This window comes from Gaetbulibacter sp. M235, assembly GCF_043876835.1.
GTDB lineage: Bacteria > Bacteroidota > Bacteroidia > Flavobacteriales > Flavobacteriaceae > Yeosuana.
Map to the genome: position 1 here is coordinate 172684 of NZ_JBAWJZ010000004.1, position 57269 is coordinate 229952.

Consider the following 57269-nt stretch of genomic DNA (forward strand, 5'->3'; position numbering starts at 1 on the left):
AATGGCATCTGTATCTTTTTTACGAGTATTTTCATAGTCCTTAAAAATAGTTTCCCAATCACTTTTAGAACTTGGATTATTATGTTTGTTTAAAACAGCATCAAACTCAACCACATCTTCAAAAGAAGCATTCATTCCTTGACCGTAAAATGGAACAATAGCATGCGCAGCATCACCCATAAGTAACGTGTTTCCGTTGAAGTGCCAAGGAGAACATTTTACGGTTCCTAAAGGAGATGTCGGGTTTTTAAAAAAGTCATCTGCTAAATTTGGCATTAAGGCTAGAGCATCTGGGAATTCTTTTTTGAAGAATTCGGTCACTGTTTCTGGAGTGTTTAAGCTATTGAAATTATAATCACCTTCATCAAAACTTAAAAATAAGGTAACCGTAAAACTGCCGTCTAAATTTGGAAGCGCAATCATCATAAATGACCCTCGAGGCCAGATATGAAGCGCATTTTTGTAGGTTTTATAATCGCCTGTTTCTGTTGGTAAAATGGTTAACTCCTTATAACCATGAGTTAAGTAATCTTGAGAAAAACTAAACAGGAATTTCTTTTCTAAATAATAGCTTTTTCTCATAACAGAACCGGCACCATCTGTTGCAAAAATAACATCGGCATCTTCAATGAAATCTGTTTTAGAGTCGTGATCATAAAACAATGCTGTCGTTTTTTCAAAGTCAACAGATTTGCATTTTCTATTGAAGTATATATTTACATTTTCATGTTTTTCGGCTTCATCTAAAAGTAACGCATTAAGGTCTCCTCGAGAAATGGAATTGATATATTCATGATCTCTTCCGCTGTAATTTGATAAAAATGTGTTGCCTTCAGTGTCATGAATCATTCTACCATTCATTGGAATGCAAAGTGATTTTACTTTATCTTCAAGACCAACAAGTTTCATGGCTTTATTTCCCCTATCTGAAAAAGCTAAATTGATTGAGCGACCTGCACTAATATCCACTTTACGCAAATCTGGGCGTTTTTCAATAACCGTAACATTATAGCCTCTTTGCCCAAGGCGTAAAGCTAAAAGTGACCCACAAAGTCCGGCTCCAATGACAAGTATGTTTTGTTGTTTATTCATTTAAGATAGCTTTCAATTTATTAACCATATGATACACATCTTGAAACGAATTATATAAAGGAACAGGTGCACATCTTATTACGTCTGGTTCTCTCCAGTCGCTAATAATGCCAGCTTCTGTTAATTTATGATGCAACAATTTATCAGCATTTTTCACTTGAATGGATAACTGACAACCTCGTTCTTCAGGATTTTTAGGTGTGATGATTTTGATATGCTCATTATTGAGTTCGTTAATTGAAAACTCAAAATAGCCTGTTAGGTTTTTAGATTTTTTTACCAATTTTTTCATGCCAACTTCCTGAAACATATCTAAAGATGCTTTTATGGCTGCCATTGATAAAATAGGAGGATTGCTTAATTGCCAACCTTCAGCTCCAGGCAATTGGTCAAATTCATCACGCATTCTAAATCGTGTCTGTTTATTATGGCTCCACCAACCAGTAAATCGGTTGAGGCTTTTATTATAAGCATGTCGTTCATGAACAAAGCATCCTGCTAAACTTCCTGGGCCAGAATTCAAATATTTGTAAGTGCACCAAACGGCAAAGTCGGCTCCAGAATCGTGTAGATTTAGCTCCACATTTCCAGCGCCATGTGCACAATCAAAACCAACCAAGCAACCGTGTTTGTGACCAAGTTTTGTAATTCGTTTTAAATCGAAATATTGACCAGTATAATAGTTTATACCACCTATCATAACTAAAGCAATTTCATTACCATGAGCTTCAAAAATGGTTTCTAAATCATCATAATTAGTTAATTCTTCACCTTGTCTAGCTTTCCATAAAATAACACCTTCTTTATCATCGAATCCATGATGGCGCAATTGTGACTCTATAGCATATTTATCAGATGGAAATGAATCAGCTTCTATTAAAATTTTATAACGTGTTTTTGTTGGTTTGTAAAACGAAACCATCATAAAATGTAAATTAGCTGTTAATGTATTCATAACAACCACTTCTATGGGTTTTGCCCCAACAATATTAGCCATACTTTCCGTTAAAAATTCATGATATTTTAACCAAGGATTTTTTGCTTCCGTATGACCTTCAACACCTAAATTAGCCCAATCCTCAAGTTCTTGATTTATATATGCTTTGGTTGTTTTTGGTTGTAAGCCCAATGAATTTCCTGTCATATAAATCAATTCATTTCCCTTTTTGTCTTTAGGGATGTGAAATTTATTTCTGAAAGCTGATAATTCGTCTTTTTGGTCTTGTTCCAAAGCAAAATCAAGTTCTAATTTATAGTTGAGCAAGGTAAATTTGTTTTATCGTTCCTAACAAAAATAGGAATTATAAACTTAGAAAGGAAGTCAAAAAATAATAGTTATTGCGTTATTTCATTTTTTGTATATTTATAAAAAAGTGGTAAGATGAGCGATACTAAGAATTATACTAACGGAGAAGTAACCATAGTTTGGAATGCAGAAAAGTGCATTCATTCCGCAATTTGTGTGAAAGGTTTGCCGAATGTTTTTAAACCAAAAGAAAAGCCATGGATTAAAATTGACAATGCATCAACAGAGGCTTTAATTAATCAAGTAAAAAATTGTCCTTCTGGAGCTTTAAGTTATTTTATAAATGCTGATAGTGATAAAACTTAGGAAGTAAAAGAGCCTATGTAAAGAAAGCATTTAAAGGATATAAGACTACTTAAAAAGAAAAGTGCTTCAGCTTTTGCAGAAGCACTTTTGATATATATAGACGCGTAAAGCGGAAAATTTATAACTTATATACGTCTAGAAAATATGTTTTAGATGTTTTTAATGATGTTTTTTTAATCAAATGAATTCTATTCAACTTTTACATTTGAAAAATAAAGCATCCAATTGCCTTCTGGTTTTTTATGGTTCAATCCTAATTTTATACCATTAAAATCTTGATAGTTTTCCCAAGTAGTAATCAATGACGGTTTTTCACTGTTCTCTTTCCTGTAAACCCATTCTTTAATTAAATAATCGTCACCAAAATAAAAATCGTAAGCATCACCTGGTGTATATCCACCTTCATTAGGATAAGTTAAAGTGATTTTATTTAACAAAGCTTTGCTGATTGGAGCTTCTGCTTTTGAAGCTTCTGTAATGGTTGTTCCGGTATCCCAAGATAATTGAAAAGGTGCTAGCAACCAATATTTGTCATTGATAAAGCTTTTGTCGGCATTTAAAGATAAGCTGTCAACCGAATTGCGATTATAAGAAATGGTGTCTTTGTCAGATATTAAAATAATATCATCAGTTTTTGGTTTCCAACTCCATGAGCGTTCAAAATGACTGCTATCTCTATCAACATTAAATGTGAATTCTATTTTTGAAATATTTTTCCAGTTATCAAAACCATTAGCATCAGCTATTTTTTCTGCAACTGTTTTGGTCTTGATTTCAAGTTGAGTTTCTTTGTTTTGTTTACACGAAATGCTGGTCAATATTATTAAAAGCAAGAAAGTTATTTTTTTCATTTGTTTATAGATTTTAAACAAAGATAGAAAACATAGATTCTGAAACTAAAATGTTAAGACTTATCCTTTAATAATTCTGGGAATTTAGATTTAAATCTATTTAAACGTGGTATAGATACTCCTTGTACATATCTGTTTTCAGGATGAAGTTTTACATAGTTTTGATGATAATTTTCAGCTTTCCAGAATTTTTGAAACGGATATACTTCTGCAGCAACTTCAGCATTAAGTTTCTTTTCTAACTCCGCTTTTTTAGACTCTATGATATTTTTTTGTTCTTCATTTTGATAAAAAATGATGGAACGATATTGGGTCCCATGGTCTGGACCTTGTCCATTTACTTGTGTTGGATTTTGAGATGCAAAGTAAACATCAACAAGTGTTGAAAAACTAACTATTCTAGGGTCGTAAATAACTTCAACAGATTCTGCATGACCAGTTCTTCCTGTGTTACTGTCTTCGTAAGTTGGGTTATTAGTATGTCCGCCAGAATACCCGTTAATAACTTCACTTACGCCTTTTACACTTTCATAAATGGCTTCTACACACCAAAAACAACCACTTGAAAAATAAGCTTTAGCTTTTCCGTTCTCCAATTTTACTTCAACTGGTTTAGCGTTTATAACAGCATTTTGTTTAGTGTTATTTTGTGCTGAGTTTTGACAACTAAACATTAAAAAAATAAAAAAAATAGGCATTAGCTTTTTCATATCTACAAAGTGTTTTTATTATAGACGTATTAAATTTAAAAACCTTAATTTATATTTTGTGAATTTTTATTAAATAAAAAAGCCTTCAAAAAATGAAGGCTTTTAAAGGATATGGTTTAATGATTAAAGTTTAGAAAAAAACTTTTCCATTTTTTCTTTTTGTTCGTTGGCAAGAACTCCATCTACAAGGATTCTTCCACTATGTTCATCTGTAATGATTTTTTTTCTTGAAGCAATTTCAACTTGTACTTGTGGTGGAATAGTAAAGAAAGAACCACCAGATGCGCCTCTTTCAATAGCTACTACAGCTAATCCATTTTTTACATTTTGACGAATTCTTGTATAAGCAGATACTAAACGATCTTCAATTTCTTCTTTGTAATCCTGTGATTTAGCAATTAATGCTTGCTCTTCTTTTTCAGTTTCAGCTAAAATAGCATCAAGTTCACCTTTTTTGTGTTTTAAGTGATTTTCACGTTCTTTTAAACGCTCTTTAGTTTCAGCAATCACTTCTTTCTTTTGTTCAATTTGAACCCTGAATTCTTTTATGTGTTTTTCAGCCAATTCAATTTCTAACTCTTGAAATTCTACTTCTTTAGTTAATGAATTGAATTCTCTGTTATTTCTAACATTTTTTTGTTGTTCGCTATATTTTTTAATTAAAGATTTTGCTTCTTCCATTAAATTTTTCTTAGCAATAATTTCATTGTCAATCACTTCTAAACTAGATACAAGTTTTTCTAATCTAGTGCTTAGTCCAGCAACTTCATCTTCTAAATCACGAACTTCTAATGGAAGTTCTCCTCTAACATTTCTTATTTCATCTATGCGAGAATCTATAAGTTGTAAGTCATATAAAGCTCTTAAACGCTCTTCAACAGTTACTTCTTTCTTTTTAGTCATACTTTAAAAATACTTAACAGGATTGGTATGTGTCTTTGATAAAACGACTGCAAAATTAGTAATTTTTTTCGTAAGATATGCTACTAAAATTTTTTTTGTGAATTGTTCGCTTTCAAAATGTCCAATATCAGCTAAAATGATATCATTTTCAGCTGTAAAAAAGTCATGATATTTTAAATCTGCTGTTATAAATACCTGAGCACCATATGATTTGGCTGCTTCAATTGCAAAACTTCCAGAACCTCCTAAAACAGCAATTTTTTTAACTGGCTTGCTTAATAAAGTTGAGTGCCTAACGTGAGTGGTATTCATTTTTGTTTTTAAATAGTTAAAAAAAGCAATTTCATCCATAGATTCTTTTAATTCACCAATCATTCCCATTCCAATATGTTGATTTTTATTTTCAAGTGTTGTTATTTCATAGGCAACTTCTTCATAAGAATGTGTTTTGAAAAGCGTCTTTAAAATTTTTGCTTCTAAATGTTTTGCATAGGTAACTGATATTTGTGTTTCTTCTTCTTTATGAATACTCCCTTTTTTACCTTTTGTAGGTGAAGACAGTTCATTGCCTTTAAAAGTTCCAATGCCTTCAACATTAAAACTACAATCTGAATAATTCCCTATACTACCTGCACCAGCTTTAAAAAGAGCAGTCCTTAATTGTTCGGCTTCATTTTTAGGAACAAAAGTTGTTAGTTTTTTTATGGTTTGAACTTGAGGTATGAGTATTTGTTTATTAATTAACTCTAGTTGATTACAAATAGCATCATTAACTCCTTGAAATGAATTGTCTAAAGCGGTATGGATAGCATAAATGGCAATGTCATGTTTTATTGCTTTTAAAACTACACGCTCAACATATGTTTTTCCCGTTATTTTTTTTAAACCTTTAAAAATGATTGGATGAAAACTTACAATAAGATTACAGTTTTCGGCAATGGCTTCATCTACTACTTCTTCAAGAGTGTCTAATGTTACTAAAATACCAGTCAGTTTTTCATTTTTGTTGCCTACTAACAACCCAACATTATCAAAATCTTCTGCATAGCTTAAAGGCGCAAAATCTTCTAAATGATTAATAACATCTTGTATAATCATAGTGTGTATTGTTTAATATCAAAGATAAAAGATTTAGTTTGAAAAGAACTTTTTATTTTCAATTGATGACATGAAGACATTTAAAAAAATAGTCTTTACTTTGTCTTTTAATGATTTTTTAAAGCCAATTTAAACAAGTGAAATTTTATAGAAAATTATTTTTCCCTTTTGTTCCCGTTTACTATTCAGTTACTTGGCTACGAAATAAATTGTATGATTTAGGTATTAAAAAATCTGTTTCTTTTGATTTTCCTGTTATTTGTGTTGGTAATTTAAGTGTTGGTGGTACAGGAAAAACACCCATGATTGAATATTTAATTGAATTACTTAAAGAGGATTATTCGATTGCAACCTTAAGCCGAGGTTATAAAAGAAAAACAAAAGGTTTTCAATTGGCAGATTTAACTGCAACCTCTGAAACTATAGGCGATGAACCTTTTCAGTTTTTTTCAAAATTCAAAGATAAAATTCAAGTTGCCGTTGATTCTGATAGAGTAAATGGCATAAATAGATTGAAGTCATTAAAGAAATCTCCTGAAGTTATTTTATTGGATGATGCCTTTCAGCATAGAAAAATTAAAGCTGGACTTAACATTTTGCTAACTACTTATAATGCGCTTTTTATTGACGATTATGTTTTGCCTGCGGGAAATTTAAGAGAATCAAGAAATGGTTACAAAAGAGCTAACATTATTGTAATTACTAAATGTCCTAAAAATTTAGATGAAACAGAGAAGAATACTATTATTAAAAGGATTAATCCTTTAGATTATCAAAAAGTTTTCTTTAGTAATATTGAGTATTCAAGTTTTGTAAAATCTAATGTAAATGAAAAGAGTCTTGTTGAACTAAATGAATTTACTTTAGTAACTGGTATCGCAAATGCACAGCCATTGGTTGATTTTTTGAAAAGCAAACATTTGAAGTTTGAACATTTGAATTTTCAAGACCATTATGATTTTTCAGAAAGTGATATTGATGAGTTATGTAAAAAAGATCTAATCTTAACTACAGAAAAGGACTTTATGAGATTGCAAAGTTTTCCCTCTTTAAAAGATAAGTTATTCTATTTACCAATAACTGTAAGTATTAGTGAATCTGATAAGTTTAATGCTTTAGTAAAGAAATTTGTAACTTCTAAGATGTAGCTGATTTATTGGACGAAAGTGCGTTAAACAGTTTTTTCTCAAATTCTTCTTGTTTGAAAGGTTTTGGAATAATATCTGTAAATCCAGCTTCATCAAACTCATGCATTTTATCTTCAATGGTTACAGCTGTTAAAGCAAAAATGGTTAATTGTTTATCAAAAGTTCTAATGATTTTTGTTGCTTCAATACCACTTATTCCAGGCATGTGAATATCCATTAAAACAATATCATAATTGTTGGTTTTAACCATGTCAACTGCCGATTCACCATTATCAACAACATCACAACTAAGTTCCATTTTAGTTAAAATCTTCTTAGTGATCATTTGGTTTATTTTATTGTCTTCAACTACTAAAACCTTAACTTTTGATAAATCTAATTCTTTAGCTTCATTAAATTGTTTAGGACCGGTTTCCAAAACTTCTTGGTCAGTATATTTTAAAGGAATTTCAAAATAAAATGTACTTCCTTTATCTAATTCACTTTTTAGATAAATTTTTCCTTTTAAAATTTCTATAAGTCCTTTTACTATTGATAAACCTAAACCAGTTCCTCCGTATTTTCTGTTAATTTGGATAGATCCTTGAGAGAAACTTTCAAACATGTTTTCTTGTTTCTCTTGACTTATACCTATACCATTATCTTCAACTTCAAAGCGTAAGTTAAAAATGTTATTTTCTTCGTTTATTTTATTAACTCTTATCCAAATATCACCATCTTTTGTAAACTTAATTGAGTTACCAATCAGGTTAATTAATATTTGTGAAATCTTCAATTGATCTGCTATAAAGTTTTCAGGAAGACCTTTTTCATATTCTAAATGAAGCTTAGTATTATTATCTAATGCCGAGTTATTTAATGCTAAAATGATATTATTTATTTTCTTTTTAAGGTTGAAAGATTCCGGATCAATTTCAACTTTGTTCGCTTCAATTTTATTGATTTGTAAGATATCATTAATGAAAGTAAGCAAGTAATCACCTGAAAATTTAAGAGATTTTAAATGCTGAACTTGTTCTGGTCTTGGATTTTCTTCAAGTAACATATTGCTTAAACCTGTTACGGCATAAAGAGGTGTACGTAATTCATGTGTTACTGTAGACAAGAAATTGGCCTTTGTTTTTGATGCTAATTCAGCTTTTTCTTTTGCAATAATAAGTTCCGCATTTTTTTTATGGAGCATATTATTGGTTTTTAATCTAATATTATTGTTTTTATATAACGAGAGTGTTAATAATGATAGAATTGTTATTAAAGCAACACTTAATATTGAAATTAGAGTGCTTAAATCATTTTTGCTTTTTGCTTCTTTTATTTCCTCTTCCTGTCTTTTACTGTTCTCTATTTGGTCATTAATTAAAAACTGAACTTTTTTATCTGGAGATAAATTTTCTCTTTTAATTTTCCTAAGAGAATCAGAAAGATTTAGATGATTTCTTAAATATTCATTAGAAAGTTTATAATCTCCAATACTTTGTGTAATATCACTAAACACTAAGTAGCCTTCGTTTAAAATGTCTCCGTAATTATTCTTTTTGGCCAATTTTATACCTTCATTTGTATAAGATAATGCCTTTTCTTGATCTCCTAAAGCGCTATAAACTTTTCCATGATTTATGAGTGCACTACTTTCAATTTTGGGTAAATTAATTCTTTTAGCTAAAGCAAAAGATTGTTCAATAAGCGATCGAGCTTTATTAAAGTCTTTTAGTTTAATATAGGTTTCTCCTTCACTTAACAAAACATCGGCTAAATTGTTTTTTAACCCTTCTTGTTCAAAAAGTGTTTGAGCAGAAATATAATAATCTATTGCTAGTTTATAATTTTTTTTGCTTTTATAAATATCTCCAAATGTTTTGTATGAATTTGCAAGATTAGCATTATCTTTTGTAAAACGCTGAACTTCAATAGCTTTGTTGATTGAAATAATTGCTTCGTCTAACTCTTCAATAATAAGCTGCAGTTTTCCTTTTTTAGAATAAATAAGCCCAATACTTTGTTTATCATCAATTTGTTGAGCTATTTCTAAGGCTTCATCAAGCTTATTCTGTGCTTCAAAATAATTAAATTTATCAATATCGTATTCTGATTGAGTTATACGATAATTTATGGTGTTTTGAAGTATTTCAGGGTCTTTCTCAATAGAATTTTGTGATGACACACTGAGAGACAACAACATAAAAATGGCTAGTATGAGTTTGGAAATTTGGGTCATATGTTTCACTTATATCGACAAATATAATTATTTTTTCGATAAAACGCTACTTTTTACCGACAAATTACATAATAAATCAATAATTCGACTCGAATATCCACTTTCATTATCGTACCAACCGATTATTTTTACCATATTTCCTATCACAGAAGTCATTTGAGAATCAAAGATACATGAATGTAAATTTCCAACAATATCAATTGAAACTATTGGGTCTTCAGTATATTCTAAAATACCTTTATATTGATTTTCTGAAGCAAATTTAAAAGCATTATTAATTTCTTCAATGGTTACACTACGTTTTACATTAAAAGTAATATCAGTTAGTGAACCATTTGCCACAGGAACTCTAATGCCACAACCACCAATAACACTAGACAGTTCTGGGAAAATTTTTGTTAAAGCTTTTGCAGCTCCTGTAGTTGTGGGTACAATAGATTGTCCGGCTGCTCTTGCTCTTCTTAAATCTGGATGAGGTTGATCGTGCAAACTTTGGTCTGTAGTATAAGAATGGATTGTTGTAATGTAAGCTTGATTGATGCCACATAGTTTATTAATAATATCAATCATAGGTGCAGCATTATTTGTTGTGCAAGAAGCATTTGAAATAATTTGTTCAAAGCCATCAATAGAGCCGTCATTTACACCAAGAACAATGGTTTTGATAGTTTCATCTATCGGAGGAACGCTTAATATTACTTGTCTTGCACCATTGTTTAAATGGTATTTTAAATCTGAAGTTGTTTTAAACTTACCTGATGACTCTATTACAAAATCAACATTATATGGTTTCCAATTAATGTCTTTTGGGTGTTTATGATTTAGTAGTTGTACAGAATAATTATTAACAATTATATGATTTTCATCGCATGAAACTTGTCCATTAAAAATGCCATGAATACTATCATACTTAAGTAAATGACTTAAAGTTTTAGCATTCGCCAGATCATTAATAGCAACTACTTGAATGTTTTTATAGTTTTGAATTAATCTAAATACACGACGACCTATTCTGCCAAAACCATTGATGGCCACATTAATCATAACTAAAGAATGTGTTTTTGAGCTCTGTATGATGAACGCACAAGTGCACTACTTTCAACATGACGGAAACCAAGACTCAAACCTATTTCTTCAAATTCTTTAAACTGATCTGGATTGATAAATTGTTTTACAGGTAAATGTTTTTTACTAGGTTGTAAGTATTGTCCAATTGTTACCACATCAACATCACTAGCTTTTAAATCATGTAGTGTTTCAATCACTTCTTCTCTGGTTTCTCCAAGTCCTAACATGATACCAGATTTGGTTCTGTTTTGACCTTGTTGCTTTAAATATTTTAAAACGCCAAGACTTCTGTCATATTTAGCTTGTATTCTTACTTCACGTGTTAAACGTCTAACGGTTTCAATATTATGAGAAACAACTTCGGGAGCAACATTAAGAATTCTGTCAATATGTTGTTCAACACCTTGAAAATCAGGAATAAGGGTTTCTAATGTGGTTTCAGGGTTCATTCTTCTAACAGATTTTACAGTTTCTGCCCACAAAATGCTTCCCATATCTTTTAAATCATCTCTATCAACACTGGTTAAAACGGCATGTTTAATGTTCATGAGTTTTATAGAACGTGCTACTTTTTCTGGTTCATCCCAATCTATACTTTCAGGTCTTCCCGTTTTAACTCCACAAAATCCACAGGAACGTGTACAAATATTACCTAAAATCATGAAAGTTGCTGTTCCTTCTCCCCAACATTCTCCCATATTTGGGCAACTTCCAGACGTACAAATAGTATTGAGTTTATATTTATCTACTAAACCTCTAAGTTCTGTGTATTTTTTTCCAGTAGGCAACTTCACCCTTAACCATTTTGGTTTTGGTTGATGTTCTGGTAATATATTTGAAATTATTTCTGTTTCCATAGCTTAAAAAGAAAGCAACAAAGATACAAAGTATTCTCTAAAACAAGTCTTATAAAGTTGTAAGATACCAAATGCTAAATGCTATTAAGAAAATAATTCCTAACCAACTTAATATATGTAGTTGTATAGATGGACGCCATTCTTTTGGTGTATGGGCACTTGATATGAGTTTATAATTAATAATGGCATAGAATGGTGCTGTAATGAATGATAATATGGTGGCAATTTTGATAAGCATTCCCATTTCAGAATCTAGAAAGAAAAAGATGCTGATGGTTCCAACGGTTAATGTAAGAATCCATATTAAATAACCATGCTTTGAAGACTTTTTAAATAATAATTCTGTTGTTCTGTCCATTACCCTAGGAGAAGCATCCAATGTAGTAATGGTAGTGCTGAACATGGTGGTGAAAGCAGCAATAGCTATAATGTAATGAGCCCAGTTTCCTAAGCTTTTAGTATACAAATCTATTAATTGACCAGAAAAAATCCCTGCAGAAATGCTAAATGTTTCACCACTATTAAACATTATTAAAGCTCCCAATGCAAGAAATCCAATACCAATAATGATGGTGCTTAGATAACCAATATTAAAGTCAAACAGAGCTGATTTTGTGTTGTATTTTTTAGTGTCTTTGTTCTTTTCAATTGTCCATAAAGATTGCCATACAGAAACATCCAAAGGAGCTGGCATCCAACCCATAAAGGCAATTAAAAAAGCAATTTCCAAACCGCCATTTGGAAGAATTTGTTTGAATGAAAGTGGACTTGAGTTATTTGAAAGTGCCATATAAACGGCTATAATTGTACTAATTGTTAGCGTAAGAACAATTATTTTCATAAGCTTATCTAACAATTTGTATTTGCCTACAACTAGAAGTGATAAACAAATAAAAAGAATTATTACTGTCCAAACTTCTACACTTATAAAACTGCCAAATAGGGTTGAGGCTAGTCCAGCTGTTACAATGGTTACAGCTGTTTGAATTGTGAACATAGTAGCTATATTGAGAATATAGTAAGTCATTAAAACACCTTTGCCTAATTTTTTGTAGCCATCTAGTAAACTTTCGCTCGTTGCTGTTGCATATCTTGGGCCAAATTGAAAAAAAGGATACTTGAATAAATTAACCAATAATAAAGCCCAAAGTAAACCTAAACCAAAATCGGCACCGGCTCTAGTAGATTGTACTAAATGTGATACACCAATTGCCGCACCAGCAAATAATAAACCTGGACCTAAGTTTTTAATTTTGTTAATCATTAAGATTTTTTAATAATTTCTGCAAGTAATTTTTTTGCTCTTAATAATTTAACTTTCACGTTATTCATCGGTTCGTTTAGCTGCTTCGAAATCTCTTTGTAGCTTAATTCTTGAAAGTATCTTAAGTTTATGATTTCTTGATAATGTGGATTCAATTTTTTAATATCACGAAGTAGTTTTGCCAAATTCTGCTCAATTATTAAGGTATCTTCAACCGATGGAGTTTCATCTAAAATTTGAAGTGTTTTTTCTTCATCATCAAAATTTCTTTGAGAAATATAGTTTTTCTCTTTTCTCAATAAATCAATATGAATGTTTTTTGAAATAGTGATAAGCCATGTTTTGAACTTAAAATTGTCATCAAAGGTTTCAATTTTGTCAAAGGCTTTTGAAAATGTTTGAATAGTTATATCTTCTGCATCATTTTCATTTTCTATACGCTTTAATTGAAAACCATAAACGTCATCCCAAAAAGTATCCAACAAATAATTAAATGCTTTCTGGTCATTAAGCTTTGCTCTTTTAATAGCTTCTTTTATTTCCAATGATTTGGTTTTGAAATAAGATTATTTATAAAGATAGTTAATTGTGTAATAATTAAAAAGATTTCTAAAAAAGGAAGGAAGATAAGCGTATCTTTTTCGCCTATTTTTTTTGTTGAAAAACCAATGACAATGTATTGAATGATAAATATAAAGAGAAATAAAGAAAGAACAATTTTCCATTTAAAGGTTAATGCTAGAAGAGTTATAGCCAATATCCAGAAAAACAGTTGAGATACATATAAACTTGCAAGCAGTATTTTGTGTTTTAGTTTATAATAATTTGCCGTTGAAATATGTCTTCTTTTTTGGTTAAACCAATCTTTGAATTTGGTTTCTGGAATGGATTTGGTGAAACTTTCTTGAGAAAAACAAATGGCTGTGTTTTTTGCAGTAGCAATTTGATTAATAAGCAAATCGTCATCACCAGAGCGAACATTCATATGGCTAATAAATCCGTTTGCACTAAAGAATTCACTTTTTTTATAGGCTAAATTTCTACCAACACCCATATATGGTAAACCTATTTTGGCAAATGAAAAATAGTGAATCGCTGTCATTAAAGTTTCAAATCGAATAAGCTTATTCAGAAAAGATTTTTTAATTTTTTTATAGGCTCCATAACCTAAAACAATGGTTTTGGTGTCGTCAAAAAGAGAGCACATTTCAGAAATCCAATGTTCAGAAACAGGTTTGCAATCGGCATCGGTAAATAATAGGTGGTTATGTTTGGCTACTTTTATACCAAGGGTTAATGCATATTTTTTGTTTCCCCAAAAAGCTTCAATGTTTTTTACGTTAACAATTTTTATATTGTCATGTTTACTTGCAAAAGATTCCATAACCTTTAAGGTTTTATCTATTGAAGCATCATTTATTAAAATGATTTCAAAACTTGGATAAACCTGAGAAATTATTGAAGGCAAAAATTTCTTTAAATTTTCAGCTTCATTTTTAGCACAAACAATAACGGATATTGGAAGATTACTCGAACTTCCTTTTTTTGATTTTAGAAATGCGAATTTTCCGAAGATAAAAATGTAAAAAATAACTTGAATACAAACTACAAATACAAAAATGTAGAATACAAAATCAAGCAATATCATAAACTATGCGGAATGTTTAGGCTCATTGCATTCACTAAATTGGTCAGGAGTTTTTCCGCAAAAACCACAAGCCTGACCATCTTTGTTTAGCATTGGATTTTGACTTGCACAAGTTCCCGCAAATTTACCATCTTTTTTTGCCCAAATTTTAATAGCAATTCCAGCTATTCCTAAACCTAACAAAGCGATAGTTATTAAAAGAAGTTTCATTTTAATTATAATTTGTTGCAAAGATAATGCTTTTGAATAAAATACTTGTAAAAATGAACTTTTTGATATTTGTAGTGACTAATAATATTTTTTGTGTCTTAAAAGCAAATAATTCTTATATTTAATATACTAACTATTAAACTTTTAATATATGAAAAAATTATTCGCAGAATTTTTTGGAACATTTTGGCTTGTTTTTGGCGGTTGTGGAAGCGCCATTTTTGCTGCAGGATTTCCTGAACTTGGTATTGGTTTTGCTGGTGTTGCACTGGCATTTGGTTTAACAGTATTAACTATGGCTTTTGCTGTAGGACACATTTCAGGAGGGCATTTTAATCCAGCGGTATCTTTTGGTTTATGGGCAGGAGGGAAGTTTCCAGCCAAAGATTTATTGGGTTATATAATAGCTCAAGTGGTTGGTGCAATTGCTGCCGCCGGAGTGTTGTATTTAATTATATCTGGAAAATCTGATTTTGTTGATATTGGAGGTTTTGCAGCTAATGGATATGGTGAGTTGTCGCCTGGTGGATATTCTATGGCTTCTGCTTTAATAGCTGAATTTGTATTAACAGCGTTTTTCTTATTGGTTATTTTAGGAAGTACCAATGAAAGAGCTCCAAAAGGATTTGCTCCAATAGCTATTGGTTTAGCATTAACCTTAATACACTTAATAAGTATTCCTATAACAAATACTTCTGTAAACCCAGCTAGATCAACTAGTCAGGCGTTATTTGCAGGTGGAGAGTTTACTAGTCAGTTATGGTTATTTTGGTTAGCTCCAATAGCTGGTGCAATTGTAGCTGGATTGATTCATAAAGCACTTTTTGATAAAGAATAAATATTTTCAGAATAAAAAAGAGCCTCATTTTAATTTTAAAATGAGGCTCTTTTTTTATGGATTTTCTTAATTTATTTTAAATGTATTTCTGCTACTGAATTTTCTAGTGAAGCAACTGTATTTCCTCCTTTAGGTTCAATAGTAATATTTAAACCAAGGGCATCTTCGGTATAAGGAATAGCTCTAAGTTGTCTGTCGGTTTCACTTAAAATACCTAAACTCACCATTTTTCCTTGAAGTTCAGCCCAAATTTGATAGCATTGTTCTTCGGGTAATTGTGGTAAAGCTACAACATCAATCATAGATGTTTTTTCTTTAGGGTTTATGTAGGCAACGGTTTTTAAGTTTTTTGCTCTACTATTTCCCTGCATAATGTACTTATAAGTATTAGGGTCGTTAAGCTCTTTAAATTGTTGCATAACGGCATCTAACTTTTTGTTATTGTTTTCAATATCACTTCGTAAATCAAAAATTTCATCAACAACCACTTGGTTTTCTTCTGATAGTTTTTGATTTTTATCATGAAGATAATATGATTGTCCAGCAAAAATTAATGCGGCTATGCTTGCTGCTATACTAAGTTGATGCCACTTTTTATACTTTTTTGTAGTGTTCAATTGTATTACAGGTTTTTCATCAAGCTCTTCTAAAATATTATTCAGAATATTTTTTGGAGCTTCTACAGCATTAGTTTTAGCTACAACTTCTAAATTAAACTGCAAAGTATTATATGCATTTTCTACTTCTGGATGTCTAGCAATATAAGACTCGATTTGTTGAGTTTCTTCAATAGAAGTTCCTCCTAATAGATATTTTTCTAATAGGCCAGAATTTAAAAAAGTAATTATTTTCTCATTCATGACGTTATTTATTAAGGATTGTAAATTTTTTTCAATTCACGTAATCCAATTTTTAATCTTGATTTTATTGTTCCAAGTGGAATATCTAATTCTTCACTTGCTTCTTGTTGTGTCATACCTTCAAAAAACAAGGCGTTTAACACAATTTGGTACTTCTCATCTAAACTACTTAAATGCTTTTGGATGTCTAAAACATCTTGATTCAATTCGTTTGATGTTATTCTATATACGGATGAGGTTTCAATCTGGACTTCGTTAGTATTCTTATTTTTTAATGATCTAACCTTGTCAATAGCTGTATTGTAAGCTATTCTATAAAGCCATGTGAATAATTTTGCTTTACCAGGGTCATATTTTTTGGAGTTTTTCCAGATTTTAACAAAACTTTCTTGTAAAACATCTTGAGCTATTTCCTCATTTGTAATTATTTTTAAAATAACGCCATAAATGGCATCAGCATAATATTCATAAAGTAAATTAATGGCTTTTTTATCGCCATTTTTTAGTAAGCTAACAATTTCGTTTTCTATTGGTGAAATCAAGATAATTTAGTTTGGTTAGTGAATATTAAGATGTTTAATGAAATCAAATTTAGATATTTCTTTTAAATTATAAGATATTTACTTCAGCTTCTATAGAAACATTGAAAAGTCGCAATACAGTTTTTTGAATTAATTTTGAAAGGTTTAATATATCAGACCCTTTTGCATTCCCGTAATTCACTAAAACCAGAGCTTGGTTTTTATGCACACCATAATCACCAAACCTTTTCCCTTTAAAACCTGTTTTCTCGATAAGCCATCCGGCAGGTATTTTTACTTCATTTTCTGAAACTGAATAACTTGGAGCATCGGGGAAATTTTGCAAAATGGTTTCGAATTCATTTTTAGAAACAACAGGGTTTTTAAAAAAACTACCACTATTTCCAATTTCTTTTGGGTTAGGTAATTTGCTTTCTCTAATAGAAATAACAGCCTTTGAAATATCTTGAATAGTTGGATTTGTAATCCCCATTGATTCTAATTCAGATGTAATGGTGCCGTAATTTACGTTTAATTTATGATTATTCTTTGTAAATTTAAAGGTAACACTTGTAATAATATATTTTCCCTTTTCTTGTTGTTTGAAAATAGAATCCCTGTACCCAAAATTACAATCTGATTTTAAAAACGTATGGGTTTCAAGAGTCTCTATAGACAAAGCTTCACAGGAAACAAAACTATCTTTCAACTCTACACCATAAGCACCAATATTTTGAATTGGAGCAGTTCCAACATTTCCGGGTATTAAAGATAAATTTTCAATACCACCAAAATCTTTGTTCATGCACCAAAGTACAAACTGATGCCAATTTTCACCAGCATTTGCTTTTACAAACACAAAATCTTCATCTTCGGAGATGATTTCAATTCCTTTTAGGTTTACATGAATAACTAATTTGTCCTGATTTTTTGTTAGCAACATATTACTGCCACCACCTAAAATAAGCTTGTTTGGATAGTCTTTTGTAGACAAAGTATCTTTTAGCTCTTTAATATTTGATACTGAAACAAAGTATTTAGCTAAAACATCAATTCCAAAAGTGTTATATGGTTTTAGAGATATGTTATTTTGAATTTGCATTAATCTTTATAAACTTTTAAAGCTTGTTTAATAATATTTACGGCTTTTATTAAACTTTCTTTTTTAAGTACGTATGCAATTCTAATTTGGTTTAGACCAACACCAGGTGTTGAATAAAATCCTGCTGCAGGTGCAACCATAACGGTTTCTCCATTTAGATCAAAATGTTCTAAAAGCCATTGAGCAAAGTCATCCGAATTTTTAACAGGCAACTCAACAATGCAGTAAAATGCACCTTTTGGTTCAGCAACTTTTACACCGTCAATCTTTTTAAGTTCTGCCATTAAAATGTTTCTTCTTTCTACATATTCTTTAATAACATCATCAAAATAGCTTTGAGGTGTTTCAAGAGCAGCTTCACTTGCTATTTGGGCAAAAGTTGGTGGACTAAGTCTAGCTTGGGCAAATTTTAAAGCAGTTTGAATAACAGCTTTGTTTTTAGAAACAATACACCCAATTCTTGCACCACACATGCTATAACGTTTTGAAACAGAATCAATCATAATGGCATGTTCCTCTAATCCAGCTTCCTGCATAATGGAATAATGCGTATGGCCATCATAAGCAAATTCTCTATAAACTTCGTCTGCAATTAAAAACAAGTCATGTTTTTTTACAATAGCAGCTAGTTTTTTTATTTCATCAACAGAATATAAATAACCAGTTGGATTTCCTGGGTTACAAATTAAGATAGCTTTAGTTTTTGGAGTGATAAGTTTTTCAAATTCTTCAATTGGAGGTAAAGCAAAATTATTTTCAATTTTTGAAATCACAGGAACAATATTTATTCCAGATGCTGTTGAAAACCCATTGTAATTTGCATAAAATGGTTCAGGAATAATAATCTCATCGTCTGTATCCATAATACTACCAAAAGCAAATAGCAAAGCTTCGCTTCCTCCAGTTGTTACAATAATATCGTTATGAGTTACATTAATATCTTTTTTTGAATAGTAAGCAGCTATTTTGTTTCTATATGTTTCAGAACCCTCAGATCTTGAATAAGCTAATACTTCTAGGGTATTTTCTTTTACCGCTTTTAGAGCTATTTCAGGTGTTTTAATATCTGGCTGTCCAATGTTTAAATAATAAATCTGTTTTCCGTTTTTAACTGCTTGTTCTGCATATGGTACCAACTTTCGTATTGGTGATTGAGGCATCAGTTGCCCTTTATTAGATATTTTTGGCATTTTAAATTAAATTATAGGCTACAAAGTTGAGAAAATTATCTTAAAGTTTATTTAAAATAAAGGCATATTTGAATTAAGTGGCAAAAGGATTTGTAAATTGATAACTTAAAGTTAAAACTCTTGTTTTTATGAAAAAAATATTAAGCATATTGTTATTACTATTTTGCTTAAATAGCTTTGCATTTTATCAAGGAAAGTTTACTATTCAAAATAAAAATAAATCTGATAAAGTTGATTTTCAGCTAATCAATAATTTAATTATAATACCAGTTGAAGTCAACGGAATTAAATTATCTTTTATATTAGATACTGGTGTTAGCAAAACTATTATTTTTAATTATTTAAATATATCAGATTCTTTAAAAATTAAAGATCCAGAGCCTATTTATTTAAGAGGTTTGGGAGATGGAGAATCTGTTGAGGCTTTAAAATCAAAAAATAATATTTTTGAGATAGGAGACGCCACAAATTTCAATCAAGATTTATTCGCAGTATTTAACGAAAAGATAAATTTTGCCCCAAGATTAGGAATTCCTATTCATGGCATTGTAGGCTATGATTTATTTAAAGATTTAGTGGTAGAGATTAATTATTCAAATAAGTATATAAGGTTAACCGAACCAAAAAAATTTAACTATAAAAAATGTAAAAAGTGTGAAACTCTTAATTTAGAGTTTTACAATAATAAACCATACCTTAATGCTTCTGTTAAAATTGAAAATAGAGATATACCAATAAAATTACTCATAGATTCTGGTGGTAGTGATGCCTTATGGTTATTCGAAGACGAAACTTTAGGAATTAAGCATAGCAATAAATATTTTACTGATTTTCTGGGTCATGGTTTAAGTGGAAGTGTCTACGGAAAGCGTTCAAAAATAGATGAATTTTCGTTAAAAGGCTTTGTGCTTAAAAATGCAAATGTGGCATTTCCTGATTCTACTTCAATTTCTTTTGCCAAACAATTTAAAGAAAGGAATGGAAGTTTGGCAGGCAACATTTTAAAAAGATTTAATATGATAGTAAATTACCAGATGGCAACATTAACTATCAAAAAGAATAGTCTTTTTAAACATGATTTTAGTTATAATAAAAGTGGTATCGAGTTAGCTCATAATGGTGTAAGATTAGTTAAGGAGGTTGATAATAAAATAGTTCAAGATAAGGGTGATTTGGTTAATGACACTAGTAGCAAAACATATAGAATTGTCTTTGATGCTAGTTACAAATTTACTTTAAAGCCAGTTTATACTATTGTAGAAATTAGAGAGAACTCCCCAGCGTTTAAGGCAGGTTTAGAAGTAGGTGATCTTGTTTTAAGTATTAACGGAAAAATAGCTCATCAATATACCTTACAAGACTTAATGCAAAAATTTTATGATAAAGAAGGTACAAGAATAAAACTTTCTATAGAACGAGATGGAAAAGTGTTTGCTGTCTACTTCAATCTAGAAAATTTGTTTGAATGAAAAAGGGGTCTAAACATAAATTTGTTTAGGCCCCTTTTTTGATTTTCTTTAATAGATATTACTGCTCAACAACACTTTTATCCTTCTTTTCTAGTACACTTTCTTTGTTAGAATCAATAACTTCACCTTTTATTTTTAAGGCAACAGTAGGTGTATTAGCATTTGAAATAACAGTTATTGTTTTTCTAATAGGATTTACTCTATTAGTATCATATTTCACTTGAATCTCACCTCTTTGTCCAGGCAAAATAGGTTCTTTAGACCATTTTGGAACAGTACACCCACAGCTAGAAGTTACTTTTGACACAATTAAAGGAGCATCTCCTGTATTAGTAAATTCAAAAACCCTTAAACCATCAGAGCCTTTTTCTATAGTTCCATAATCTACAGTATCAGTCTTAAACTCAATCTTAGCTACTTTTTCTTGAGCGTTTATTGATAAGCTGATTAAACCTATAAATAAAATAGTAATTATTTTTTTCATCATAAAAATTTTAGAATGTTAGTAAACATACTTACTTTTTCCACAATCTGCAAAAAAAATAGATGAAATGCATATTTGTTAACGCTTTTTATCAACATCATTTTTTGTCAATAGTAAATATTGGCTTTCACAGAAAAAGAAATATAAGTACTTTTGCAAATCAATATTCAAAAACTATTCCAAAGTATGCAAATTCCATCTAAATACGATGCAAGTCAGGTAGAAAGTAAATGGTATGATTACTGGATGAAGCATAATTATTTTCATTCAGAACCAGATGAAAGAGAACCATATACTATTGTAATCCCTCCACCAAATGTGACGGGCGTATTGCATATGGGACACATGCTTAACAATACCATTCAAGATGTATTGATTCGCCGTGCACGTTTGCAAGGTAAAAACGCTTGTTGGGTGCCTGGTACAGACCATGCGTCTATTGCAACGGAGGCTAAAGTAGTAGCTAAGCTTAAAGAACAGGGTATAGATAAAAATAATTTATCACGTGATGAGTTTTTAAAGCATGCTTGGGATTGGACACATGAATATGGGGGCGTAATTCTTGAGCAATTAAAAAAACTTGGTTGTTCATGTGATTGGGACAGAACCAAATTCACTATGGATGACGACATGAGTGAAGCGGTTATTAAAGTGTTTGTTGATTTGTACAACAAAGGCTTGATTTACCGTGGTTATCGTATGGTCAATTGGGATCCGGAAGCTAAAACAACACTTTCTGATGAAGAAGTTATTTATGAAGAAAAACAAGGTTTATTATACTATATAAAATATCAAGTAGAAGGGACTAATGAAAGTTTAACTATTGCAACTACGCGTCCAGAAACTATTTTTGGTGATACTGCCATTTGTATCAACCCAAATGATGACCGTTTTAAACATCTTAAAGGAAAAAAGGCTATTGTGCCAATTTGTAATAGAGTGATTCCAATTATTGAGGATGAATATGTTGATATGGAATTTGGTACAGGTTGTTTAAAAGTAACACCAGCGCATGATGAAAATGATAAGGTTTTAGGAGAGAAACACAATCTTCAAGTAATCGATATTTTTAACGCAGATGCTACTTTAAATAGTTTTGGACTGCATTACGAAGGTAAAGATCGTTTTGTAGCAAGAAAGGAAATTCAAAAAGAAATAGAGGAAAATGGTCAATTGGTTAAAACAGAGAACTATATAAATAAAGTTGGAACCAGCGAAAGAACCAAAGCTGTAATTGAGCCTCGATTATCAGATCAGTGGTTTCTTAAAATGGAAGATTTGGTAAAACCTGCTATTAAAGCAGTTTTAGAAGATGGTGAGGTAAAATTGTTCCCTAAAAAGTTTGAAAACACGTATCGTCATTGGATGGAAAACATCCGCGACTGGAATATTTCGCGTCAGTTATTATGGGGTCAACAAATTCCTGCCTATTATTATGGCGATGGAAAGGAAGATTTTGTAGTGGCAGAAAACCTTGAAGATGCTTTAAAACTAGCAAAAGAAAAATCTAATAACCAAAACTTAGCTAGTTCAAACCTAGTTCAAGATTCGGATGCCTTAGATACTTGGTTTTCGTCTTGGTTATGGCCAATAAGTGTTTTTGATGGTATTAGAAATCCTGAAAATAAAGAAATTCAATATTATTATCCAACCAATGATTTAGTAACCGGACCAGATATTTTGTTTTTTTGGGTTGCCAGAATGATTATTGCTGGATACGAATACAGAGATGAAAAACCATTTCAAAATGTATATTTAACTGGTTTAGTGCGAGACAAACAACGTAGAAAAATGAGTAAATCATTAGGAAATTCTCCTGATGCATTAAAACTTATTGAAGAGTTTGGAGCTGATGGAGTTAGGGTTGGGTTGTTGTTGAGTTCTGCTGCCGGAAATGATTTGTTATTTGACGAAGTTTTATGCCAACAAGGAAAAGGTTTTGCCAACAAAATCTGGAATGCATTCAGACTAATTCAAGGTTGGGAAATAGCCGATATTGAACAACCAGAATCTTCAAAAATTGCAATAGAATGGTTCGAAGCCAAGTTTCAGGAAACATTAGTGGTGATTGAAGATCATTTTAGAAAATACCGAATCAGTGATGCGTTAATGGAAACCTATAAGTTAATCTGGAATGATTTCTGTTCATGGTTTTTAGAAATGATAAAACCAGAATATCAAAAGCCTATTGATAGAGTTACCTATAAAGCTGCGATTTCTATTTTGGAAAATAATTTGAAGATTCTACATCCATTTATGCCATTTTTAACAGAAGATATTTGGCAATATATTTCAGAAAGAACTCCACAAGAAGCTTTAATTGTTTCTAAATGGCCAAAATTTAGCAACTATGACAAAAATCTAATTTCTGAATTTGATTTAGCTTCAGGTGTAGTCTCAGGTATTAGAAATATAAGAAAAGAAAAAAATATTCCTTTTAAAGATACCATTCGGTTTTCTGTAATTAATAATGAAAATACTGCATCAACTTTTGATGAGGTCATTATTAAATTGGGTAATTTAGAATCTATCAATTACACAACCAATCCAGTTGATGGCGCTTTAACTTTCAGGGTAAAATCAAACGAATATTTTATTCCAATGGTTGGTGCAATTGATGTTGAAGCTGAAATTAAAAAACTTACTGATGAGTTAAATTATACCGAAGGCTTTTTAAAATCGGTTCAAAAGAAACTTTCTAACGAACGATTTGTTGCTGGTGCTCCTGAGCAAGTTATTACAAATGAACGAAATAAGGAAGCAGATGCTTTAGCGAAAATTGAAACTATTAAAGCTAGCTTAGCAAGTTTGAAATAAATTAATTGGACTTTTATTTAAGCTCAATTCTTAATAAATTTTAAAATGAATAAAAACATTCTGAAGATAATTTTAATATGTTTCGGGCTATTTTTTTTAGCGGCTTGTAAACATAATGCAGAAAAAGTAGATTTATTAAGTGGTAAATTAGAAGCAATTAAGGTTAAATATGCTCCAGACAAAAGAGTGGCTTTGTTTAATGTGGAATTTGAAAAAGAAAAAGAAACATATCTTTTAAAAGGTGAAAGTGATTTACCTGAAGCCGTTGCCGATTTAAAAGAGAAGCTAAAAGCCGAGAATATCAATTTTATTGATAGTATTCATATACTGCCTTCAAAAAACTTAAATGGTAAAACCTTTGGCTTGGTTACCATTTCTGTGGCTAACTTAAGAAGTAATCCAAAACATTCCGCAGAATTAGCAACACAGGCAACATTAGGCACACCAGTTAAAGTACTTAAAAAAGAGGGAAATTGGTCATTAATTCAAACACCAGACAAATACTTGGCTTGGGTAGATGATGGAGGTATTATACCAATGTCATCTGAAGAAATGTCAACATGGAAATCTCACCCTAAAATTATTTACACAAATATTGTTGGTAGCACTTATTCAGAACCAGATAGTCAATCTCAAGTAGTTTCTGATATTGTCGCTGGTAGTATTTTAGAGCTTTTAGAGGAAGAAAAAGATTTTTTTAAGGTAAAATATCCAGATGATAGAATTGCTTTTGTAATTAAAAATGAAGCGCAATTATATGATGATTGGTTGAAAAACACCAAACCAACAGCAGAATCTTTAATTGCTACATCAAAAAAACTGATGGGATTGCCATATTTATGGGGAGGAACATCAACAAAAGGAGTAGATTGTAGTGGTTTTACAAAAACAGTTTATTTTTTAAATGGCATGGTAATTCCAAGAGATGCTTCACAACAAGTTAATACGGGTCAATTAACTGATGAAACCAAAAAATTTGATCAATTGCAACCCGGAGATTTATTATTTTTTGGTAGAAAAGCGACCGATTCTACTATCGAAAAAGTCGTTCATGTTGGTATGTGGATTGGTAACAATGAGTTTATTCACTCTTCAGGAAAGGTAAGAATTAGCAGCATTGATAAGAATTCTCCAAACTTTGATTCTGATAATTTAAATAGATATTTGCGTTCAAAAAGAATAATAAATAGTGAAGATGATGCGTTGCTAAATTTAATAAAAACACCAGTTTTTAAAGATTGAGAAATTAAAATAGTTTTATCAGAGAATTCTATTTTTCTGAATAGAAGTTATTAATAATAGATTCCATCTCTTTCTTCTTTTCAGAAATTGCAATAATTTCATTCCAAATATCTTCAGAGATCAATGGTTTTAAGGGTTGCTCAAGTTTTGGTATTTTATAAAAAACTTTAAGCAGTTTTTTATCCCATATTTTTGAATATTTCAATAAGTCATCAGGATATACTACTTTTCTTTTAGTGCCTTCATCAATGCCTCTAAATGGCTTAGAAACATTTAAGTAGCCATAATCATCTGTTAATTGTTCTCCTGGATGAATGTCTCTTATAGCAATTTCAAAATCATAAGCAGTGCTAAGACAATTTGAGTTAAAACTATGATTTACAAAACGCCCATTGTCCCAACAAAGCACTAAGTTTCCGTTATTATTCCTAAAGGTATAAGTGTCTAAAATATCTTGATAAATACTATCCATAGCTTGAAAATCCATAGGACTAAATTCTCTGTCTAGCTTGTCTAACGCCCAAGTAATAGTTCCTGCTGCAATAAATTCTGTAGCAACAACACCATACCCAATGTCGTTGTTTATAAATTTAAGTTCAGTTTTTGGGTGAATCATACACGATATGTTTTATTGAATTTTACTGGAAATAAAAACTATTTTCTGTAAAGAAAATAATTATTCACTAACTCAATGTAAGCGGTTTTGGCTTCATCTGGAGTAATATCTTTAATTTGAAATAAAGCATTGGTTTTGAAGGCATTTATTATAGGTTTTTTACTTCCAGGTCTGCTATAATTATTTGTGGCCTTTTTATAATAAGCGTATAATCGTAGTAAAAAATCGGCAGGAAAAGGTTCTGTGTGCTCATTAACACGATTAACAGCCTCTTGAAATTCTTTATCTAAATCTTTACTAGTCATTAATTTCAGCAATAACACTTTCTCCACCACGAACTTTTTGGTTCAACTCTACTTTTATTTCAGTGTTTAAAGGTAAAAATAAATCTACTCTTGAACCAAATTTTATAAAACCTGAATCTGTGCCTTGAGTAACTTGATCATTGTTTTTTGCATAATTAACAATGCGTTTTGCTAAGGCTCCTGCTATTTGTCTGTATAATACTTTTCCGTAAGTTTTGTTTTCAACCACTACAGTTGTTCGTTCATTTTCTTCGCTTGCTTTTGGATGCCATGCAACCAAGTATTTTCCAGGGTGGTATTTGCTAAATATCACATTTCCACTAATTGGATAACGTGTTACATGCACATTTATTGGAGACATAAATACGCTAACTTGTAGTCTTTTTTCTTTAAAATATTCTTTTTCAAACACTTCTTCAATAACTACAACTTTTCCGTCAACTGGCGAAATAACTTGCTTATCATTAAGAACTGTGTTTCTTTTAGGGTTTCTAAAAAATTGAAGTATAAGTATTAAAAAACCGAAAAATACAAACCATAAACAGTTTTGAAGCCATGTTATATGGATAAACTTATCAATAAGCAGAAATGAAACTATAACAAATATAAATGTTGTAAATATGATTTTATGTCCTTCTTTATGAAACATATAGTGTAATTCTTAAAAATAAATATATAAATGGTGCAGCGAAAATAATACTGTCTAAACGGTCTAATAAACCTCCATGACCAGGCATAATCATTCCACTGTCTTTAACATTTGCTTGCCTTTTAAACTTCGATTCTATTAGGTCTCCTAAAGTCCCAAAAACACTAATAATGATACTTAATATTAGCCAATTTGTAAAGCTTAAACTTTCTGTAAAGGTAGCAATAAAATAACTAGCAAGGCATGAAAAAAACAACCCGCCCAAGAAACCTTCGACAGTTTTTTTTGGAGAAATTTTTTCAAATAATTTTTGCTTTCCAAAGTTCTTACCAACTAAATAGGCAAACGTATCATTAACCCAAATTAATATAAAAGAGCCTAATAATATACTGGGATTGTATGGTTTAAAGTAGTTTGCAATTAAAATCAAAAAAACGAAAGAGCTAGAAATATAAAAGGTAGTGAGTATAAATCGCTTTGAGATAAATAATGGAATGGTCTTTTCTGAAAACAAGTCTTTTATTAAAAACAATTCAACAAATATGGTTATAACCATGAGAATTTGTGTGGCTTCATCTAATCCTTTAGTTGCATTTATGTTAAGTTGTGTGTATCCAAAAACAAAAAACAGTGCTATAAATATGAAATACGGAATGATGCTTTTTAATTGAATAAGTTTATTGAATTCAAATAAACATATAATTCCAAAAACAAAAAATAAAGCAATTAAAGTTTGTAAATTATAGAGCGAAGCAATTAAAAGCAAAACATAAAACAGACCAGAAAGTGCTCTAATTAAAATATCTTTCATTTGAAGTGATTTGTTTTATTGTGCCGGTTTGCGAATTGTAATGCAATATTAATAATTAAAGATCTTCAAGAAGCAACAAATATAAATTTTTTGAGCTACTTCCATAGCTTAAAAAGTCTTTTTCGTCTGAAGATTTAAAATGTTTAATGGTAGTAATGTTTGTAGGTATTTTTTGTTTGTTTTTATTTTTTATACCACGCAGGCCTTCTCCAATATTTTCAACTATTTGACTAGTTGTTGCAAATACAATAAAGTTTGCAGGAAGTTCTGTAAGCTTTTTTTCTGCAATTTGATTTGAACAAATAAGTAATGAACCATCATTAGCAATTAGGTTTTCACAAGTGGTAATAAAAATTGTTGAATCACTTAATTTGTCGGTCACAATTAAACCTGTTTCTTTAAATCTGCTTTTTAAATTTTTATCAAAAAAAAATGTCTTTTTATCTTCCCATTTATTTTCTTGAACGATGTTTTCTAAGCTTTCAAAAATTTCATCCAAATCTTCGCAATACAGAAACTTACCACCATTAGCTTTAAAGTTTATGGTAAACTTTTCATCTATTGGTAATTTAATTTCCGGCATGTATTTACCACGCTCACTAGATTTTAATTCTTCTTCTTTTTTATCAGATATAGAACCAAATATTTTTCTAAAAAGACTCATTCAGGTATTGCTATTAACTCAGTTTTCTTTCGAGTTTTTCAAATATAAAAAATCTTAAACTAACCATACGATTAATTTAAGATTTTTACAATAGGTTTTTGAAAATTGTTATAATTTATTCGACAACTGCTTCATTTTCCTCTTTATTGAAATCTCGCTTACCAAAAATTTTCTCTAGGTTATCTTTAAAAATAACTTCTTTCTCTAATAAAACATTAGCAAGTTCAGTAAGTTTGTCCTTATTGTCTTCAAGAAGTTTTATGGCACGCAAATATTGTGTTTCAATTAAATCTGAAATTTCTTTATCTATTAATTCAGCCGTTTTTTCACTGTAAGGTTTAGTAAAACCATATTCATTCTGACCAGATGAATCATAATAAGTCAAGTTTCCTACCTTGTCACTTAAACCATATATAGTAACCATAGCTCTTGCTTGTTTGGTCACTTTTTCTAAATCGCTTAGAGCACCTGTAGAAATTTTGTTGAAAATAACTTTTTCAGCGGCTCTTCCACCCAATGCTGCGCACATCTCGTCAAGCATTTGTTCTGGATGAACTATAAGTCGTTCTTCAGGTAAATACCAAGCAGCGCCTAATGATCTTCCACGAGGAACAATAGTAACTTTTACTAAAGGAGCAGCATGTTCAAGCATCCAGCTTACGGTTGCGTGTCCGGCTTCATGAAATGCGACTGCCCTTTTTTCATTAGGAGTTATGATTTTATTTTTCTTTTCTAAACCACCAATGATTCTGTCAACAGCATCAAGAAAATCTTGTTTATCTACTTCTTTTTTGCCATTTCTAGCAGCAATTAAAGCAGCTTCGTTACAAACGTTTGCAATATCTGCACCAGAAAACCCAGGTGTTTGTCTTGAAAGAAAATCAAGATCTAAATCCTTTGCTTTTTTAAGTGGGCGTAAATGGACCTCAAAAATTTCTTTACGTTCTCTAATATCTGGTAAATCAACAAAAATTTGTCTATCAAAACGCCCGGCACGCATTAAAGCAGTATCTAAAATATCGGCTCTGTTTGTTGCAGCAAGTACAATTACATTTGTATTAGTTCCAAAACCATCCATTTCGGTTAATAATTGGTTAAGGGTATTTTCACGCTCATCATTACTTCCAGACATGGCATTTTTTCCTCTGGCACGACCAATGGCGTCAATTTCATCAATAAAAATTATTGAAGGTGATTTTTCTTTGGCTTGTTTGAATAAATCACGAACTCTAGAAGCTCCAACACCAACAAACATTTCAACAAAATCTGAACCAGATAATGAGAAAAAGGGCACTTTAGCTTCACCAGCTACTGCTCTTGCGAGTAATGTTTTTCCTGTTCCTGGAGGTCCTACAAGTAATGCTCCTTTAGGTATTTTTCCTCCTAAAGTTGTGTATTTTTCTGGAAATTTTAAGAAATCAACAATTTCTTGAACCTCTTCTTTTGCACCTTCAAGTCCAGCAACATCTTTAAAGGTTGTTTTTACTTCAGTATTTTGGTCAAAAAGCTTCGCTTTTGATTTTCCTATATTAAATATTTGGCCACCAGCTCCTCCGCCAGCTCCTCCAGACATTCTACGCATAATAAATATCCATACCCCAATAAGAAGTATAAAAGGAAGAATGCCAATTAATAAATCACCAAAAAAGTTGTCTTCTGTTATATAAACTGGGGTTAAATCAAGATGCTTTTCTTTAATTACCTCATTCAATTGGTTTTGGAAAATCTGTAAGTCTCCAAACTCAAATTTATAATTTGGCAATCTTGAAGCAGTAGGGATTAAAGTGCTGGGCTTTGATTTTTTATGGATTTCTTTTTGCTCAGCTTCTTTTGTTAGATATACTTTTGCAATACGTTTATTTACAATTTCTACTTTCTCAACATCGCCATCAGCAACAAATTTTAAAAATTGCGTTGGGTTTGTTGTACTACCGTCTTGATAACCAACATTGCTAAATAATTGAATAGCTAAAAAAATGGCTATAACTATACCATAAATCCAGTAAGGATTAAATTTTGGTTTTTTATCTTTTATATTTTTTTTATCGTTTGTCATTCTTTCTTAATAACTCGTTTCTATTAGTGTTGTTTTTGCGTCACCCCAAAGACTTTCAATGTCATAATAATCTCTGATGTGTTTTTGAAATACGTGTACAACAACATTTACATAATCTAACAAAATCCATTCAGCATTATCTTCTCCTTCAACATGCCATGGATGATCTTTTAGCACTTTGCTTACTTTTTTTTGAATAGAATTAGAAATGGCGTTAACTTGTGTATTTGAAGTTCCTTCACAAATTATAAAGTAATCACAAACCGTATTTTCTATTTCTCTTAAATCAAGGATGCTTATTTCATTACCTTTAACATCTTCAATGCCACTTATTATTACCGATATTAGTTGGTCTGCGCTTATATTTTCTTTCGCCATTAATTTTATTTAATTTGTGCAAAGTTATTATTTTTTTTAGTTCTTTATACTTTAATTATTCATAAGATTGTATATCACTATAATAACTAGTTAATGCATATAATCAAACTTAATGCCATTGATTCAACAAACAGCTATTTAAGAACACTTTCTAGTGAAGATGTTCTGGTAGATTACACGGTTGTTATGGCTAAGTTTCAAACACAAGGTAGAGGACAAATGGGTACCGTTTGGAATTCTGAAAGCTCTAAAAACCTAACAGCTAGCGTGTTTAAAGATATTTCTACACTATACATTGAGCATCCTTTTTATATTAGCATGGCTATTTCTTTAGCACTAATTAAAGCATTGCAAAGTTTTTCTATACCAAAATTAAGTATAAAATGGCCTAACGACATTTTGTCAGAAGACAAAAAGATTTGTGGTGTTTTAATAGAAAATGTCATAAAACAAAATAGTTTTAGAGCTACCATTATTGGCATAGGATTAAATGTTAACCAAACTGATTTCGAGGGATTGCCTAAAGCCTCTTCACTTAAATTATTATCTGGAAAAACATTTAACCTTGATGAAGTATTGCATGTTTTGATGAAGTATTTAAAATATTATTTTATGCTTTTAAGAAAACAAGAGTATGATTATTTAAATAAAGAATATGAATCTTTTTTGTTCAGAAAAGACAAGCCCTCAACATTTGTTGATGTTGAAGGGTCTTTATTTTCTGGTATTATAAAAAAAGTAACTGAATCGGGAAATCTTCAGGTTTTACTTGAAGACAATATTATAAAAGAGTTTGACTTAAAGGAAATTACGCTTTTATATTAAATTGATTTTGGGATACTTGTTGCTAGTGTTTCAATGAATTTGCTTATTGGGCCTTTTATCATCATGGCCATCATTGGATTGAAATCGCCATTGAATTCTAATTGAACTTCACTTGATGATTCATTTACTTCTTGTATGTTTCCAATTAATGAAAAATCCAATTTTCCACCAGCAGCACCAAGAATAATTTTATTTGGCGGAATCACTTCCTTTTTTTTAAGGACAATTTCAGGCATACCTTTTAATGCAAATAAAAAAGTGTCTTCACTTAATACTTCAAATTTGCTTATATTTTCTGGCATTAAGGATTCAAAGTTTTTAATATCTGATAAAAAATCAAATACCTCTTGAGATGACTTGCCTACATTTATTTTTGGAGATTCTAAATTCATTTTTTTAATTTTTTAATACGATATAAATTGATGTTTAAACCTATATCAATTAGCGTTCCATTCGCTAGGATTTGAATTCCAAGCAGATAAAGTTTTCAATTCCTTTTGCGCAATATAATTGGTTGCTAAGGCTTGTTCTAATAATATATCGTAATTACTTAATGTGTTGAGTGTTATGTTTTCTTTTTTGAAATTTTCAGTAGCAACGTCAAACCCATAAGAAAAAATTGCAACCATTCCTTTTACATTAACTTTTGCTTCTTTTAATGCTTTTACGGCATTTAAACTGCTTTTTCCTGTACTTATTAAATCTTCAACTACTACAACATTTTGTCCGCTTTCAACAAAACCTTCAATTTGGTTCATTCTTCCATGACCTTTAGCTTCTGGTCTAACATAAATAAAAGGCAATCCTAAATATTCGGCTACCAACATGCCAATTCCAATGGCACCTGTAGCAACACCAGCTATTACGTCAGGTTTACCGTAAGTTTTTTCAATTTCTTTTCCCATGGTTTCCCTTATGTAATTTCTTATTGGCGGAAAAGATAAAATAATTCGGTTATCACAATAAATGGGTGATTTCCACCCAGAAGCCCAAGTAAATGGTTTCTTAGGGCTAAGTTTTATAGCATTTACTTGCAATAAAACTTCAGCAGTTTTTCTGGCAGTTTCTTTGTTAAAAATCATAGACACAAAATTACATATAAAATTAGTTTTTTGTAATGCTAGTTAATGAATTAAAATATTTTTTTCAACAATTGCTAATTTGAAACGAAAAATGATATTTTTACCAAATTGTAATTGTTAAATACAACTCATGTATAAAGTTTTTGTAAACGACAAACCTATCGTTTTAACAACTAAAGTTGAACAAGAAATTGGTTTTAAGAATTATTTGCTTAATACCGTGCATATTGGAAAAGTGATAAAAGAATTGAATAACACTTCCTTAAAAGAGGTTAGACTTATTCATAAAGACCCTGATAAATTACTTAAAAAGTTTTTAAAAAAATTGCCAAACGTTATAGCTGGAGGTGGAAAAGTTTTCAATGATAAAGGTGATATTCTATTTATATACAGAAATGATAAATGGGATTTGCCTAAAGGTAAAATTGAAGGAAATGAATCTATTGAACGTACGGCGATAAGAGAAGTTACTGAAGAAACAGGCGTTAATGGTTTGGAGATAGTAAAACCTTTAGAAACCACTTACCATATTTTTAAGCGAAATGGTAAACATAGAATAAAAGTTACTTACTGGTTTGAAATGAAAACCAGTTTTAGTGGCTATTTATATGCTCAGGAAGAAGAAGGTATTACAAAGGTTGAATGGTTAAATGAAGAGCAAACAATTGAAGCTCTTGAAAACTCATATGCTAATATTAAATTGTTAATTTAACCTGTAAACTGGGTATTGCATGTGTGCTTTTTCATAATTTTCACTTTGTTGATGCAACCAATTTAATTGTGCATACCAATTTTTAGAGAAACTTTCATCAGTGTTCTTTTTTATTTCAAAAGCCTTTTTTAATTCCGGGTTGTTGTTGAGTAATTCTAAAGCGAAATCTTCCCAAACATAAGGTGAAAATCCTTCTTTTTGTTGCAAAATAGTATCAAAAAAATTCCAATTAAAAAATGAATCAGGTCCTTGTGGTTCAAGTGTTTCTAAAAGATATCTAACAGCAGGTTGATTTGTTCTTACTATATAATCACCTTTAACAAATGTGATTTTTTCTGTTTTTGCCTTTAAAGTTGTATTGTAATGTAAATAATGACCTTCAAAAGGGGTTTTTACAGTTTCGTAAGATTCAATTTTATAAGTTTCAACAGTCATTGTGGAATCATTTTCAAATCGACTCATTTCAACCTCATTCAATTTTAGTAAATCAATAATATTGTGCCAACCTTGTGGAATAATATAGGCTTTAGGAATATTAACCGAGTCAGTTGGTTTGAAATAATTGTAATAGGTTACTGGTTTTGTAAAAGGTTTGTTTCTGTTGTATTTTAATCTTGGAAAACCAGTGATTTCACTTATCATGGTTTCACCTTCAAAACCTTTAAAATTTAAAGTGGTAGTTTTAGTTGAATCTACAGTCCAGTTTAATGGATATTTTGAGTTATGAAGAAAGTTATAAAAAGATCCTTCTCGCAATAAGGCAATAGTTTCGTTATCTTCTTCTGTTATTTCAATCATACTTTTCATGAGTTCATAAGTTCCTTCAACACGTTGTTTGTACGGTTTTAACATATGGGTTTCTACCATCATTCCTGATGTATTCCATAGCGTAGTATATCCTGTGGAATATCTTGGAGAATCCATAAATTGAGTAAATCCAGATTCTGGAACTTTATTAAAAACATTTACGTATGGAGTGATATCCCAATTTTTTTTAGCTAATTTTTCAATTAATTTAGGCATCATTTCTGTATGGATATAATTACCTAAACTTCCACCTAATTTATCGTGTTGCGTAAATAAATGTGTCAAAGCATATTGATAATCAGCTCCGTTACTTACATGATTATCAATAAAAACATCGGGTTTTACCAAATGAAAAATCTTTGCAAATGTTTTTGCGTTTTTGGTATCACATTTAATAAAATCCCTGTTTAAATCGTAATTTCTGGCATTACCCCTAAAACCATATTCTTTAGGGCCGTTTTGGTTGGTTCTTGTGGTTGAATTTCTATTTAAACTGCCACCAACATTGTAAATTGGGATGGTTGCTAAAACTGTCTTTTTTGGTGATATAATTGTTCCGTTTGCTAAATCTCTAAATAGCATCATGGTAGCATCTATACCATCAGATTCTCCCGGATGAATCCCATTATTTATTAATAATATATTTTTAGATTTTTTAATCGTTTTAAAGTCAAATTCCTTTTCAGGATTATAAGTAACCAGATGAAGAGGTTTTCCTGAATCAGTTTCTCCAATTTCTTCAATTGAAATTTCAGGATATGTTTCCGCTAAATTTTTATAGTAGGTTATGGTTTGTTCATAGGTTGCAGTTTCTAATCCATTTGATTTTTCAAATTGGGTTTCAAAATCAAAATGGATTTTTTTTTGTGAAGAATTGCAAGATGCTATGAAAAGAAAAAGGGCAGTAACCGAAAATAATTTCATTTCAAACGTTTTAGTGTTCAAAATTAAGGAATTAAAACAAATTAAGACTTGGTCATTTCTATATTAACTGTAAATTTGCCCCTTCAAAAAAAAAGGATGACAGAATTTATTAGAAAGCAAACAGTTAATGCTAAAAATGATATTTTAAGTGGATTAACTGTGGCTTTGGCTTTAGTGCCAGAAGCTGTTGCATTTGCTTTTGTGGCAGGTGTAGATCCCTTGGTTGGTTTGTATGCAGCTTTTATGATTGGTTTTATTACTGCAGTTTTTGGAGGAAGACCGGGAATGATAAGCGGAGCTACGGGAGCTTTGGCCGTTGTTATGGTTGCTTTGGTTGCTGAAGGAAATGCCATGGATCCTGAGATAGAAAATCTAGGACTTTATTATCTATTTGCAACCGTTATTTTAATGGGAATTATTCAAATGTTGGCAGGGTTTTTAAAGCTTGGAAAATTTATTCGATTAATTCCACATCCAGTAATGATGGGTTTTGTAAACGGTTTAGCTATTGTGATATTTTTATCGCAGTTAAAAATGTTTATGGTTTTTGATGATGGAGAATTAAACTGGATGCAAGGGCAACAACTTTTGACTATGATTGGTTTGGTGGCTTTAACTATGTCAATAATGTTTGGGCTCCCAAAAATCACCAAAAAATTACCTGAGGCATTAATAGCAATTCTAGTGGTTTCTGCCATTGTTATATTTGGAAAATTAGATGTGGCAACTGTTGGTAGCTTTATCAGAGATGGTGGTGGAGAAGGTTTAAAAGGAGGACTGCCACAATTTCAGTGGGATATTTTTAATAAAGTGCCATTTAACATTCAAACCATAAAATTCATTTTTCCTTATGCTTTGATTTTGGCGGCCATAGGATTGATAGAATCTTTAATGACGCTTAACTTGGTAGATGAATTAACCGAAACCAGAGGTGATACAAACCGAGAGTGTTTAGCACAAGGTGGAGCCAATATTATTACTGGATTTTTTGGAGGTATGGGAGGTTGTGCCATGATTGGTCAGTCACTTATTAATATAAAAGGTGGAGGAAGAGGAAGATTGTCGGGTATTGTAGCTTCTCTAGCTTTGCTGACCTTTATTTTGTTTGCATCCGGGCTTATAGAAAAAGTGCCCATTGCAGCATTGGTAGGAGTTATGTTTATGGTAGTAATTGGAACTTTTGCTTGGAGTAGTTTCAGAATTTTAAATAAAATACCATTAAGCGATGTGATCGTTTTGGTTTCAGTATCTGCCTTGACAGTTATTTTTGATTTAGCAATTGCAGTTATTTCAGGTGTTATTATGAGTGCTTTGGTATTCTCTTGGGAAAATGCAAAGCGAATCAGAGCACGCAGGAGAATGCGCGATGACGGAACTAAAGTGTATGAAATTTGGGGACCGCTATTTTTTGGTTCCATCATTGCATTTAATGATAAGTTTGATGTAAAAAATGATCCAGAAAATGTAGAAATCGACTTTGTGGAATCACGTATAAGTGACCATTCTGCTATTGAAGCTATCTTTAATTTAGTTAATAAATATGAAGCTGAAGGAAAGTCTATAAAACTGAAACATTTAAGTGAAGACTGCAAAGTTTTACTCTATAAATCAAGTCCAAAGTTTAAAGAAGTGATTGTAGAAGATATTGATGATCCAAGATATCATTTGGCTGAAAACCCTGAAGCATTTACAAAAGGATTGGGAGAATATAAACTGTAATTTAGATTATTTCACCCTAACACTATCAGGAACCAAAACGGTATAATCGCCATTATTCCTAATAACATCTCTTACAATACTTGAACTTATGTAGGATGTTTTGGCAGCAGTTAATAAGAAAACGGTTTCAATTTTAGATAAGCGTCTGTTTGTATGAGCAATGGCTTTTTCAAATTCAAAATCAGCCGGATTTCTCAAGCCTCGTAAAATAAATGGCACATTAATTTCTTTACAGAATTGCACGGTTAAACCTTCATAAGTAACCACTTTTACTTTTGGTTCTTCTTTAAAAGCTTCTTCAATAAATTGTTGACGTTCTTCTAAAGAGAACATGTATTTTTTATCGGAATTAATACCTATTGCAACAATAACTTCATCAAACAATTCAACACCACGTTTAATGATATCGTAATGGCCTAAAGTCAAAGGATCGAATGAACCCGGAAAAAGTGCTTTTTTCATAATTTAAAATTACGATTTTTATTTTAAAGCTTCTTCAATAGCATTGTCAAATAAGTCACTCAAGCTAATTCCTGCAGCGGCAGCTTGTTGTGGTAATATACTTTCTCTTGTTAAACCCGGAACTGTATTTACTTCCAATAAATGTGGTTCGCCATTTTTAAAAATGAATTCACTTCTTGAAAACCCTTTCATTTTTAATACTTCATATACCTGTTTTGCAACTTTGGTAACTTTAGTATCTTCTTCTTCTGATAATCTGGCAGGTGTGATTTCATTTGATTTACCCTGATATTTTGCTTCATAATCAAAAAAATCGTTCTCACTTACAATTTCTGTAATAGGTAGTACTTTGGTTTCTCCTTTATAAGTGATAACTCCAACGGAAACTTCTTTACCATCTAAAAACGATTCTATAATTATTTCATCATCTTCTTTAAAGGCAACATCAATGGCATTTTGTAACGCTTCTTTTTTATAAACTTTTGAAACACCAAAACTACTACCAGCTTTATTGGCTTTTACAAAACAAGGCAATCCTACTTTTTTAACTATGGCATCTGCATCAATTTCATCACCTAAATTTATATAAAATGATTCCGCAGTTTTAATTCCATAAGGTTTTAATGTGCTTAAACAATCACGTTTGTTATAAGTTAAACTTGCCTGATACATATCGCAACTGGTTTGTGGTATGTTCAATAATTTAAAATAAGCCTGCATAAATCCGTCTTCACCAGGAGACCCATGAATAGCATTAAAAACGCAATCGAATGTAATTTTTGAGTTGTTTAGTGTAACCGAAAAATCGTTTTTATCTATTATGAACTCACTATCGTTAGCATCAACATAAACCCATTTATCTTTAAAAATATGAATACGATATGGGTTGTATTTTGATGAATCTAAAGTTTCATAAACAACGTTTCCACTTTTTAAGGAGATTTTATATTCACTTGAATAGCCTCCCATAATGACAGCAATGTTTTTTTTCATGTGGTAAAAAGGTTTTTTAAATCAAATAATAGCTTTAAAAAAGCGTTCTGTAAAAATATCATTTATTTATTCCAAACGATAGCAACAAGAAAAAATTAATTCAACTTTTTTAAACTTTTTTAGGGTTGACAACCGTATATTATAAAAACTATAATTAAACTAATTAATTTTTAGAAACATAAATTTGTTTAGTTTTGTTAAAACTATTGACTATTCATGAGCCTTATTAAATTTCTTTCAAGCAAAACATTTTTAAAACAAATTATACTAGCAGTTGTAGCTTTAGTGGTTTTAAGTTTTATCCTTTTAAAATGGTTAAACATATCAACCAATCATGGTGAATTTGAAACAGTTCCTAATCTTACGGGAAAATCAATAAGTGTAGCTCAAATTGAGTTAGAGCAAAATAATTTAGTGATTAAAATACAGGATTCTGCTAATTACAATCCGAAATACCCTAAATTTTCAGTGATAGAGCAAGACCCAAAAGCGGGAGAAAAAGTTAAAAAAGACAGAAAAATTTATATTACGCTTAATCCATCAGGATATAGAAAAATGGCAGTGCCAGATTTAAAAGAACGCACTTTTAGGCAAGCAAAACCAACCTTGGAAGCCATTGGTTTTTCAGTAGGGAAAGTTACTTATGTAGATAATATAGGTAAAGATATGGTGTTGAAAATGACATTTAAAGGGAAAGAGATTAAGCCGGGTGAGATGTTACCAAAAACTTCGAAAATTGATTTGGTACTTGGTAATGGTAACAGACCAAATTAAACATGGAAAACTATATTGAAAATTTGCCAGAAGATGAGAATGATGAACTCTATGAACATCATTATTTTACGGTAGATAAAGGGCAATCGCCACTTCGCATTGATAAATATTTAATGAATCGCATTGAAAACGCTACGCGTAATAAGATTCAAGAGGGTGCTAAAAATGGAAGCATTTTTGTAAACGGAATAGCTGTAAAATCTAATTACAAGGTAAAGCCTTTTGATGTTATTCGAGTATTGTTTGCACATCCACCATATGAGAATTTGTTGGTAGGCGAAAACATTCCTTTAGATGTGGTTTATGAAGACGACACGTTATTGGTGATTAATAAACCTGCCGGAATGGTTGTGCATCCTGGGCATGGTAATTATTCAGGTACTTTAATCAATGCGCTTATTTATAGATTTGATAATTTACCAAACAATTCCAGTGATAGACCAGGTTTGGTTCACAGAATTGATAAAGATACCAGCGGACTTTTGGTCATTGCTAAAACCGAACAGGCCATGGCGCATTTGTCTTTGCAGTTTGCCGAAAAAACCAGCGAGCGTGAATATGTTGCCATCGTTTGGGGAAATATTGAAGAGGAAGAAGGTACTATTGAAGGCAACATAGGCAGACATCCTAAAAACCGATTGCAAAACACAGTGTTTTTTGGTGATGAAGCTTATAAAGGAAAACCCGCCATTACACACTATAAAGTTTTAGAACGTTTAGGCTATGTTACCTTGGTGTCGTGTAAGTTAGAAACTGGCAGAACACACCAGATTAGAGTTCACATGAAATACATTGGCCATACATTGTTTAATGATGAACGTTATGGTGGTGAAAAAATACTAAAGGGCACCACATTTACTAAATACAAGCAGTTTGTTGAAAATTGTTTTAAAGTATTACCAAGACAAGCCTTACATGCTAAAACATTAGGATTTACTCATCCAAAGACAGGTGAGTTCATGCAATTCAATACAGAGATTCCTGATGATATGCAACAGTGTATTGAAAAATGGCGTACCTATATTAAGCATCAGGAAATAGAGTAGTAATTCGTTTTTAAAGGAATTATCATAATCATCAATTCAGTTTATTTCACTATTGCAAATAATTGTTGCAGACATTTTTCAATGTAATGCAGTAGTCGTAAATTTGAATTAAAATACAAACAGATTACTTTATGAAACTTGTTATATCTCCAGCAAAATCACTAGATTTTGAAACTAAACTTCCAACAATGCAATCATCTGAAGCTTTGTTTTTGAAAGAGTCAGAGCGAATTAATAAGCTTCTAAAAAAGAAATCTGCAAAAAGCTTGTCAAAACTCATGAGTATTTCTGATGCTTTGGGACATTTAAATTATGAACGTAATCAAGACTGGCATTTGCCTTTCACGTCTGATAATGCACGTCAGGCTATTTATGCATTTAATGGAGATGTGTATAGAGGTTTAGATGCTTATACCATTACTGAAGATAAATTTGAAAATCTTCAAAATACGGTTCGAATCCTTTCCGGGTTATATGGAATTTTAAAACCTATGGATTTAATTCAACCCTATCGATTAGAAATGGGAACCAAGTTTCCGGTAGGAAAAAACAAAAACCTTTATCAGTTTTGGAGCAATACGGTTACTAAAACTTTAAATAATGAACTTGATGATAATGAACTGTTTTTAAACCTTGCGAGCAGTGAATATTTTAAGGTTGTTGATACCAAAAAACTTAAAGTGCCTGTAATTCATATGGATTTTAAGGATCTTAATAAAGGTGAATATAAGACCATTGGCATTTTTGCAAAACTTGCCAGAGGTTTAATGACACGCTATATTTTGGATACTAACGCCAAAAACCTTGATGATATAAAAGGGTTTAATTATGAAGGTTATGGTTTTAGTGAACCTATGTCAAAAAACAACACGTTGGTGTTTATCAGGTAATTATTTTACTTTCACTTTACTATCAATATCAATTTTATTTTCAATTGAATTTCGTTTTTTAACTCGTGGTCTTCTGGCACCAAAAGTACCTCTGTTTATTTTTCCGCGTTTTGTTTTTTTATCTCCTTTACCCATAATTTAATGTATTTTTGATAATCAGTAAAATACAAAAAATTCAAGGAAATTACAAGTAAAACATGTTTAAACATCAACATCCTTATAAACCTTTTATAAAAAATGACACCACAAAGTTGATTGTCGGTACGTTGCCACCGCCACGTTTTTCAACAGGTGAACTTTTAGAAAAAGATGTGGATTTTTGTTATGGGAGTTACTATAACTCTTTATGGCTTTACATTGATAAAATTCATGATTTAAAACTGCGTTTTGACAATTCACAAGAAGCAATTAATCAACGTAAAGAATTTTTAATATACCATAAAATTGGTGTTTGTGATATTGTGGATTCTTGTGAGCGAGAAAAAATGGATGCGTCAGATTTAGGTATGCAAAACATTAAATTGAGAGATTTAATTGGTTATTTAAAACAATGCCCAAAAATTGACACGCTGTTATTTACAGGAGGAAACAGTAAAAATGGCCCAGAATATTTTTTCAGAAAGCATTTAAAAGACTATGATTTAAAACTTGAATTGGTTTCAAATGAAATTCCGCGTATTCACCAATTTGTCCTTCCAAAGCAAGATAAATCTAAAGAAATCCCATCAAGAATCATTAAAACAGTGTCGTTAACTTCAGGTTCTGGAGCAGCCAATATTTCAATTAGTAAAATTCCTTTATACAAACATTTAAAAAGCAAAAACCCCAATTTCAATACTTTCGATTTTAGGGTTATGCAGTACAGTGAATTTTTTTAAGAGGTTGTATAATATATTTTAGTTGTATTTCTGTGCCAAATCATTTCTTTCTGCTTGTTAGGAATGCAATTAAATAATATGAAGTGCCGATGATGAAAAGATTGAATACATAATTTCTCAATGTGTCGCTAACTGAATGAGACCTGCTGTCTGTGTCTAAAAAAACATAAACTGAATAAGCAATTCCTGCTATCAAAATTGTCCATCCAATAAAAGTTATTGGTAGGAAAAATATTCCAATTCGTTTGAACCAAGGCAACTTCATTTTTTTATGTTTTGATATGTTTTATCCTTTTCTCAAAATCTTTTCCATTGTTTTTCCTTTAGCCAATTCATCAATCAATTTGTCCACATATCTTCTTTCATATTTGCCTTGCTTTGTGGAAGTTTAAAATTACCACCAAGTTTTATTAGATGATGACTTCTTCTTCATTACTGTTTATTGAATTCTGTTTCTATTTGAACACCTTTTACAAGTGTTTGATAAACAACACAGTATCTTTCGGTTAATTTTGCTAGGGTTTGTATTTGGTCTGCAGTTGCATCACTATCCAAAATGAATGAAAGACGAATTGCTTTAAACCCAACAGGTGCTTCTTTTGAAACTCCTAAAGTCCCTCTAAAATCCAAATCTCCTTCAGCTTCAACGATTGAATCTTTTATGTTAACGCCAATAGCAGTAGCGACCGCACTAAGAGTTACACCGGCACAAGCAACTAATGCCTGAAGAAGCATGTCTCCCGAACAGACCTGCATGCCGTTTCCACCTGTAGCTGGATGAAGCCCAGCCTCCGCTAAAATTCTGCCAGTTTCAACATTACAAGAAATTCCTTCTCCAATGTTGCCTTGAGCTTTTAATGTTATTATTGCAGCATCGGGTGTATTCCTGAATTTTTTTTAGTTCTTCTGAATTCATTATCTATTCATTGATTAATTAATATTCATTTAATTTTTCATGTATTCTTTAACAATAACCGTTTTGGTTGAAGCAGATTTCTTTCTCAATTCGGCTATTTTTAAATATTCTTCAGAGTTTGTAAATAATTTTAAAAGTATGAGAGAACAAACAATTACTTATTGTTTGTTGCTTTTTTTTTACTCCTGAAAAGCAATTAACATAGATATAGGAGGAACCTTAACATTACCTTCAACTGTTTGAGAAGTGTCAAAATGATCTCCAATAACAGCCATTGTCCATTTGCCATCTAGCTTGTAATTTACAACTTCAGGTCTAGCATTGTAGATTACATAAATGTTTTTCCAATCATCCCCATTTGCATGATTACTAATCTGGTAACTTATAAGTCCGTTTTCTGTTATTTTGAATTCCAGATTTTTCCTTACGTCCTCACCAGTTTTCATTCTAAATGCCGGATGCGCTTTTCTTAATTGTATCAAGTTTTTGTAATAAGCTACTGTTTTTGAGTTTTTTGCTTTTAATTTCCAATCAATTTGGTTAATACTGTCTGGAGAATTATAACTATTTTCAACCCCTTGCTTGGTTCGTAAAAATTCTGAACCTGCATGAATAAACGATATACCTTGGGAAGTTAAAACAACAGCATTCGTTAATTTATCCATAGCGATTAGTTCATCTTCAGTTGCATCTGGTCTTGAGATTTTGAGTTTGTCGTAAAGCGTGTGATTATCATGACAGCTCGCATAGACTATAGACTGCCACGGATTAGTTGTCCAAAATTCTTTGGAAGCGTTTACCTTACTATTATCTACTTGTGGATGTTCTATACAACCTACAATTCCCATTTTAACAGATTCTTCTGTGTTACCGCCTCCATTTACAAACCCTAATCCTTTTTCGTCAAATACTGAACCTTTAAGGCCATCACGTATTTCATCAGAAAAGGCAGAAACATCAGGCATTTGATTGATGTTGAATTTAAAAGCTCTTTTCTTCAAAGTAAAAGGAGAGTCACTAGGAGACCAACCTTCACCATAAATAATAATATTTGGATTTATTTTTTTTACTGCTGTTGAAATTTCATTCATTGTCTCCACATCCAAAATAGCCATCAAATCAAACCGAAAACCATCAACATGATATTCTTTAGCCCAATGAGAAACTGTTTCAACAATATACTTGCGCATCATTTCCCTTTCAGATGCCGTTTCATTTCCACACCCAGAGGCATTGGATGGTGTTCCATCTTGATTGTGACGGTAGTAATAACCTGGAACTTCTAAATTAAAGTTTGAATTTTCATAGGTGAAGGTGTGATTAAAGACAACATCAAGCACCACTCCAATTTTATAGTCATGAAATGCTTTAACCATTTCTTTAAACTCTTTTATTCTTACTTCACCCTTACTTGAGTCAGTTGCATATGAACCTTCAGGCACATTATAATTAAAAGGATCATAGCCCCAATTGTATTGTGGAGTGTCTAATTTGCTTTCATCAATTGAATAGAAATCACATGTAGGCAATAAGTGAACATGAGTTACTCCCATTTCTTTAATATGGTCAAGTCCTGTAGAAATGCTATCTGGACTTTTTGTTCCTTTTTCCGCCAAACCTAAATACTTGCCTTTTATTTGAATGCCAGATTCTGGTTGAATGCTCAAGTCTCTTACATGTGCTTCATAAATTATGGCTTCATTAGGAGAAGAAATTTGTGGTCCTGTATCTGTTTCCCAGTCTTTTGGGTTAGTTTTTTTTAAATCTACAACCATTGCTCTTTTACCATTCAATCCTACAGCTTGGGCATAAATGCCAGGTGTTTCTGGTAATAAACTATCTCCTATTTTTACTTGATAAGTATAATAAGTACCCAACAAATCTTCATCTAATTTTAATTTCCACACGCCATTTTTATCACTTTCCATTTGATGGGTTGCTGTGGGTTCACCTCCAAATCCCTTTTCATAAAAATGTAACTGTACAGCATTAGCAGTTGGAGACCATATTTTAAAAACACTAGCCTCTTTACTGTAATCCAACCAAAGGGATTCATTAGTAACAGGATAATCTTCAAATATTTTGTATTCGGGTTTGATATCCTTACATGAGGTTAATGAAATAGTTACAAATAAGAAACTAATTATTTTATAAATTTTCATGATACTTTTTTTATAAATTAAAAATGTCTGGCTATTAAAATTAATTACACATATCTTGTTTGTGAAAGATTAGTTGCTTGGTTTAGCTACTAATTTAGCAAATAAAAACTGAATAGAAGATCTGCATGGATTTTCCTAATAGTCTAGAAACAAGCAATTAATTTTATACTGTGCTACCTGCTGGCTTTTTTATTTTTTAAATTCAGATAATGTTCTTTAATTGGTTTGTCAAATTTCTCAACTGCATAGCGTAATGTTACTCTTGGCATAGTTTCAGCGTGTTTGTCCAAAAACATTTTTAGTTTATCCTCATTTTTCCTCCTGCTTCTCTTATCCAACTTCCAACAGCCTTGTTAATAAGTTCGTGCTCATCGTTAACTAAAATTTCGGTAATTTTAAAAGTTTCGTCAACTTGTGATTTTTTTATATAGGCATAGGTTGAAACGATTGCTGTTCTCCGTTCCCAAGGATTTTCTGATTTAGCTAATTCGTAAAGAATGTTCTTTGGTCTGTCTATTAAATATTCTCCAATAATATATATGCTCCTCGGTCTACAAAATCCCAATTGTTCAGCCTGTCGTGTCGGGTTAAATAAAGCTCAAAAAGTTCCTTTTTCCGAGTTTCAGACGTTTTTTTAGATTTCGCTTGATAATCCATTATGCTTACAGCTCCCATTCGGATTTCGTAATACTCATTGTCCAAAAGTTTATTGATTTCAGATAAAGGCATTTCGATAAATTCTTTTGCTGTTTTGAAGATATCTCCAAATTTTACTCCGAAAGGTTTTGTCTTTCCGTCATTACCTTTGAAGTACTTATCTACTTTGTCAAGTTCCTTTTCAGATTTGAATTCAGACAATCGGTTTATGTAATTTTTTGCAGTCATTTTTTTCAGCTTGCTTACAACGACCTGCTAAACGCAGTTCTGCTTTGCGAATGAAAAGATAATAAATTCGTTAACAATAATTTAGGGAAAGCTCAAATATTGGTTTGTGTATCCCAAATTGCAGGTTTTCAATCAGTCCCGCCATACTAGAACGTTGATTGTCGAATTTATTAGATTGGGAATTCAAGAAGCAGAGCCAAATTACTTTTAACCGCCAATGGATCACGTTTTGGCTCGAAGCCTGTCGAAGGCAATATTAAATGATTAAAGGCTAGGAATAATATGGTTTAACCTGAGATGAGAACGCATTTACTTTAAGATGCAGGGTATGCGAAGCAGTACAGATTAAAATTCGCCTTTGGCGAAGTCTAAAGATTCGACGGAGTCAATATGTTCTCATCGTTTATGTATAAGAATAGTTGCGTGTTTAAGCACCTAATTTAGCTAAGACAAACCAAATAGATGATCTGCAAGGATTTTCCTAATAGTCTAGAAACAAGCAATTAATTTTATACTGTGTTATGCGAAGGCTTTTTCTCTATTTTTTTGTTTTAATTTCTCCACTATTAATTTCGTGGTTATTAATTTTATAAATCAGATTTTGTTTTTGTAATTCAAATCCTGCTCGTATCACGCCATCAACTCCTTGATTGGAAAGAGCAATAACATAAAAAAGATACGATTCATTTGGGCTAATGGTTTTTACTAATTCGGACGGTTTTTCAATGTTTGCGTCTAAAAATGATTTTAAATCTAAACCGTAATTAAATAAGGGTCCTTTTTCAAGGGTCATTTCTTCACTTGGTAAATACAAATTGAATTTCATGTTAGGCGAAGAAGGAACTATAAATGATTCATTCGGGAAATCAATTGATAATTCCAAGTCAGAATCTCTTTCATTTGTTATGGAAGTCCAAAACACTATATATACATATTCTTTGCCATTTGGCGATGTATACTTTAGTCCACCTTTTGGATAACTATTCTGAATTGTAATACCTTTATTATGAGAATCATCATACTTAAATTCGGTATGGAACTCTTGTCCCATTATTGTTAGAGAAGACAAGAATATTGTAAAAGCGATAAGTGATTTCATTGTTTGTTCTTTTCCGGACATTTTTTTCAGCTTGCACATAACGCCCCGCGTTAATGACGGCTGCGGTTTTCGGAGCTGCTTCCTGTATCACAGACCGAAACTAAATTAAGAAAACTAAATTTCAATTTTATTTGTCACCCGCGGCTGGCATAAACACTTTGTTTGCGGCTCGTTATTTTTCTTGTCAATCAACAGTTTCTTTCTTTATTTCCAATTTCCAATTAAGTGACGTTTCTGTTTCACCAATTTTAGTAAAATTATTTTTTTTAAGTACTTTGAAAGAGGCAATATTTGCTTTGTCTGTCGAAGCAATTATTGCTTTTACGATTTGTTGTGCTTTTGTCCATTCAATTATTCCACCTACGATTTCTGTCATAAATCCCTTTCCTTGAAAGTCGTCATATGTTCCGTAACCAATTTCTATTTCTCCGTCTGCATTTGGTTCACCAACTATACATAAGTCTCCAATCATTTTGTTCTCTGCTTTTAAAATTGCTGTCCAAAGAGTCGAATACAAATAGTTTTTTGTTTTGTCTGCTACGTTTGGTATAATTGTTTGTTCTAATGCTTCTTTTAGTTCAGGTGATATTTTTCTTGAGGTTTCACTCAAGTTCAGTTCTTTTTCCAAAGAGTTGTCGCATTTGGTGTATTTTACTAATTGGTTATATGTCAATGGTTTTAAAATCAGTCTATACGTCTCTATCATTTGCTTAAATTTTGTAATTCTATGTTCTGCTTCACTGTCGTTTTACAATGACTGCTAACGGTCAAGTATAAGTGGTTTGTTTTAATGCCGCTTATTCAATGTTGTATGTGTTAGTCAAGATAATATTGGGTTACAATCAGCTTACCCTTTGGCGACCAATGTGCTCGACCAACTCTAATATCTTGCGGTGTTACTCTATATTCTTCTAAGGATTCTAGGTTTAGTATCCATAAAGACATTTATTGCTCAAACCTTCTTGAGAATAATATATTTAATCCATCTGGTGACCAGTCTGGGCGCTCATCATAATATGTGTTTTGAGTTAGTCTCATTTGTCTTGTCCCGTCAGGTTTCATTAAATAAATTTCACTATTGCCATCTCTTTCTGAATTAAATGCTATCCAACTTCTGTCAGGCGAAAATGTAGGATCTGTATTGTAGGTGTTAGAAAATGTAAGTTGTATAACATTTGATCCATCTGAATTCATAAGATAAATCTCTCGATTTCCAGTTCTACTTGAAGAAAAAACCACCTTTGAAGTGTCAGGCGATCAATCCGCCCAACCATCTCTAGCAGAGTTTTCTGTTAGACTTATTCTGTTTTTTCCATCTTTATCCATTAACCAGACATCTGTATTTGAGCCAGCATCATATTGGAATAATAGTTTTGACCCGTCTCTTGACCAAGCTCCATGATCCTCTTTGGCACTATCATAAGTAAGCCTAGTAATATCGGTTCCGTCAGGTTTCATTTGATACAAATCGTTGGAACCAGCTCTATCTGAATCAAAGATTATTAAACTGCCGTCTGGCGACCATTCTGGTTCTTCATCTGCAAATTCATTAAAGGTAAGCCTAATCAATTCATTGGTCTCAAGATTGAAAACTGCAATTTCACTTGGTGTTCTCTGAGCATGAACAATCTCTTGCGAAAGAAGTATGATTATTAGTATTAGTAAAGATCTCATTTGCATGGTTTAGTAGGTCGTTGAATCACATTTCCAAAGAGGTGAGAACAGCGAAGCTGTATAGCAACTTTAGTCAGCTTTAGCTTAATGTGCTTCAACAATATTATATATACCTACGAATATAATAAATATCCACTTACAAAAACAGGCGATTATTTTGCATTTCAATTTAACCTTATTAATTTTTTGTTTAAATTACTTATATGTTTGTTGTTATAGTTGATAAATACCAATAGGTTTTCAAGTGATAGAGAGAAAAAGGAGTGGAGGTAAGTATCCACTCCTTATTGAATGATAAAAAGTTAAGCTGCTAAGCTATCGTAATCTTTTTTCGATAAATGCCCCTTTAGCATATTCATTACACATTGATAAAACTCATTGGGTGCACTGGACTTAAATTCTCCAAGTAGGATTGATTGCTCCATTGGGTTTAGTGCAGGAACGATGTACTTGAACCATAACATGATTTGGTCCGGTGTCAAGGTAGACATGACTTGTCCGTGCCATGCCATAATTTCTTCATCCGAGAACGCTTTCCAGATAATAGCATTGATTTCTTTTTCTTCCATTTCCATGTGTAAGAGGTATCGAGAAATAAATCCATTAATAGTATTAAAATATACAACTCCAGCTGTTTGATTCGGATTAGATTGGATAATCTTGATCTGTTTAGCGATGTCTTCGACTTCTTTTTCCAATGCTTCATGTTCTTCCATATTTTCTTGAACACTTTCTGGGACTTTTGCTTCAATAGCTGGTAATACCACACTATCTTCAGAATGTGAATGTAGGGTCAAAATTTTTATTATCTCAAGAGATAGTTCGTTTAATTGATTTACGGCATTGACACTGGTGTAATCAGTTTTCCCTGCTAATACTAGTAACTGTGATAGGCCATTTCTTATTCCTTTATGAGGGAATCCATAAATATTTACTCTTTCCATGATTTCTTAGTTTGATGGTTCTAGAATGATTGAATTAAATTTTGACTTGTTTTCTTTTAGCCATTGTGAAAAGCTTTTTAGTTGTGAATATAGTTGGTGACTTTCAGTTTTTTCTTTTTGTCGATTAGGGATATAAAGTTTGTTTAAGGTGAACATATTAGCCAAGTCTTCTGCTCCTGGGAATCCAAATGAGCTAAATACATCTCTTGGGATATCATTATAGACGATCTTGATTCCTAGTATTTCAGACATTTGAAAAGCATAGTCGTCACAAGGCATATCTTCTGAAACGGCTCCAATGGTTTTTCCAATATAAACTTCTGGTTGATTGAAGATTGCCTTTACAATACCGCCTAAATCTTCGATAGCAATACCTGCGAGTGGAGTGTCTCCTTGTGGGAACCCAAAGCCAAAGGAGCCATTACCAGTTGATTGAGGGGGGAAGAACGAAAGGAAATTTTCAAAGTAAAAAGCAGGATGTAGAAAGGTATATGGTAAGCCTGTTTTTGTTTTGCAGTATTCCTCCATCAATGCTTTTGTTTCAAAATGAGGAACGGTTAAAGCACCTTCTGATAGTTTTTCAGAACTTGGTAAAGTACTTAGCACAAAGTGTTCTATACCCGATTCTGCTACGGCATCAATAAGATTTTTTCCTTGTTGAAGCTCTTTGTCGAAATGTTCCCAGAAGTTGGTGACACCAAAAACAAGCTGGCAACCATTTAAGGCATTAACTAATGACGCCTTGTCTGATAAATCTCCTTGAACAATTTCAGCTCCTAAGTCAGCAAGTTGTTTAGCCTCATCTGACTGAGAGTTTCTTGTTAAACATTTTACCTTAAATTGATTGTTGTTTTGGAGTAAGTGTTGTGCAACGCTACCTCCTTGAGCTCCTGTTGCACCTGTAATAAGTATTGTTTTCATAACTATTGATTTGTTTTATACAATTCAAAAGTCTATGATATGCTTTTAAGAATTTAAAAAAAGGAATGAACGACAAAACTTAAGGAATGAATGACCTCCAATGGAGAGTGAAAAATTACACTTTTGGCAAACAGACATAAAAAGCACTTCCTTTTTCAGATGTTTCTACTCGAATATGCCCATTATTTTCTTTGACAAATTCTTTTACTAATACTAAACCAAGGCCAGAACCTTTTTCGCGATCCGTTCCCAATCGTCTGGTGTTTGAATTAAGAGTAAAAAGTTTATCTAGAATAGCTTGTTCTATGCCAACTCCAGAGTCTCTTACGCAAATACAAGTTTCATTATCAGATGGCATTGAGCTTATGTTAATTTCTCCTCCTTTAGAAGTGAACTTGATGGCATTGCTTAAGAGATTACGGAAGATACTAAAGGTCATGTTGTAGTCTGCATGTACACTAGTTGTTTTATCTACTTTAATAGAGAGTGAGAGTTGTTTGTTTTCAAGTAGCTCAGCAAAAATAGTTTCTACTTCCGCTAACAATGAATTAATACTGAAAGTAGTAGGGGTGTTTTGAATGCCTTTTTTTTGCGATAATGACCAATGCAGTAAGTTGTCCAAAAGCTGAGATATATTTTGAGTAGTACGAACAACCCTATTACTAACTTCAAGCATTTTATCGTATCTCTCTTTCTTGGCATAGAATTCAAATAATTCAGAAACACCTTCTAAGGCACTTAATGGACTTCTTAAGTCATGAGCGATAACAGAAAATAAGTGGTCTTTCGTTTCGTTTATTAGCTGCAATTCTTGTGTCCTTCTCTTTACGCGATCCTCAAGTTGTTCGTAGACCATTGCATTTTGAATGGATAAAGCAATAGTCTGTGATAAAGTCATTAGTAGGTCTTCTTCTTTTTGGGAGAAGAAAAGGACGTTCTCGCTTTCACAGGATAGGACGGCTACCAATTCATTGTTGACTACTAACGGGAGTGCTACTAAGCTTTCAGATTTTTCAAGTTTTGGAAGATTATCAGAAAGGTTGTTAGTCGTATCATTTGTAGTGCCTGCTTCCACATATTTTTTGTGTTGAGATAGTCTTGATAACCTCATTTTTTTCTTTTTAGTCGCTACGGCACCTACAATACCAAAGTCAAAAGGTATTTCAGCCCCTATTCCATCATTTTGAAAGCCGCGTGAAGCAAGAACCTTTAGAACGGTATTCTCTTTTGAAGGGATCAGTAATATTGTATGGTTTAGATTGAAGCTATCATCTAAAAACTCTAGAATATTGTTCAGACGGTCTGTAAGTGGGGAAAGTTTCGTTAACTCAAAAGACACCTTTTGCAGTAGTTCATACTTGCGCTTTTCCTCATCAAGTTGGCTTTGTATTATTTCAACTTGTTCATTCATTTGGATGTATATTTTTGATTTGAAGAATGCGGCAAATCAAAGCGGATTGTAATTTGAAAGGAGTTTGATTCCTGAACATACTATTGATGGCTTCAATCATCATATCCATTTCGTCAAATACCTCACCTTCCTTTTGTTCATCGATGAATTCTAATTCCAATTTCCACAATATTGATGTTTCTGGACAAGTCAGTGCAATGGCAAACTTTGGGTTCGCTTGAATGTTCTTCCATGTTTTGTTAAAAAATTGATTAGATATTGCAAGGTGTGATTCATCAATGTAAAACACTTGTGAAATGTAGGTGACATTAGGGGTTCCTTCTTGAGAAAGGGTAGCAATGGTAGCAGGGATGACTCCCTGAAATGCAGGTAACATTTCTAGAGTGATTTTATTTTTCATCGGTTGCTTCAACTTTAGTTCCGGTACCTGGTTTTGGCGTTTGCTCAAAAATCTCTTTACAACTCATTTGAATAGCGGTAAACGGCCCCTCTGAAAGATAACCAAATATTTTCTCACCATGTAGCCCTAGTGCATTGGTTTGTTCAATAGTGTCTTCGAGAAGTTCTATTTGTTTTTCCAGCTTGTTAGTATCACACGTATCCAAATTGGTAATGACACCTTTAATCTGATAAGACTCAAAATCTTTTAAAGAAGCTAAAAGAAAACTGATAGAAGCTCCTTCAAGCAGTACATCCTGTATTTGATTTTTCATACATTTAGGAATGTATACTTTAATGTGTTGGCAATCGGATTCAACAGTAAATGCTGTAGCTCGCACAAGCTCGCAGGTGGCATTGAAACCAGCTATTGAAATCCAAATAGGAAATCCTGGGGTTTGGGCTATTTCTGTAATTCGTTTTGTTATCATAACGCAGTTAACCTATTGTGTTAATTTCAGAAATTAATTGTTGCTTGTATAATCTTCCCACTTTTATTTTTTCTTCTCCGATATATAATTCACTCATATCATTATTAAATGAAGTTATAGCATCTATATTGATTACAAAAGACCGGTGTACTTGAATAAAGGTGTTTTGAGGAAGCAATGCATAAATATTTTTTAATCGCTCCTTTACCATTATTTTTTGATTTTTGATATGAATGTAACAATACTTGTCATAGGCAGATACAAAAGTGATTTCTTTCCAATCAACTTTAACAAGCCGATTTTCTGATCTTATGAAAATATGATTTTTGACTTGAGTTGATATAGTGTTTTTATCACCCTTACCTTGCTCAAGAAGAATCGAAAGTTCGATGCTACGTTGTAGTTCTTCTTTTTTATAGGGTTTAATCAGGTAGGCATGTGGCTTTGTTTCTTTGGCTTTCTGGAACGTCTCATCGTCTTCATGAGAGGTTAAAAATATAGTAGGGATATTATGTTCTTGATTGATCTTTTTTGTGAGCTCAATACCGTTTATATCGCTTCCCAAGTCAATGTCCATTAATATCAGATCAGGCTTAGTAGCATTAATGATCGTCATAACTCCTTTAGGAGAGTCCAGTACATCAATGAGTTCATGATTGAGTTCTTCTAAAATCATGACGAGTCTTTCCTCGTGTAAAGGCTCATCTTCAATAGCTAATATTTTAATTTTACTTTTCACAGGTAATGTCACGTCCTGAAATATGGCTACAGGTTAAAATTGAATTTACGCTGTTAATTTGTATACCATATTCGGTGTTTTAAAATCTAAAGATAAATGTAATCTTATTTCGTTGTACAAATTAATTGCATTTTTTGTAGCCTTTTCGAGTGATTGATATTTGTGTCACGTCCTGAAATATGGCTACAGGTTAAAAATTGATTTACGCTGTTAATTTATATACCATATTCGGTGTTTTGAAATCTAAAGATAAGTGTAATCTTATTTCGTTGCATAAATTAATTGCATTTTTTGTAGCTCTTTTCGCGTGAGCTATATTTGTAAATGTTTGGGCGAGATAAAATTCATCTTTAAGAATCCCGTTAACCCTTTCTGCTAGGGCATTTTCGTAACAATGGTTTTCTTCTGTCATACTGATATCTATCTTGTTTCTTTTCAGGATTTGTGTATATACATTGCTACAATATTGAATACCTCTATCGGAATGGTGTATGAGTCCTTTTGTGTTTTTAGCTTTATACAAAGCCTTTTTAAGAGCTCTCACACATCCGTTTAGTTCCAGACTATCACTAAGGTCATAACCCACAATTTTTCTTGAATACATGTCTGTTATCAAGGCCAGGTAACAAAATCCTTTTACGGTTCTGATATACGTAATATCAGATACCCAAACTTGGTTAGGTCTAGTCACTTCCATGTCTTTTATAATGTTGTTATACTTATAAAAACGATGCAGGGAGTTGGTTGTTCTGGAACTGTATTTCTTTCTAAGTGTAAGCATTTGATGTTTTCTAGGGACCTTAAATAAGGTGTCTCTACCAACTTTAAGGTTGGCTTTAGTAAACTCATCATCTAAGGATTTAACAAGTTTACGTACGCCTTCTCTAGGTAGGGATTTGCGTCTTTTCTTCACAATCTCAATAATCTGTTGTTCTAGTTTTAAACGCTTATCAGCTCTATTTTTATACTTATAGTAAGCATTGCGCTTATGTCCAAAACAATGGGTTATAGTGGTTAAAGAAGCAAATCCCTTAGCTTTTTCTTTGGCTTTGATTAAGGCTTTATACTTAGCTTTTTTTTAGTTCGGCCACAGATTTATAGCCCAGATCTTCTGCAGCTACTTCTAGATACGAATCCAATACCAAGGCATCCAGATCCTTTTTTAAGAGTAGTTTTTTAAGCTGTTCAATCTCTTTTTGCAGTTCTTTAATTCGAGTTATTTCGTCTTTTGTTTCCACTTTTACTCTGGTGTTCATGAGGTCTTTACGGTTGTACTTCCTGATCCATTCATTAATGGTGGTTGGAGCAATACCATAGAGTTTACCTAATTGGTTTTTGTTTAATTTACCCGTTGTAATTTCATCTAAAATTTTCAGTTTGAAAGGTTCTGAATACCGTCTGATTACTTTGTCATTTCTATACATAATGTTTAAAATTATGTAGCCTTATTTCAGGACGGGTCAATATTGCTTACAACGTCCATATGTAGAGCTCCAAAAATTTGTAGCTTAAAAATAATCAATAATTTATTAGGATTTTACCTTGGAATACGTATAAGAATAGTGCGGTTTTGTATGCGAGGATTTTCCGAAGGAAAATCAGAAGCTGGCAAAACTGCACTAACCTTTGATTAAGCACTAAACTAAGCATTATTTTTATACGGCTTAAGTTTGTCTTTTGTTAAATTAGATAAATAAATCAGAAAGAACAAAAGAGAGGATTAAGGTTATTTTACACGGTGAAGCTTACAACTTCGGCAACATTGCTAATCCCCTCTCTTTTCTACTTAAATTTCGTTCAGTTCTGTGAGACCTAGATCTCGATTTCAAGTTGTTGAAACCAAAGTAGATTGTCCTTTCAAAATTCAATTCTTATGAATAAAAATACAGAAATTTTTGGAATAGACATCAGTAAGGATGTGTTTGATGTTTATAGCTATCAAAACGGACATCAAAGTTTTAAGAATGATGCACAAGGCTTTAAATCATTCTTAAAAGAGATAACTAAAGATGCTTTAGTTGTGATGGAAGCCACAGGGTATTATCACTATCTGTTTGCACATTTTTTACATAAAAAAAGGGTGCAAGTATCGGTGGTAAATCCATTATCGGTAAAACGGTTTATCCAGATGAAGTTAGCTAAGGTAAAGACCGATAAGAGTGATGCCAAAGCGATTTGTGAGTATGGACAAATGAATGAGGTTCCTCTATACACGGCATTGACAGATGTGCAAGCGGAATGTTTACAGTTGTTCCGGTTACTGGACAATTATTTGAAGAAGCGCACCCAGACCAAGAACAAGAAGCATGGCGAGGAAGTCTTGGGGATTCCATCAAAGTATGTCCATCAATCTTTGAAACGGGATTTAAAACACTTGGACAAAGAGATAAGTGGAATAGAGGCGCGATTGCTGGAACTGGTAAAGCAAGACCAGCAACATCAATTGACGCTACTGAAAAGCATCCCGGGCATGGGGATGAAGACAGCCTTATTTTTAATAGTAGTAACCAACTGTTTCAAGAAGTTTGAAACGGCATCGCAATTATGCAGTTATGTTGGCATTACGCCGACAATAAGGGAATCAGGAAGCAGCGTCAGGGGCAGGAGCAGGATAAGTAAAGTGGGAAACAAAAAACTCAGGAACCTATTGTTTTTATGTGCGTTTTCAGCTTGTAAACATAATAAGGCATGCAGAGAAATATATGAGCGAATTGTAAACAAAGGAAAAAGTAAAAAACTGGCATTAATAGCTGTTGCAAATAAATTATTGAAACAGGCGTTCGCTATTGCAAGATCAGGAATGCCATACAATGAAAACTTTGTTTCAAAATTAGTCTAAAAAGGTTTGTTTTTTAGCTCAGTTCTTGTTAAACAACCACATAGATATTAAAAAGCCGCCAATAAAAAAATACGCACTACTGCGTATTTTTTTATTTTAAAACGATTTTGGTTTTAAACACATGGCCATTTGTAACCGGCACTGGCATGAAAAAACAAGTTTCTAACAAACTAAACAAATTAGCCGTACCTTTGCAGCTAATAAAAAAATGACACTAACAGTTAGATGGTCATTTACCAAATACTTTATATGTCATTCAACCAATTAGGCTTATCTGAAGCCTTGCTAAAAGCTATTAGCAAAAAAGGATATACTACCCCAAGCCCTATACAAATAAAAGCCATTCCGCCCATTTTAGAAGGAAAAGATATTTTGGCTTCGGCACAAACAGGTACAGGTAAAACAGCAGGGTTTACCTTGCCATTACTACAATTATTATCGCAAGGACAAACCTTAAGGCAACGCCCTGTAAGAGCCTTGGTATTAACACCCACACGAGAGCTGGCAGCCCAAGTATATGAAAACGTGAAGGAATACAGTGTGTTTCTCGATTTACGTTCGGCGGTTATTTTTGGTGGCGTTAACCAAAACTCGCAGGTAGCTCATTTACGCCAAGGCGTGGATGTGCTGGTGGCTACACCCGGACGTTTGATTGATTTGCACAGCCAAGGTGTATTATCGCTTTCTAAAATTGAAATTTTAGTACTTGATGAAGCCGACCGCATGCTAGATATGGGCTTTTTACGCGATATAGAACGCATTATGAAAATGATGCCCGCCAAACGACAGAACCTGATGTTTTCGGCTACCTTTTCACACGATATTAAAAAACTGGCGCAGGGTATTTTAAACCATCCGGTACAGGTGGAAGCTACTCCCGAAAATACCACGGTTGAGGCTATTTCACAAAAAGTATTCAGGGTTGCCAAAGGTTTAAAAACTGGCTTGATTATTAAGTTAATAGCTGAAGGAAACTGGAAACAGGTGTTGGTGTTTACACGTACCAAGCATGGTGCCAAT

General features: G+C 31.9%; 61 protein-coding genes and 2 pseudogenes (2 of these 63 only partly in view). 15 read left to right on the plus strand and 48 right to left on the minus strand.

Annotated features, from left to right (window positions below; all coding sequences use genetic code 11):
* Together V8G69_RS08210 and kynU are read right to left on the minus strand one after the other, a co-directional pair.
* Positions 1-1092, minus strand: the 5' portion of a protein-coding gene (locus tag V8G69_RS08210; protein ID WP_394881352.1) for an FAD-dependent oxidoreductase. It extends 324 nt beyond the left edge of the window; 1092 of the gene's 1416 nt are visible here — the first part of the coding sequence; the start codon lies at positions 1090-1092; its stop codon lies off the left edge, out of view.
* On the minus strand, positions 1085-2356 hold the full coding sequence (kynU, locus tag V8G69_RS08215; protein ID WP_394881353.1) for a kynureninase: 1272 nt from the start codon (positions 2354-2356) through the stop codon (positions 1085-1087). The genes V8G69_RS08210 and kynU overlap by 8 nt, the downstream gene beginning before the upstream one ends.
* A 117-nt stretch (positions 2357-2473) precedes the next feature.
* Here kynU and V8G69_RS08220 point away from each other — a divergent pair, with 117 nt between their 5' ends.
* A complete protein-coding gene (locus V8G69_RS08220) occupies positions 2474-2704 on the plus strand; it encodes a (4Fe-4S)-binding protein (RefSeq protein WP_394881354.1) in 231 nt (76 codons plus the stop codon).
* Positions 2705-2892: 188 nt separating this feature from the next.
* Here V8G69_RS08220 and V8G69_RS08225 read toward each other — a convergent pair whose 3' ends face one another.
* From V8G69_RS08225 to V8G69_RS08240, 4 genes are all read right to left on the minus strand, one after another.
* Complete coding sequence (locus tag V8G69_RS08225; protein WP_394881355.1) at positions 2893-3555, minus strand: hypothetical protein; 663 nt, start codon at positions 3553-3555, stop codon at positions 2893-2895.
* Positions 3556-3608: 53 nt separating this feature from the next.
* Complete coding sequence (gene msrA / locus V8G69_RS08230; RefSeq protein WP_394881356.1) at positions 3609-4265, minus strand: peptide-methionine (S)-S-oxide reductase MsrA; 657 nt, start codon at positions 4263-4265, stop codon at positions 3609-3611.
* Between the two features lie 123 nt (positions 4266-4388).
* Positions 4389-5168, minus strand: coding sequence for a zinc ribbon domain-containing protein (locus tag V8G69_RS08235; RefSeq protein ID WP_394881357.1), 780 nt, complete (start codon positions 5166-5168; stop codon positions 4389-4391).
* 3 nt (positions 5169-5171) lie between these two features.
* Positions 5172-6266 carry a Nif3-like dinuclear metal center hexameric protein gene (locus V8G69_RS08240; RefSeq protein ID WP_394881358.1) on the minus strand — a complete coding sequence of 365 codons (1095 nt, stop codon included), beginning with the start codon at positions 6264-6266 and terminating at the stop codon, positions 5172-5174.
* Between the two features lie 137 nt (positions 6267-6403).
* Between V8G69_RS08240 and lpxK the strand changes: the two genes are divergently transcribed.
* Positions 6404-7414, plus strand: coding sequence for a tetraacyldisaccharide 4'-kinase (gene lpxK / locus V8G69_RS08245; protein ID WP_394881359.1), 1011 nt, complete (start codon positions 6404-6406; stop codon positions 7412-7414).
* On the opposite strand, the gene V8G69_RS08250 is transcribed toward lpxK, so the two are convergent.
* Genes V8G69_RS08250 through V8G69_RS08280 form a run of 7 tightly spaced genes read right to left on the minus strand, consistent with a single transcriptional unit; the run spans position 7404 to position 14676 of the window.
* Complete coding sequence (locus V8G69_RS08250) at positions 7404-9629, minus strand: ATP-binding protein (protein ID WP_394881360.1); 2226 nt, start codon at positions 9627-9629, stop codon at positions 7404-7406. The genes lpxK and V8G69_RS08250 overlap by 11 nt on opposite strands.
* Before the next feature lie 27 nt (positions 9630-9656).
* Positions 9657-10673 (minus strand): type I glyceraldehyde-3-phosphate dehydrogenase, encoded by a 1017-nt coding sequence (gap, locus tag V8G69_RS08255; RefSeq protein ID WP_394881361.1) that lies wholly within the window; start codon positions 10671-10673, stop codon positions 9657-9659.
* 2 nt (positions 10674-10675) lie between these two features.
* Positions 10676-11554, minus strand: coding sequence for a lipoyl synthase (gene lipA, locus V8G69_RS08260; RefSeq protein ID WP_394881362.1), 879 nt, complete (start codon positions 11552-11554; stop codon positions 10676-10678).
* A gap of 49 nt (positions 11555-11603) precedes the next feature.
* Positions 11604-12818 (minus strand): NRAMP family divalent metal transporter, encoded by a 1215-nt coding sequence (locus tag V8G69_RS08265; protein WP_394881363.1) that lies wholly within the window; start codon positions 12816-12818, stop codon positions 11604-11606.
* Entirely contained in the window at positions 12818-13363 is a 546-nt protein-coding gene (locus V8G69_RS08270) for an RNA polymerase sigma factor (protein ID WP_394881364.1), read from the minus strand. The genes V8G69_RS08265 and V8G69_RS08270 overlap by 1 nt, the downstream gene beginning before the upstream one ends.
* Positions 13354-14466: a glycosyltransferase gene (locus V8G69_RS08275; RefSeq protein ID WP_394881365.1), complete on the minus strand. Its 1113-nt coding sequence runs from the start codon at positions 14464-14466 to the stop codon at positions 13354-13356. The genes V8G69_RS08270 and V8G69_RS08275 overlap by 10 nt, the downstream gene beginning before the upstream one ends.
* A 3-nt stretch (positions 14467-14469) precedes the next feature.
* Complete coding sequence (locus V8G69_RS08280; protein ID WP_394881366.1) at positions 14470-14676, minus strand: membrane or secreted protein; 207 nt, start codon at positions 14674-14676, stop codon at positions 14470-14472.
* A gap of 151 nt (positions 14677-14827) precedes the next feature.
* On the opposite strand from V8G69_RS08280, the gene aqpZ reads away from it, so the two are divergent.
* Positions 14828-15514, plus strand: coding sequence for an aquaporin Z (gene aqpZ / locus V8G69_RS08285; protein ID WP_394881367.1), 687 nt, complete (start codon positions 14828-14830; stop codon positions 15512-15514).
* Between the two features lie 71 nt (positions 15515-15585).
* Here aqpZ and V8G69_RS08290 read toward each other — a convergent pair whose 3' ends face one another.
* From V8G69_RS08290 to V8G69_RS08305, 4 genes are all read right to left on the minus strand, one after another.
* Entirely contained in the window at positions 15586-16374 is a 789-nt protein-coding gene (locus V8G69_RS08290; protein ID WP_394881368.1) for an anti-sigma factor domain-containing protein, read from the minus strand.
* An 11-nt stretch (positions 16375-16385) separates the two neighbouring features.
* Positions 16386-16916, minus strand: coding sequence for an RNA polymerase sigma factor (locus V8G69_RS08295; RefSeq protein WP_394881369.1), 531 nt, complete (start codon positions 16914-16916; stop codon positions 16386-16388).
* Between the two features lie 67 nt (positions 16917-16983).
* Entirely contained in the window at positions 16984-17997 is a 1014-nt protein-coding gene (gene murB / locus V8G69_RS08300; protein WP_394881370.1) for a UDP-N-acetylmuramate dehydrogenase, read from the minus strand.
* On the minus strand, positions 17997-19187 hold the full coding sequence (locus V8G69_RS08305) for a pyridoxal phosphate-dependent aminotransferase (protein WP_394881371.1): 1191 nt from the start codon (positions 19185-19187) through the stop codon (positions 17997-17999). The genes murB and V8G69_RS08305 overlap by 1 nt, the downstream gene beginning before the upstream one ends.
* Positions 19188-19315: 128 nt before the next feature.
* Between V8G69_RS08305 and V8G69_RS08310 the strand changes: the two genes are divergently transcribed.
* Complete coding sequence (locus tag V8G69_RS08310) at positions 19316-20656, plus strand: aspartyl protease family protein (RefSeq protein WP_394881372.1); 1341 nt, start codon at positions 19316-19318, stop codon at positions 20654-20656.
* Positions 20657-20714: 58 nt separating this feature from the next.
* Here the strand turns inward: V8G69_RS08310 and V8G69_RS08315 are convergent, their stop codons facing one another.
* Positions 20715-21140 (minus strand): DUF1573 domain-containing protein, encoded by a 426-nt coding sequence (locus V8G69_RS08315; protein WP_394881373.1) that lies wholly within the window; start codon positions 21138-21140, stop codon positions 20715-20717.
* A 186-nt stretch (positions 21141-21326) separates the two neighbouring features.
* Between V8G69_RS08315 and V8G69_RS08320 the strand changes: the two genes are divergently transcribed.
* Both V8G69_RS08320 and V8G69_RS08325 read left to right on the plus strand, forming a co-directional pair.
* Entirely contained in the window at positions 21327-23957 is a 2631-nt protein-coding gene (locus tag V8G69_RS08320; RefSeq protein ID WP_394881374.1) for a valine--tRNA ligase, read from the plus strand.
* Positions 23958-24002: 45 nt separating this feature from the next.
* Positions 24003-25199, plus strand: a complete 1197-nt coding sequence (locus V8G69_RS08325) for an NlpC/P60 family protein (RefSeq protein WP_394881375.1) — start codon at positions 24003-24005, stop codon at positions 25197-25199.
* Between the two features lie 28 nt (positions 25200-25227).
* On the opposite strand, the gene V8G69_RS08330 is transcribed toward V8G69_RS08325, so the two are convergent.
* The 7 genes from V8G69_RS08330 to rsfS form a co-directional block, all read right to left on the minus strand.
* A complete protein-coding gene (locus V8G69_RS08330) occupies positions 25228-25815 on the minus strand; it encodes an SET domain-containing protein (protein WP_394881376.1) in 588 nt (195 codons plus the stop codon).
* A gap of 38 nt (positions 25816-25853) precedes the next feature.
* Positions 25854-26120, minus strand: coding sequence for an acyl-CoA-binding protein (locus V8G69_RS08335; protein ID WP_394881377.1), 267 nt, complete (start codon positions 26118-26120; stop codon positions 25854-25856).
* A complete protein-coding gene (locus tag V8G69_RS08340; RefSeq protein WP_394881378.1) occupies positions 26113-26769 on the minus strand; it encodes a phosphatidylserine decarboxylase family protein in 657 nt (218 codons plus the stop codon). Before V8G69_RS08340 ends, V8G69_RS08335 begins: the two co-directional genes overlap by 8 nt.
* Positions 26759-27580, minus strand: coding sequence for a phosphatidate cytidylyltransferase (locus V8G69_RS08345; RefSeq protein WP_394881379.1), 822 nt, complete (start codon positions 27578-27580; stop codon positions 26759-26761). The genes V8G69_RS08340 and V8G69_RS08345 overlap by 11 nt, the downstream gene beginning before the upstream one ends.
* Positions 27581-27635: 55 nt before the next feature.
* A complete protein-coding gene (locus V8G69_RS08350) occupies positions 27636-28244 on the minus strand; it encodes an LUD domain-containing protein (protein ID WP_394881380.1) in 609 nt (202 codons plus the stop codon).
* A gap of 115 nt (positions 28245-28359) precedes the next feature.
* On the minus strand, positions 28360-30300 hold the full coding sequence (gene ftsH / locus V8G69_RS08355) for an ATP-dependent zinc metalloprotease FtsH (protein ID WP_394881381.1): 1941 nt from the start codon (positions 30298-30300) through the stop codon (positions 28360-28362).
* A gap of 6 nt (positions 30301-30306) precedes the next feature.
* Complete coding sequence (gene rsfS, locus V8G69_RS08360; protein WP_394881382.1) at positions 30307-30678, minus strand: ribosome silencing factor; 372 nt, start codon at positions 30676-30678, stop codon at positions 30307-30309.
* A 93-nt stretch (positions 30679-30771) separates the two neighbouring features.
* On the opposite strand from rsfS, the gene V8G69_RS08365 reads away from it, so the two are divergent.
* The gene (locus tag V8G69_RS08365; protein ID WP_394881383.1) at positions 30772-31503 is read left to right on the plus strand and encodes a biotin--[acetyl-CoA-carboxylase] ligase; all 732 of its coding nucleotides are present in this window, start codon (positions 30772-30774) and stop codon (positions 31501-31503) included.
* On the opposite strand, the gene V8G69_RS08370 is transcribed toward V8G69_RS08365, so the two are convergent.
* Positions 31500-31895 carry an SRPBCC family protein gene (locus V8G69_RS08370; RefSeq protein WP_394881384.1) on the minus strand — a complete coding sequence of 132 codons (396 nt, stop codon included), beginning with the start codon at positions 31893-31895 and terminating at the stop codon, positions 31500-31502. The two genes, V8G69_RS08365 and V8G69_RS08370, sit on opposite strands and share 4 nt — an antisense overlap.
* 45 nt (positions 31896-31940) lie before the next feature.
* A complete protein-coding gene (gene pyrE / locus V8G69_RS08375) occupies positions 31941-32585 on the minus strand; it encodes an orotate phosphoribosyltransferase (RefSeq protein ID WP_394881385.1) in 645 nt (214 codons plus the stop codon).
* Between the two features lie 130 nt (positions 32586-32715).
* Between pyrE and V8G69_RS08380 the strand changes: the two genes are divergently transcribed.
* Entirely contained in the window at positions 32716-33297 is a 582-nt protein-coding gene (locus V8G69_RS08380) for an NUDIX hydrolase (RefSeq protein ID WP_394881386.1), read from the plus strand.
* Here V8G69_RS08380 and V8G69_RS08385 read toward each other — a convergent pair.
* Complete coding sequence (locus tag V8G69_RS08385; protein WP_394881387.1) at positions 33289-35028, minus strand: M14 family metallopeptidase; 1740 nt, start codon at positions 35026-35028, stop codon at positions 33289-33291. The two genes, V8G69_RS08380 and V8G69_RS08385, sit on opposite strands and share 9 nt — an antisense overlap.
* A 96-nt stretch (positions 35029-35124) precedes the next feature.
* Here V8G69_RS08385 and V8G69_RS08390 point away from each other — a divergent pair, with 96 nt between their 5' ends.
* Positions 35125-36747 (plus strand): SulP family inorganic anion transporter, encoded by a 1623-nt coding sequence (locus tag V8G69_RS08390; RefSeq protein ID WP_394881388.1) that lies wholly within the window; start codon positions 35125-35127, stop codon positions 36745-36747.
* 6 nt (positions 36748-36753) lie between these two features.
* On the opposite strand, the gene coaD is transcribed toward V8G69_RS08390, so the two are convergent.
* Both coaD and V8G69_RS08400 read right to left on the minus strand, forming a co-directional pair.
* Positions 36754-37209, minus strand: a complete 456-nt coding sequence (gene coaD / locus V8G69_RS08395; protein WP_394881389.1) for a pantetheine-phosphate adenylyltransferase — start codon at positions 37207-37209, stop codon at positions 36754-36756.
* Between the two features lie 18 nt (positions 37210-37227).
* Positions 37228-38202 (minus strand): D-alanine--D-alanine ligase, encoded by a 975-nt coding sequence (locus V8G69_RS08400; protein ID WP_394881390.1) that lies wholly within the window; start codon positions 38200-38202, stop codon positions 37228-37230.
* Positions 38203-38418: 216 nt separating this feature from the next.
* On the opposite strand from V8G69_RS08400, the gene V8G69_RS08405 reads away from it, so the two are divergent.
* The 3 genes from V8G69_RS08405 (at position 38419) to yaaA (ending at position 40912) form a co-directional block, all read left to right on the plus strand.
* A complete protein-coding gene (locus V8G69_RS08405; protein ID WP_394881391.1) occupies positions 38419-38976 on the plus strand; it encodes a PASTA domain-containing protein in 558 nt (185 codons plus the stop codon).
* 2 nt (positions 38977-38978) lie between these two features.
* Positions 38979-40022, plus strand: coding sequence for an RluA family pseudouridine synthase (locus tag V8G69_RS08410; protein ID WP_394881392.1), 1044 nt, complete (start codon positions 38979-38981; stop codon positions 40020-40022).
* 131 nt (positions 40023-40153) lie between these two features.
* Positions 40154-40912, plus strand: a complete 759-nt coding sequence (yaaA, locus tag V8G69_RS08415; protein WP_394881393.1) for a peroxide stress protein YaaA — start codon at positions 40154-40156, stop codon at positions 40910-40912.
* Here yaaA and V8G69_RS08420 read toward each other — a convergent pair whose 3' ends face one another.
* Complete coding sequence (locus V8G69_RS08420) at positions 40913-41047, minus strand: 30S ribosomal protein THX (RefSeq protein WP_394881394.1); 135 nt, start codon at positions 41045-41047, stop codon at positions 40913-40915.
* Between the two features lie 62 nt (positions 41048-41109).
* Between V8G69_RS08420 and V8G69_RS08425 the strand changes: the two genes are divergently transcribed.
* A complete protein-coding gene (locus V8G69_RS08425; RefSeq protein ID WP_394881395.1) occupies positions 41110-41790 on the plus strand; it encodes a uracil-DNA glycosylase family protein in 681 nt (226 codons plus the stop codon).
* Positions 41791-42076: 286 nt separating this feature from the next.
* Here the strand turns inward: V8G69_RS08425 and V8G69_RS08430 are convergent.
* The 17 genes and pseudogenes from V8G69_RS08430 to V8G69_RS08510 all read right to left on the minus strand — a co-directional run.
* Positions 42077-42148 (minus strand): annotated as a pseudogene (locus V8G69_RS08430) (DUF2200 family protein); the annotation flags it as partial.
* A gap of 74 nt (positions 42149-42222) precedes the next feature.
* Positions 42223-42546 (minus strand): OsmC family protein, encoded by a 324-nt coding sequence (locus V8G69_RS08435; RefSeq protein WP_394881396.1) that lies wholly within the window; start codon positions 42544-42546, stop codon positions 42223-42225.
* Between the two features lie 339 nt (positions 42547-42885).
* A complete protein-coding gene (gene pulA, locus V8G69_RS08440; protein ID WP_394881397.1) occupies positions 42886-44868 on the minus strand; it encodes a type I pullulanase in 1983 nt (660 codons plus the stop codon).
* A gap of 173 nt (positions 44869-45041) precedes the next feature.
* Positions 45042-45433: pseudogene (locus V8G69_RS08445) on the minus strand (DNA alkylation repair protein).
* Positions 45385-45753 (minus strand): DNA alkylation repair protein, encoded by a 369-nt coding sequence (locus tag V8G69_RS08450; protein ID WP_394881398.1) that lies wholly within the window; start codon positions 45751-45753, stop codon positions 45385-45387. Before V8G69_RS08450 ends, V8G69_RS08445 begins: the two are co-directional and overlap by 49 nt.
* 538 nt (positions 45754-46291) lie before the next feature.
* Complete coding sequence (locus tag V8G69_RS08455) at positions 46292-46852, minus strand: hypothetical protein (protein WP_394881399.1); 561 nt, start codon at positions 46850-46852, stop codon at positions 46292-46294.
* A gap of 184 nt (positions 46853-47036) precedes the next feature.
* A complete protein-coding gene (locus V8G69_RS08460) occupies positions 47037-47558 on the minus strand; it encodes a GNAT family N-acetyltransferase (RefSeq protein WP_394881400.1) in 522 nt (173 codons plus the stop codon).
* 239 nt (positions 47559-47797) lie between these two features.
* Entirely contained in the window at positions 47798-48046 is a 249-nt protein-coding gene (locus V8G69_RS08465) for a TolB family protein (protein WP_394881401.1), read from the minus strand.
* Between the two features lie 63 nt (positions 48047-48109).
* Positions 48110-48526, minus strand: a complete 417-nt coding sequence (locus tag V8G69_RS08470; protein ID WP_394881402.1) for a TolB family protein — start codon at positions 48524-48526, stop codon at positions 48110-48112.
* A gap of 302 nt (positions 48527-48828) precedes the next feature.
* The gene (locus V8G69_RS08475) at positions 48829-49470 is read right to left on the minus strand and encodes a hemerythrin domain-containing protein (RefSeq protein ID WP_394881403.1); all 642 of its coding nucleotides are present in this window, start codon (positions 49468-49470) and stop codon (positions 48829-48831) included.
* A gap of 6 nt (positions 49471-49476) precedes the next feature.
* Complete coding sequence (locus V8G69_RS08480) at positions 49477-50391, minus strand: NmrA/HSCARG family protein (RefSeq protein ID WP_394881404.1); 915 nt, start codon at positions 50389-50391, stop codon at positions 49477-49479.
* A 115-nt stretch (positions 50392-50506) separates the two neighbouring features.
* Positions 50507-51802, minus strand: coding sequence for an ATP-binding protein (locus V8G69_RS08485; protein ID WP_394881405.1), 1296 nt, complete (start codon positions 51800-51802; stop codon positions 50507-50509).
* The gene (locus V8G69_RS08490; protein ID WP_394881406.1) at positions 51795-52202 is read right to left on the minus strand and encodes a pyridoxamine 5'-phosphate oxidase family protein; all 408 of its coding nucleotides are present in this window, start codon (positions 52200-52202) and stop codon (positions 51795-51797) included. Before V8G69_RS08490 ends, V8G69_RS08485 begins: the two co-directional genes overlap by 8 nt.
* Positions 52192-52671: a hypothetical protein gene (locus V8G69_RS08495; protein WP_394881407.1), complete on the minus strand. Its 480-nt coding sequence runs from the start codon at positions 52669-52671 to the stop codon at positions 52192-52194. The genes V8G69_RS08490 and V8G69_RS08495 overlap by 11 nt, the downstream gene beginning before the upstream one ends.
* 7 nt (positions 52672-52678) lie before the next feature.
* Positions 52679-53410, minus strand: a complete 732-nt coding sequence (locus tag V8G69_RS08500; protein ID WP_394881408.1) for a LytR/AlgR family response regulator transcription factor — start codon at positions 53408-53410, stop codon at positions 52679-52681.
* Positions 53411-53612: 202 nt separating this feature from the next.
* Positions 53613-54464, minus strand: a complete 852-nt coding sequence (locus V8G69_RS08505; protein ID WP_394881546.1) for an IS3 family transposase — start codon at positions 54462-54464, stop codon at positions 53613-53615.
* A gap of 13 nt (positions 54465-54477) precedes the next feature.
* Positions 54478-54834 (minus strand): transposase, encoded by a 357-nt coding sequence (locus V8G69_RS08510; RefSeq protein WP_394881409.1) that lies wholly within the window; start codon positions 54832-54834, stop codon positions 54478-54480.
* 449 nt (positions 54835-55283) lie between these two features.
* Between V8G69_RS08510 and V8G69_RS08515 the strand changes: the two genes are divergently transcribed.
* A complete protein-coding gene (locus V8G69_RS08515) occupies positions 55284-56249 on the plus strand; it encodes an IS110 family transposase (protein ID WP_394881410.1) in 966 nt (321 codons plus the stop codon).
* Between the two features lie 249 nt (positions 56250-56498).
* On the plus strand, positions 56499-57269 hold the 5' portion of the coding sequence (locus V8G69_RS08520; protein ID WP_394881411.1) for a DEAD/DEAH box helicase. The gene runs 492 nt beyond the window's last position; 771 of the gene's 1263 nt are visible here — the first part of the coding sequence; its start codon is at positions 56499-56501; its stop codon lies off the right edge, out of view.

What these genes read in the sequence shown, in the direction of transcription:
- V8G69_RS08495 (WP_394881407.1), bottom strand. Translation starts at nt 52,671, where the DNA reads ATGATAACAAAACGAATTACAGAAATAGCCCAAACCCCAGGATTTCCT.
- gap (WP_394881361.1), bottom strand. Translation starts at nt 10,673, where the DNA reads ATGATTAATGTGGCCATCAATGGTTTTGGCAGAATAGGTCGTCGTGTA.
- murB (WP_394881370.1), bottom strand. Translation starts at nt 17,997, where the DNA reads ATGCAAATTCAAAATAACATATCTCTAAAACCATATAACACTTTTGGA.
- V8G69_RS08265 (WP_394881363.1), bottom strand. Translation starts at nt 12,818, where the DNA reads ATGATTAACAAAATTAAAAACTTAGGTCCAGGTTTATTATTTGCTGGT.
- V8G69_RS08235 (WP_394881357.1), bottom strand. Translation starts at nt 5,168, where the DNA reads ATGACTAAAAAGAAAGAAGTAACTGTTGAAGAGCGTTTAAGAGCTTTA.
- V8G69_RS08305 (WP_394881371.1), bottom strand. Translation starts at nt 19,187, where the DNA reads ATGCCAAAAATATCTAATAAAGGGCAACTGATGCCTCAATCACCAATA.
- V8G69_RS08510 (WP_394881409.1), bottom strand. Translation starts at nt 54,834, where the DNA reads ATGTATAGAAATGACAAAGTAATCAGACGGTATTCAGAACCTTTCAAA.
- V8G69_RS08250 (WP_394881360.1), bottom strand. Translation starts at nt 9,629, where the DNA reads ATGACCCAAATTTCCAAACTCATACTAGCCATTTTTATGTTGTTGTCT.
- V8G69_RS08225 (WP_394881355.1), bottom strand. Translation starts at nt 3,555, where the DNA reads ATGAAAAAAATAACTTTCTTGCTTTTAATAATATTGACCAGCATTTCG.
- V8G69_RS08515 (WP_394881410.1), top strand. Translation starts at nt 55,284, where the DNA reads ATGAATAAAAATACAGAAATTTTTGGAATAGACATCAGTAAGGATGTG.
- msrA (WP_394881356.1), bottom strand. Translation starts at nt 4,265, where the DNA reads ATGAAAAAGCTAATGCCTATTTTTTTTATTTTTTTAATGTTTAGTTGT.
- V8G69_RS08345 (WP_394881379.1), bottom strand. Translation starts at nt 27,580, where the DNA reads ATGAAAGATATTTTAATTAGAGCACTTTCTGGTCTGTTTTATGTTTTG.
- V8G69_RS08385 (WP_394881387.1), bottom strand. Translation starts at nt 35,028, where the DNA reads ATGAAATTATTTTCGGTTACTGCCCTTTTTCTTTTCATAGCATCTTGC.
- V8G69_RS08340 (WP_394881378.1), bottom strand. Translation starts at nt 26,769, where the DNA reads ATGTTTCATAAAGAAGGACATAAAATCATATTTACAACATTTATATTT.
- V8G69_RS08420 (WP_394881394.1), bottom strand. Translation starts at nt 41,047, where the DNA reads ATGGGTAAAGGAGATAAAAAAACAAAACGCGGAAAAATAAACAGAGGT.
- V8G69_RS08465 (WP_394881401.1), bottom strand. Translation starts at nt 48,046, where the DNA reads ATGAATTCAGATGGATCAAATGTTATACAACTTACATTTTCTAACACC.
- V8G69_RS08405 (WP_394881391.1), top strand. Translation starts at nt 38,419, where the DNA reads ATGAGCCTTATTAAATTTCTTTCAAGCAAAACATTTTTAAAACAAATT.
- V8G69_RS08320 (WP_394881374.1), top strand. Translation starts at nt 21,327, where the DNA reads ATGCAAATTCCATCTAAATACGATGCAAGTCAGGTAGAAAGTAAATGG.
- V8G69_RS08460 (WP_394881400.1), bottom strand. Translation starts at nt 47,558, where the DNA reads ATGATAGAGACGTATAGACTGATTTTAAAACCATTGACATATAACCAA.
- V8G69_RS08400 (WP_394881390.1), bottom strand. Translation starts at nt 38,202, where the DNA reads ATGAAAAAAAACATTGCTGTCATTATGGGAGGCTATTCAAGTGAATAT.
- V8G69_RS08350 (WP_394881380.1), bottom strand. Translation starts at nt 28,244, where the DNA reads ATGAGTCTTTTTAGAAAAATATTTGGTTCTATATCTGATAAAAAAGAA.
- V8G69_RS08325 (WP_394881375.1), top strand. Translation starts at nt 24,003, where the DNA reads ATGAATAAAAACATTCTGAAGATAATTTTAATATGTTTCGGGCTATTT.
- V8G69_RS08435 (WP_394881396.1), bottom strand. Translation starts at nt 42,546, where the DNA reads ATGCAGGTCTGTTCGGGAGACATGCTTCTTCAGGCATTAGTTGCTTGT.
- V8G69_RS08380 (WP_394881386.1), top strand. Translation starts at nt 32,716, where the DNA reads ATGTATAAAGTTTTTGTAAACGACAAACCTATCGTTTTAACAACTAAA.
- V8G69_RS08485 (WP_394881405.1), bottom strand. Translation starts at nt 51,802, where the DNA reads ATGAATGAACAAGTTGAAATAATACAAAGCCAACTTGATGAGGAAAAG.
- V8G69_RS08450 (WP_394881398.1), bottom strand. Translation starts at nt 45,753, where the DNA reads ATGACTGCAAAAAATTACATAAACCGATTGTCTGAATTCAAATCTGAA.
- V8G69_RS08310 (WP_394881372.1), top strand. Translation starts at nt 19,316, where the DNA reads ATGAAAAAAATATTAAGCATATTGTTATTACTATTTTGCTTAAATAGC.
- coaD (WP_394881389.1), bottom strand. Translation starts at nt 37,209, where the DNA reads ATGAAAAAAGCACTTTTTCCGGGTTCATTCGATCCTTTGACTTTAGGC.
- pyrE (WP_394881385.1), bottom strand. Translation starts at nt 32,585, where the DNA reads ATGATTTTTAACAAAGAAACTGCCAGAAAAACTGCTGAAGTTTTATTG.
- V8G69_RS08455 (WP_394881399.1), bottom strand. Translation starts at nt 46,852, where the DNA reads ATGAAATCACTTATCGCTTTTACAATATTCTTGTCTTCTCTAACAATA.
- V8G69_RS08425 (WP_394881395.1), top strand. Translation starts at nt 41,110, where the DNA reads ATGTTTAAACATCAACATCCTTATAAACCTTTTATAAAAAATGACACC.
- ftsH (WP_394881381.1), bottom strand. Translation starts at nt 30,300, where the DNA reads ATGACAAACGATAAAAAAAATATAAAAGATAAAAAACCAAAATTTAAT.
- V8G69_RS08280 (WP_394881366.1), bottom strand. Translation starts at nt 14,676, where the DNA reads ATGAAACTTCTTTTAATAACTATCGCTTTGTTAGGTTTAGGAATAGCT.
- V8G69_RS08480 (WP_394881404.1), bottom strand. Translation starts at nt 50,391, where the DNA reads ATGAAAACAATACTTATTACAGGTGCAACAGGAGCTCAAGGAGGTAGC.
- V8G69_RS08315 (WP_394881373.1), bottom strand. Translation starts at nt 21,140, where the DNA reads ATGAAAAAAATAATTACTATTTTATTTATAGGTTTAATCAGCTTATCA.
- V8G69_RS08365 (WP_394881383.1), top strand. Translation starts at nt 30,772, where the DNA reads ATGCATATAATCAAACTTAATGCCATTGATTCAACAAACAGCTATTTA.
- V8G69_RS08490 (WP_394881406.1), bottom strand. Translation starts at nt 52,202, where the DNA reads ATGAAAAATAAAATCACTCTAGAAATGTTACCTGCATTTCAGGGAGTC.
- V8G69_RS08330 (WP_394881376.1), bottom strand. Translation starts at nt 25,815, where the DNA reads ATGATTCACCCAAAAACTGAACTTAAATTTATAAACAACGACATTGGG.
- V8G69_RS08370 (WP_394881384.1), bottom strand. Translation starts at nt 31,895, where the DNA reads ATGAATTTAGAATCTCCAAAAATAAATGTAGGCAAGTCATCTCAAGAG.
- V8G69_RS08240 (WP_394881358.1), bottom strand. Translation starts at nt 6,266, where the DNA reads ATGATTATACAAGATGTTATTAATCATTTAGAAGATTTTGCGCCTTTA.
- yaaA (WP_394881393.1), top strand. Translation starts at nt 40,154, where the DNA reads ATGAAACTTGTTATATCTCCAGCAAAATCACTAGATTTTGAAACTAAA.
- V8G69_RS08290 (WP_394881368.1), bottom strand. Translation starts at nt 16,374, where the DNA reads ATGAATGAGAAAATAATTACTTTTTTAAATTCTGGCCTATTAGAAAAA.
- aqpZ (WP_394881367.1), top strand. Translation starts at nt 14,828, where the DNA reads ATGAAAAAATTATTCGCAGAATTTTTTGGAACATTTTGGCTTGTTTTT.
- V8G69_RS08470 (WP_394881402.1), bottom strand. Translation starts at nt 48,526, where the DNA reads ATGAGATCTTTACTAATACTAATAATCATACTTCTTTCGCAAGAGATT.
- pulA (WP_394881397.1), bottom strand. Translation starts at nt 44,868, where the DNA reads ATGAAAATTTATAAAATAATTAGTTTCTTATTTGTAACTATTTCATTA.
- V8G69_RS08475 (WP_394881403.1), bottom strand. Translation starts at nt 49,470, where the DNA reads ATGGAAAGAGTAAATATTTATGGATTCCCTCATAAAGGAATAAGAAAT.
- lipA (WP_394881362.1), bottom strand. Translation starts at nt 11,554, where the DNA reads ATGGAAACAGAAATAATTTCAAATATATTACCAGAACATCAACCAAAA.
- rsfS (WP_394881382.1), bottom strand. Translation starts at nt 30,678, where the DNA reads ATGGCGAAAGAAAATATAAGCGCAGACCAACTAATATCGGTAATAATA.
- V8G69_RS08220 (WP_394881354.1), top strand. Translation starts at nt 2,474, where the DNA reads ATGAGCGATACTAAGAATTATACTAACGGAGAAGTAACCATAGTTTGG.
- V8G69_RS08390 (WP_394881388.1), top strand. Translation starts at nt 35,125, where the DNA reads ATGACAGAATTTATTAGAAAGCAAACAGTTAATGCTAAAAATGATATT.
- V8G69_RS08410 (WP_394881392.1), top strand. Translation starts at nt 38,979, where the DNA reads ATGGAAAACTATATTGAAAATTTGCCAGAAGATGAGAATGATGAACTC.
- V8G69_RS08275 (WP_394881365.1), bottom strand. Translation starts at nt 14,466, where the DNA reads ATGATATTGCTTGATTTTGTATTCTACATTTTTGTATTTGTAGTTTGT.
- V8G69_RS08335 (WP_394881377.1), bottom strand. Translation starts at nt 26,120, where the DNA reads ATGACTAGTAAAGATTTAGATAAAGAATTTCAAGAGGCTGTTAATCGT.